Source organism: Streptomyces sp. CNZ287 (assembly GCF_007827615.1).
On sequence record NZ_VISV01000003.1, the window covers coordinates 1 to 57671 of the forward strand.

Here is a 57671-nt window from a genome sequence, read left to right on the forward strand (position 1 = left end):
CGGTCTGCAGGCCCTGGAGAGCTACGCCACCCTCTCCCTCGACGCCACCCTGACCGACGCCGAGGACGGCTACTCGCTCGCCGACACCGTCGCCAGCACCGAACCCGGCTTCGACCGGGCCGTCGACCGCGCAGCCGCACGACCCCACCTGAGCCAGCTGCCGGAACGCGAACGCGAAATCCTCTACCTCCGCTTCTTCCGCGACATGACCCAAAGCAGCATCGCCGAACACCTCGGCATCTCCCAGATGCACGTCTCCCGCCTGATCAGCAACACCTGCGCACACATCCGCGAACGCGTCCAAGCCGACCGGGCCGCAGCAGCGTAGGCCCCCCTCGCCGCGCTGGTACTGACGGTCGTGGAAATGCTGCGCCCGCCGCCGTACCCCGCGGGTGGCCGGGCCTTACGCGGCCCCGGCTCACCGGGACGGTCGCCCGTCCCCGGCGCTTCCGGTCTGCCGGCCCCGGGGCGGTAGCCCGGCCGGGCGGCTTCCCGGGAGCGATGTTGGGTTCGCGCGGATCGGGGAACCCGGCAATGACGACGGCCCCCGCCCGGGGCCCGGCATCGGGAGGTGGAGGCATGGCGCGGCGGCATCGCTTGATCAAGGTGGGGCCTGGACGGGTCTGGGACGTGCTTGGCGACGGCCGGCGGTATGCCGAGTGGGTGGTGGGCACGGCATCGTCCGAGCCCGTACGCGGCCGGTGGCCGGAGGTCGGGGCGGCGATCGGCTACGAGGTGCGCCTCGGCCCGCTGCGGTTCGCCAACGAGACCGTCGTCCGCCGCCGCGTGGAGGGCTCCGTGCTGGAGCTGGAGGCCCACGCCGGCGGGCTGGGCACGGCCCGGATCGCGCTGGAGGTGCACCCATGGGGCGAGAACACGCTGGTGACAGTGGACGAGCACCCGCTGCGCGGCGCGGCCGGTGCGCTGCACAATGCGGGTGCCGAAGCGGTGATCCAGCTACGCCACCGTACGATGCTCGCGCGCCTGGCCCGCCTCTGCGAGGCGGAGGCCGAGCCTCGCACCCCGGCCAAGTCGGCCTCCGGTCCCGCGCGGTCGGGCGGTGGGACGCAGACCCGTGTCTGACGCGGTGGTGGTCGGAGCCGGCCCGAACGGGCTGGTGGCCGCCAATGTGCTGGCGGACGCCGGCTGGAGCGTGACGGTGCTGGAGGAGCAGCCCGTGCCCGGCGGGGCGGTACGTCACGACCGGGGCGTGCACCCGGACTACGTCAGCGATGTCTTCAGCTCCTTCTACCCGCTCGCCGCCGCGTCCCCGGTGCTGCGCAGGCTCCGGCTGGAGGAGTACGGCCTGCGCTGGAGCCACGCACCCGCCGTGGTGGCCCACCCCCTCACCGACGGCCGGTGCGCCGTGCTCGACCGGAGGGCCGAGGTCACCGCCGACTCGCTCGAAGCGTTCGGTCCGGGCGATGGCGCAGCGTGGCGTCGCCTCTACGCTCTGTGGGAGGACGTCCGGGCGGACGTCCTGGACGCGCTGTTCACCCCCTTCCCTCCCGTCCGGCCCGCAGTGCGGCTCGGCCGCCGGCTCGGCGTGGCAGGCGGGCTGCGCCTGGCGCGCTCGCTGACGCTCCCCGTGCGGCGGCTCGGCGAGGAGGAGTTCGCCGGCGAGGGCGGGCGGATCCTGCTGGCGGGCAACGCGCTGCACGCCGATCTGCCGCCCGAGGCGGCGGGCAGTGGCGGGTTCGGCTGGCTGATGACGATGCTCGGGCAGTCGTACGGCTTCCCCGTCCCGGTCGGCGGCTCCGGCGAACTCGCCCGCGCGCTGGTCGCGCGGCTTGAGGCGCGCGGCGGCACGGTGCTGTGCGGCCGGCGCGTGACGGAGGTCGTCGTCCGCGGCGGGCGGGCGGTCGGGGTGCGTACCGTCGACGGCGAATCCGTGGCGGCTTCCGGCGCCGTACTCGCCGACGTGTCGGTGCCCGTGCTGTACGGCGAGTTGGTCGCCGCAGAGCACGTGCCCCGGCAGGTTCTGGCGGACGTACGCCGATTCCAGTGGGACTTCGGCACGTTCAAGGTGGACTGGACGCTCGACGAGCCGGCGCCCTGGCAGTGTGCCGGAGCGGCGGGCGCGGGCACCGTCCACCTGGCCGACGGCATGGACGAACTGACCCGGTTCGCCGCCCAGCTCGCCATGGACCAGGTTCCCGACCGGCCCTTCCTGCTCTTCGGCCAGATGACGACCGCGGATGCCACCCGCTCCCCCATCGGCACCGAGTCCGCCTGGGCGTACACCCATCTGCCGCAACGCATCCGGTCCGACGCGGGCGAGGAGGGCATCCGCGGCACGTGGAGCCGGCACGAACAGGAGGTCATGGCCGACCGGGTCGAGCAGCAGGTCGAGCGCTTCGCGCCGGGCTTCCGTTCCCTCGTGTGCGCCCGGCGCGTCCTGGCGCCGCCGACCCTTCAGTCGCTCGACCGCAACCTGCACGGCGGTGCGGTCAACGGCGGCACCGCCGCCATGCACCAGCAGCTCTTCTTCAGGCCCGGCCCGGGCACAGGCCGCCCCGAGACCGCGGTGCCCGGGCTGTTCCTCGCCTCCGCCGGCGCCCACCCCGGCGGCGGCGTCCACGGCGCCCCTGGCGCCAACGCCGCGCGTGCCGCGCTGCGGTGCCGGACGCCGGCCGCGCTGACGGCAGTGCAGCGCTGCCTCGCGGGCCGCGACGGTACGAGGGGCAAGAGGCGGGGCGGGCGGCGGGCACCGTAGCGATGAGGAGGTACCGATGAGGCCGACCGCCGCAGGCAGGCCGCGCGGGCGGAGTCCGCTGGCGGGCCGTACCGCCGTGATCACCGGGGCGGCCCGGGGCGTGGGCGCGGCCCTGGCCAGGGAACTGGCCGGCCGCGGCGCGCGCATCGCCCTGCTGGGCCACGAGGGCACGGCCCTGGACGCCGTGGCGAGCACCCTGCCGACGCCGTCGCTCACCCTCGACGTGGACGTCACAGACGCGGACGCGCTACGGGACGCGGCACGGGCGGTACGGGACCGGCTGGGTAGGCCGTCGGTCGTCGTCGCCAACGCAGGCATCGCGCAGGCCGGTCCGTTCGAGACGGCGGACCTCCGGTCGTGGCGCCGGGTGATCGACGTGAACCTCACCGGCAGCGCGTACACGGCGGCCGCGTTCCAGCCCGATCTGCTGCTCACCCGCGGTTACTACCTCCAGATCGCGTCCACCGCCGCACTCACGGGCATGCCCCTGATGAGCGCCTACTCTGCCGCCAAGGCGGGAGTCGAGACGTTCGCGCACGCACTGCGCGCCGAGACGGCACACCGCGGGATGGCGGTGGGTATCGCCTATCTCCACTGGATCGGCACCGACATGATCGACGAACCTGACCAGGTCCCCGCCCTGCGCGAAGTGCGCACACTCCTCCCGCCCGGCGCCCGCCACGTCTCCTCTGCCCATCCCGCCGCGGCCCGTCTCGCGCAGGCCGTCGAGGACCGCAGTACAGCCCTCTACGTCCCCTCCTGGACGCGTGTCGTCCAGATCGGGCGGATCGCCTGGCCGGGCATGGTCGCGCTCCGGGCACGGCTCCGTTTCAGCGGCCCGGGAGACCGGCCGATCGAGCAGACGGGCCCGCTGGGTCCCGGCGGCGCCGCCGACCTGGCCGCCGGCCGGTGACCGGCACCGCTCCCGTGCGTGCCAGGACGATGAATCCGCACCTCAGACCTCGCCTCCGACGCCGACTTGCGGGCGCCCGGGTTGCTGCGGGGTGCCGTGGCGCGGGGGGTGGATCGGTGGGGCCACCGAGGCGCCGCCGAGACCGCCGGAGGAGGGCCTTGACCCGGCCTCGACCTGACGCAGCCGGGCGACCGCCCCTGAGCGCAGCGCGGTGGCGGAGCGCGTATGCCCGGCGCACCCGGCGCCCGGGTAAAGAAGCGACGCAATGGCCGCGCCTGCGGCCATGAACGCACCGGGCCGGGGAAGGGGAGCACTATGCAACCTCCCCGCTCCCCCCGTGGGCGCCCCGCCGGGCCGCCCACCCACCGCCTCGCCGTGGAAATGGAGAACGCCGTCGATGACGACGAGATCTCTTCTGAGCTGCTTGTCCACGCAGCTCGCCGGCTGATCGACCTGAGCGAGGAGAACGCGCAGCTCAAAGAGGCCATCGAGAACCGGCCCGTGATCGACCAGGCACGCGGCATGCTGATCGCCGTGCTCGGGGCGCACGAAGACGAAGCCTGGCACGTACTGCTGGAGACCTCCCAGCACGCCAACGTCCCGCTACGGCACGTGGCAGAAGCCCTCATCGCCTCCGCAGCCGGTCAGCCGATCCCCGAGGACATCAGGATTCCCCTGCGCAACACCATGAACAAAGTCCGTCGGCACGGGCAAGCCGGCACCACAGACGAACGCGGCAGGTGAGCCGTCCGCCCACCACGGGGGCGGGTCCCGGAGGTCGACATCGAAGCATCGGTTGCCCGCGGTCCGAGCGGCGTCGCCCCTGCGGCCGAGGGCGCCGGACGTCAAGGATGCGGGAGCCGGAGGAGGTTGAGGCGGTACTCCTCCACTTGGGTCAGGTGGTGCTCGGCAAGCGTCGCGAGCATCTCCCGGTACGCCGCGGGTAGCGCCTGGTGCATGTGCTGCGGCAGGCTGGTGAGCGTATGCGAGGCGAGTAGCCGCGCGCCGGGGCACCAGTCGGCCACCTCCGCCGGGTCCGCGCAGGCCCACCGCATCCGGGCCCCGACCTTGCTCAGTGCGTCGTGCGATTCCTGCGCCCCGACGATCCCCGGGCCGGCGGTGTCCAGTGCCAGCAGGGAACCGGGGAAGCGCGCGGCGATCAGGTCCACCACGCCGTGCGCCTCCGTTTCCGTGAGGAACGGCAGCACCGCCTCCGCGGCGAGGAAGTACGGGCCCTCGCCGCCGAGCACGACCGCCTCGTCCGCCCACGAGGCGCCGGTCACCGAGGCCGCCGCCGCTCTGCGGCGGCCGGTGTCGGCGAAGAGCTTCCGGCGCAGGGCGATCACGTCGGGCAGGTCGAACTCCAGCCAGCGCGCGGTGCCGTTGTCGACGCGCTCGAAGCGCGTGTTGAGGCCGGCGCCGATCTCGACCACCGTGCCGTCCGGGTGGGCGGTGAGGAAGTCCCGTACCCACGCGTCGAACAGCGCGGTGCGCAGCACCGTGCCGGCCAGGCTGGGCAGGCCGTCGAAGCGGGCGAAGTCGTAGTCGAGCGAGGCGACGATCTCCTCGGCCCGCGGGTCCCGCAGGGCGGGTTCGGCCTTGCGGCTTTCCACGGCGCGTCCGTACAGCGGGATCAGCAGCGTCTCCTGGACCGTGCCCAGGTCTGCCTCGTATCGGGTCATGATGTCTCCTGCCTGCGTGTAGGCGGCCTTACGGATCGCGGTCATCGAAGTGGCGGAGGCCGCGGCCAGAGGCGCGTACCAGGTGCCGCGGTCGCGATGTGCGGCGCCGTGCGTCCGGCTCAGCTCTCCGACTCGCGCAGGTAACGTGCGAACTTCTCCAGCCCGTCGATGTTGCGTGGGCCACTGATGCCTTCGTTGTAGTCGAGGACGAAGAAGTTGCCCTTCCGGACGGCGGGCAGATGCCTGGTGTGAGGGAAGCAGACCAGTGCGCAGGCGGCGAGCACCGGCCGGAGGCCGAAGGCGTCGATCGCCGGCGCGATGAGCGCCAGACCGGCGGGGGCCAGCCCGTAGGAGACGAGGAAGTCCAGCGAGGAGACGCGGGCCAGCCTCTCCGGGGCGACCTCGCGCTGGATGGCCGTGAGCCAGGGGACGTTGAACAGCTCGATACCCAGCCCGGCGACAAGGCAGGCGGCGGGCCCTCCGGCCCCAGTGCCTCGACCCGGCACCAGCGCGGCGACCAGCCAGAGCAGCCCGATGCCCAGCAGCAGGCCGCGGATGTGCAGGGCCGGGGCCAGCAGCGCGGCCGGCCCCGGGCCGACCAGCGTGGTGACGCGGACCGCCAGCGTCATCGCCGCGTTGGCCTGCTGCCTGCGGCCCTCCTCGACGACCTCTGCCGTCAGCGCTTGGAACACCGGCCGACAAGCACCCTGCCCGGCGCCCGCCACCGCGGCCGCCACGGCCGTCAGCGCCACCGACCGGCCCAGCCCCGCGGCGAGCAGCGGCGCAGAACCGGCGGCGGCCAGCCCGGACCACAGCACCACACCGCGGCGCGGGTGCCGGTCGGCGAGCACCCCGCCGACCGGCACCCGCCGCGAGGAAGCCCACCGTACGAGCCGCAAGCGGCAGCCCCAGCTCCGCGGCCGTCAACTCCCGCTCCAGCACCGCCAGACCGAGCACGAACGGCAGCGCCCAGGTCGCCAGCCCGGACGCCGTGGCGCCGCACCACAACCGCAGGAACGCCGCGTCGGACAAGGCAAGCGGCCTGTTTCCCCCGCGCACGCCTGTCCGGCACAGCCAACGGCCAGTGACGGAGCGCACCTCAGCGGCCTACCGTGTCGGCCTCGGCGCCGTCTCCGGTGCCGATCAAGGCGAGATGACCGCCCTCGTCGAGGGGAGTCGGCGTGCGGATGGTGTGGCGCAGTACGCCGGCGGGGGCGTCGACGATGTGGATCTCGCCGTGCCCGCCGCGGGTGACGGCGACGAGGTCGCCGCCGGGCGAGGCGGCGACGGCGGGGAGCCGGCAGCCCGGCCGCCGAACTGCCGCCCGTGAAGCCCGTCGCCCAGGCGGACCGGGTCACGGACGTACGCGGCGTGGAGGTGGCGCCCGAGCGGGTCCCGAAGCGGATCGTGTGCCTGGTCGCGCTCTGCGACGACATGCTGACCGAGTTGGGCATGGTGCCCGCGGCGACCAACTCGGAGATCCTGGCCCACCCGGATTTCCTCGGCGGGGAGAAGGCGGCCAAAGTCCCGGTGATACCCGGGGGCTTCATCGCCCCCGAGGTCGAGGCGATCCTGTCGCACGAACCCGATCTGGTGATCGGGCTGGAGGACACCCACGGCAAACTCGCCCCCGCGCTGAAGGGGGCGACGACGTTCTGGCCGGTGCAGCCGCAGGACTGGCAGGACAGCGTGTCCTACCTGCGGGACCTCGCGGCGCTCACCGGCCGCGGCGAGCGGGCCGTGGCGGCGGAGAAGCGCTTCCGGGGCAAGCTGGAGCGCGCGCAGGAGAGCCGGAGCGAGAAGACCGCGCTGGTCATCTTCGGCAGTGACGCGAACTTCGGCGTGGCGGCGCCCGGTCGCGACATCGCCGCGGGACTCTTCCCGCAGATAACCCCTGGCGGGACCGGGGCGTGGAGGGCACGTACAGCCTGGAGGAGATCCTCGCCAGGGAGGTGGACGTGCTCTTCGTCGAGACCATCGCCTTCGGCGACGCGGAGGTGAAGCTCTCCGAGAAGATGGCCGAGAACCCGCTGTGGGCGCAGATCCCGGCCGTGCGCGACAACAAGGTGATCGAGGTCGACCCGGAGGTGTGGGCGAAGGGCCGCGCACCCGGTCCCTCGGCATCGTGCTGGACGAGGCCACGGCCGCCCTGCGATGAGTCCGGCCGTACGGGGGCCGCGCGGCCTGGTGTCCGCCGCCGTAGTCCTGCTGGCCCTCGCCGCGCTGTGCGCGCTGAGCCTGGGCACACCGACCGTACCGCTGGTGCGGCTGCCGGGCGCCCAGCTCGGCGAGGGAGCCCGCGGGGGTGAGGCCGGTTTCGAGGCGCTCGTCGTTCGGCAGATCCGGGTGCCGCGCCTGTTGCTGGCGCTGACCGCCGGAGCCTGTCTGGGCGCGGCGGGTCTGGTCCTGCAGGAGGCACTGCGCAACCCGCTTGCCGTGCCGGAGATGCTGGGGGTCTCCTCCGGGGCCGCCATCGGCATCGCCGCGCCACTCGTCCTGGCCCTGTCCCTGCCGGGCTGGCTGCACCCGATGCTGGCCGTTTCCGGCGCGGCCGCCGGCGGGGTCCTGACGCTGATCGCCGCCGGATTCGGCCGCAGCCCCGCCGCGGTGCTGCTCACCGGCGCCGCCGTCAACGCCGCGCTGCAGGGCGGGCTGCTGGTGCTGATGGTCATGGCCGACCAGCTCGACCTCCAGCTCATCTACCGCTACCTGCTGGGCAGTTTCTCCGGCCTGACGTGGCAGTCGTGGACGGGGGTGTGGCCCTGGCCGGCGGCGTCGGTGCCGCTGCTGGTGCTGTGCGCTCCGGTGCTCGCGGTGCTGCGGCTGGGCGACGAGGACGCCGTCGCTCTCGGCGTACGGGTGCGGCGGGCCCGGATGGCCGCGCTGGCCGTGGCCGTGCTGCTGATCGCCCCGGTGGTCGCGGTGTGCGGTCCGGTGGCGTGGGTGGGCTTCCTCGCTCCGCACCTGGCGCGGCGGCTGCGGCCGCGGGCGGGCGTCGTGCGCGTGCTGCCGTGGACCGTGGTCTGGGGCGCCGTGATCACCGTATGGGCCGACCAGGCCGCGCGGTTGGCCCTGATGCCGGTCGAGACTCCCGTCGGAGCGTGGACCGCGCTGATCGGCGTACCGGCCGGCGTCGCGCTGCTGCGGACCGGGCGCCGCGGTGACCGGCGGGACGGGCCGCGGCGGTTGCGGTACGGCTCGGAGGGAGCGGGTCGCGGGCCGGCCGCTTCCGAAGCCTCCCCGGCGTCCGGTACGGACGCGGCGGCGACCGGCGCCGCGGGCGCGCGCACGCGGGCGCCCGTACGGTCCCTGCCCGCAGGCCGCGGCACCGCCGCTGACGCGGGCGATCGTGGCCCGGCCGACGGGGGTGTGCGATGAAGGCCCGTACGCCGCACGGTCCCCGGCTGGTCCTGGGCGGCCTCACGGCCGCCGTCCTGGTCGCCGCCGTGACCGGCCTCCTCGCCGGGGGCGCCGTCGCGCCGGGCGAGGTGTGGCCCGCGCTCACCGGCGGCGACCTCGACCCGACGACGCGGCACGTCGTGTGGCGACTGCGGGTGCCGCGCGTCCTGGTCGCCCTGGTCGCGGGCGCCTGCCTGGGACTCGCGGGGCTGGTGCTCCAGGCCGCGCTGCGCAACCCGCTGGCCGGCCCCGAGGTCACCGGCGTCACCCCGGGCGCCGTGCTCGGCGCCGTCGCGGCGTCCGGGGCGGGTCTTGCCGGGTGGGACTCGCCCACCGCCGTCGTGGTCGCGGCCGTCGCCGGCGGCTGCGCCGGGGCGGGTCTGCTGTGGCTGCTGGCCGGCCGGGAACGTGCCGACCCGGCGGCCGTGGCGGTGCACGGTGTACTGGTCTCCGCGGTGCTGGGCGGGGTGACCGCGATGGTGCTGCTCGTCGCGCCGGGTGAACTGGGCAGCGTCGTGCAGTGGCTGGTCGGCACCACGGAGGCGCGTACGTGGGAGCACTGGGCGCTGCTGTGGCCGTGGGCGCTCGCGTGGGGCGCGGCTGCCTGGCTGACGGCGGGGCCGCTGATGCTGCTGCGCTCCTGGCGGCGGCGCTCGCCGACATCGCCCGCCGCAGGGACGACCGGCTGCCGGCCCTGCTCGGCGCGGTCGTCGCCGTCGTCGCGCTGCGCGCGCTGCTGACCTGGCGGCAGCGGATCGCCGCGGCGGACGCCGGGGCCCGGATCCGGCTGCGGCTCCGCGACGAGCTGGTCGCGCAACTCGGGCGGCTCGGCCCCGCCCACCGGTCCGCCGCACGGGCCGGGGCGCTGCGCGCCACCGTGGTGGACGGCGTCGAGGGCGTCAATGCGTACCTCTCCCGCTACCTGCCCCAGCTCGCCGTCGTCGGCCTGGCCACCCCCGCGCTGCTGGTCTGGGTGGCCGTCCTGAACCCCGCCGCGGCAGCCGTACTCACCGCCGCCGTCGCACTGGCCCTGCTCGCCCCGCGGCTGTGGGACCGTGCGCTGGCGGGCCGCGGCAAGGAGCACTGGGACACCTACGAGCACCTGGCCGCGGACTACCTCGAGGCGCTGCAGCACATGCCGGCGCTGCGCGCCGCGGGGGCGGTGGGCCGCAAGCGCGCCGCGCTGGAGGAACGGTCCGGGCAGGTGCACCGGCCCACGGTCGCCAAGCTCCGCGTCTCCCTGGTGGACACCGCGCTCACCGACCTGGCCATCCAGGCGGGCACGCTCGCCGCCGTCCTGCTGGCCTGCGCCTCGGCCGCCACCGGTGCCGCCGCCGGGGGTGAGACGTACCTGCTGCTGATGCTCGCCTCCGAGTGCTTCCGGCCGCTGCGCGACCTGTCGCGCGAGTGGCACGCCGGCTACCTCGGCGTCTCCGCCGCCGACGGCATCGCCGCCCTGCGCACCGCCCGGCCCGCCATACCCGACAACGGGACACTGCACCCGGCCTGGACCACGGCACCTGCCCTGGCCTTCGCCGACGTGACGTTCACCTACCCCGGCGCCGCCCGGCCTGCCGTGGACGGCGTCACCTTCACGTGCGAGGCCGGGCGCACCACCGCCTTGGTCGGCCCATCGGGGGCGGGCAAGACCACCCTGCTCGCGCTGCTGCAACGGCAGCACGACCCCGACGCCGGCGCCGTGCTGCTGGACGGCACGGACATACGCGACCTGGCACTGGACGCGCTGCGCCGCGGTATCGCCGTCGTCTCGCAGGACACGTACCTCTTCCACGCCTCCGTCGCGGACAACCTGCGCCTGGCCCGTCCCGGCGCGAGCGCCGACGAACTGGCCGCCGCGTGCCGCGACGCGGGCGTCCACGACGAGATCGCGACGCTGCCCGGGGGATACGCCACCGTCCTGGGCGAGCGCGGCACGACGCTCTCCGGCGGCCAGCGCCAGCGGCTCGCCCTGGCCCGTGCGCTGCTCGCGGACGCACCCGTGCTGATCCTGGACGAGGCCACCAGCGCCGTCGACGAGGCCCGCGAGAGCCTCATCACCGAGGCCCTGCGGCACACGACGCACGGCCGCACCTGCCTGATCGTCGCCCACCGGCTCGCCGCGGTACGGCACGCCGACCGCGTCATCGTGCTCGACCACGGCCGTCTGGACGCGGTCGGCGACCACCGCGGCCTGGCCGGGGCCGGAGGCACGTACGCCGAGCTTGTCGCCGCCGACCTGCGGTCCTGACCGGGACGGGAGAAAGCAACCATGGCACCCCAGCCGGCGACGAACACCCAGTCGACGCACACCGCACCTCCGCACAGCCGCCCGCCAGCGCCCCCGCGGCGGGCGCTGCGCCGCCTGCTGCCCGCCCTGCGCCCGCACCGGGCCATGGCGGCGCGTACCACCGCCGCCTGCCTGGCCGACCAGACCTGCCTCGTCGTGCTCGTCACCTGGCTCGCGTACGCCACCGGGCGCGCCGTCATCGACGGCACCGGCCCGGACGGCGCCACCATCGGCGCCCTCACCGGGCTCGTGCTGCTGCGCGCGTTCGCCACCTGGCGGCAGATGGACCTCTCCCACGACCTCGCCTACCGCGTCCTGGCCCGGCTACGTGTCCGTGTCTACGACGGACTGGCCCGCAGCGCCCCCGCCCGGATCGCGGGGCGCCGCAGCGGGGACCTGGCCGCCACCGCCATGAACGACATCGAGGCCCTGGAGTTCTTCTACGCCCACACCATCGCGCAACTCCTCGCCTCCGCCGTGGTCTTCGCCGCGGGGGCGGCCGTACTCGGCCTCCTCGACCCCTGGCTGCTGATCGCCGCACTCGCCGCCGCGGCGGCGCTCCTGGCGCACTCGCTCCTCGGAGCATCGGGCCGCACGGCGCGCGGGGAGGTCACCAGGGCCGCGACCGCGCGGCTCTCCGCCGACACCGTGGACACCGTCGACGGTCTGCGCGAACTCCTCGCCCACGGCGCCCTGGACCGGCGGCGCGCACAGCTCACCGCGAGCGGGCGCCGGCTCACCGACGCCCAGCGCGCCGAGGCCGGGCACGAGGGCGCCTTCGCCGCCGTCCAGGACATGCTGGTCGTCCTCGCCCTCGTCGGCGTCCTCGCAGCCGGAGCCGCCACCACCGGCGACGGCCCGCTGCACGGCGCGTGGGCACCCGCCGCCCTGGCCCTCGCCCTGTCCGTGCTCTCCCCCGTGGCCGCCGCTGCCGACGCCCTGCGTCAGGCCGGCACCCTGCGCGCCGCGGCAGCCCGCGTCCACGCCGCCACCACCGCCCCCGCGGGCGCCCCACCGCCGACGCACCCCCGGCCGCTGCCGCCCGGCCCGCTCGGCGTGCGACTGCGGAACGTCCACGTCGACTACGGCGCCGGGCCCGTCCTGCGCGGCGTGGACCTGACCGTGCCGGCCGGCTGCACGCTCGCCCTGGTCGGCGCCTCCGGCGCGGGCAAGACCAGCACGGCCCACCTGCTGGCCCGCTTCTGGGATCCCCGCTCGGGCACCGTCGAACTCCTCCCCGCCGACGGCGGCGACCCCGTCGACGTACGCCACCTACCGGACCGGCACCTGCGCGGCGCCGTCGCCCTCGTCGGCCAGGACACCGCGCTCTTCCACGGCACACTGCGCGACAACCTCCACCTCGCCGCACCCGCCGCCGACGAGATCCGGCTCGAACGAGTCCTGCGCCAAAGCGGCGTCGACCGCATCGCCGCCACCCTGCCCGACGGACTCGACAGCATCGTCGGCGAACGCGGCGCCACCCTCTCCGGCGGCGAACGCGCCCGCGTCGCGCTCGCCCGCGCCCTGCTGGCCGACCCCAGGATCCTCGTCCTCGACGAGGCCACCGCGCATGTCGACACCGCGGGCGACGCCGAACTCGCCACCGCGCTGGCCGCCGCGTCCACGAACCGCACCACCCTCGTCATCGCACACCGCCCCGCCACCATCCGCCGGGCCGACCGCATCGCCGTCCTGGAGAACGGCCGCGTGGCCGAAGAGGGCACCTGGCATGAACTGACCCAGCGGGAAGGGGCACTCACCCGGATCCTCGGAGCCCCAGCCGCACCGGACGGCGACACCGCATGACTTGAGCATCACGGTCCACGGGCATGTCGATCCCCACCTGGCCGGGCTCGAGGAGCTGAGGATCCTGCTGGGCATCCCGTCCGACCGCGAGATCGCCCGCATCCGCCGCCAGCGCACCGACCGCGTACGGCTGCGGGACGTCCCACTCGACTGCGGCGCCGAGCCCATCCTGCGCGGCGCGCCCGTAGCACGCTCGCCCTGCTCGGCGCCTCCGGCGCCGGCAAGGCCGGCGCGCTGCCCCACCTGCTCGCCCGCTTCCGGGACCGCACTCCTACACCGTCGAACTCCTGCCCGTCGACGGCGGCGACCCCATCGCCGTACGCCCCCGCACGACCGAAGTCCCCCTACACCCCCGCCACCCGGCGAAAGTCCAGGTCAGACAGCGAGATCCTGCTGGAGTACTAGCTCACCGTCCGTCGGAACCACATAGCCAGGCCCTCCACCACCAGCACGGTCGCGAACACGAGCAGCATCACCGTGGTCACGACCCCGAACTCCAGCACCCTGGAGGCGTTCAGAAGCTGGAAGCCGATGCCTCCTGCCCCCACGATGCCCAGCAGTGTTGCGGCACGGATGTTGACGTCCAACTGGTAGAGAACGTGCCCGACCAAGGCCGGTGCGGCCTGCGGCAGCGTGGCCGACACGAACACCTGCCACCGGCCCGCCCCGGTAGCCCGCAGCGCTTGCTCCACTCCGCCGTCGACCTCCTCCAGCGAGTCGGCCACCAGCTTGCCCAGCAACCCGATCGCGCCGACACCCAGCGCGAGCGAGCCGGCGACCGCACCCAGTCCGGTGATCACGACGAACACAATGGCGAGCACCAGCTCCGGAATGCCGCGAATAAGAACGATCAATGTCCTGAACGCCCCGGTCACGAACGGTGAAGGGGACACGTTCCTCGCGGCCAGGGCTCCGACCGGCAGAGCGAGCACCGTCCCGATCAACGTCGCAGCGAGAGCGATCTTCACCGTGACCCAGAGGTCGGCCAGCAGCGTAGGGAGGATGCTGCCCGTTTCGGGAGGCCAGAACAGGCCCAGCGCGTGCGGCAGGTTTCCCAGTCCGGTGAAGAACTGTCCCGGCCCCAGACCGGCCGCGACCACACAACCCGTGACCGCGGCGAAAGACACCGCCGCGTACACCGTGCGACGTACTCGCCGCCCGTCCCAGGGCATGCCGACCCGCATCAGGGTCCGTTGTTGTGCCGGCCGCGACTGGCCGTCACCGACGGGCGGCGGCTTCCGCACCCCGGGCACGGCAGACGAGGAAGTGTGGGACCGGCCGGCCGGCCGCCGCGACCGCCGCTCCTGACGGGGCAGCAGCCCCCGGCGCAGGGCTCCGGAGAGCAACTCCGCAAGAATGCACAGAACGAGCACCACCAAGGCCAGAGCCATGGCACGCGGGTAGTCCAGCTCGCGCAGCGACGAGGCGATGGCAAAGCCCAGACCATCGACCCCCACAAAACCAAGAACGACCGAAATCCGCAGATTGATGTCGAAACGGTGCAGCGCGTTGGCCGTGAACGACGGCAGTACCTGGGGCAGCACGCCGGTCGCCAACTGCTGAAGACGGCTGGCCCCGGCAGCCCGCACCGCGGTGCGAGGCCCTTCGTCGATCTGCTCGATGGCATCCGCGTACATCTTGCCGACCATGCCCACCGAATGAAGACCCATGGCGAGCACGCCCGCCATCGCACCCAGGCCGAACACCCTGAAGAAGACGATGGCCAGCACCACATCCGGCACCGCACGCGCCAACACGATCAGCCCACGGGCCCCCAGGCGGCCGGCCCGGGTCGGAGTAGTGTTGGCCGCGGCCAGCACCGCAACCGGAACGCTGATGACCACCGACAGCAGCGTCGCGCAGACCACAATCGCCAGAGTCTGGCGGGCAAGCCGAAAGAGCTCCTCCCAGGGGGGGAAGTCCAGCGGCAGCGCACGGCCAAGGAAGTCGACGGCATTTCCGGCACTGTCCACCAGCGTCGCCACGTTGATCTTCAGATCGACGAACGCCCACAACGACAGAACACACAAGGCCAGCATGGTGAACGCCGCCGCCGTGCCCAGTAGCGTCGGCCGCGCCGCGACCCGCGCCGTGTCCTCCCGCACCGGCGGGGGCCGGGGAGGGTCGGGAAGCGTCACCTGGCTCATCCGGTAGCCGCCAGCACCGCCGCGGGATCCGCCCCCACCCCGGCGTACACCGCCATCACCTGATCACGCTTCAAGCCCTTGACCGGCGTGTCCAGGACCATCCTGCCCGCACGTAACCCCACCACCCGGTCGCCCCAGGACAACGCCAGGTCCACCTGATGCAGACTGCACACCACGGTCAGCTCCCGCTCCTGGCTGATGTCCCGGATCAGTTGCATGATCTGTGACGAGGACTCCGGGTCCAGGGAAGCAACCGGCTCATCGGCCAGAAGGATCTCCGGGCGCTGCATCAGCGCCCTTGCCACCGCGACCCGCTGCTGCTGGCCGCCGGAGAGGGTGTCGGCGCGCTGCAGTGCCTGGGCACTCAGGCCGACCCTTTCCAGGTGTTCCAGCGCCTCGAAGCGAACCCTTTTCGGGAACGTGGGCAGGCCGAGCCGAGGCCCTCGCAGCGTGCCGAGTGCACCGGTGCACACGTTCTCCAGAACAGTCAGACTGCGTACCAGGTGAAACTGCTGGAAGATGAATCCGACCCTTCGCCGAAGGTGCCGGAGCTCCTTGTTGCGTGCGCGGCCGACATCGGTGCCCAGAACGTTCACGGTGCCGCTCGTCGCCTGATGGAGTCCGTCGATGTGCCGCAGCAGGGTCGACTTCCCGGACCCGGACAGCCCCAGCAGGACGACGACTTCTCCGGCCTCGATACGCAGCGACAGGCCGTCCAGGGCCAGGGTGTCCGCACCGAAACGCTTGCTCACCTCACGGAACTGTATGAGCCCGCCCGGCTGGAGTGCCGTCGTCAACTCTGGCACTGCTCGTCCTTGGTGGTGGCGCACACCTTGCGGACGCCGTCATACATGGCGTCGCTCACCTTCGTGAAGCCCCAGTTCCCCTGGTCACCGACCGAGCAGACCGTCGTGCAGAAGCCATTGTCCTTGAGATAGTCGGCGTTGGCCTTGGTCTGCAAAGCGGTGACGATCTTGTTCTTCAGTCCGGAATCCAGCTCATCGCTGACCGCGGCCGGCGAGCCCGGCACGATCTCGGACTTCCAAATGGTCTCCACCGCACCCGGCTTGATCTGCTTCTTGTCGATGAGCTGGTGTTCCACCATCACGTCATAGGCGAAGCCCAGATCACACTGACCGCTGACCACCGACAGAACGGACGCGTCATGGCCACCGGCCATGACCGGCTTGATGTCCTTCTCGGGATCCACCCCGGCCTCGATGAACCCCGCGGACGGATACAGGTACCCCGAGGTCGAGTTCGGCTCGACGAAGCAGACCTTCTTGTCCTTGGCGTCTGCCAGGCTCTTGATGTCGGAGCCCGTCTTCACGAAGCCGTAGGAGCGATACCCGGGCTTCGCGCCCTTCTCCGTGACCAGCGCGGCGGCGGGCTCGATCTTCACCCCGGAGTTGAGAGCCAACACGTAGGTGAAAGGCCCGTAGACAGCGATGTCGATCTTCCCGGTCCGCTGGCCCTCGATGATGGCCGCGTAGTCGGTCGCCTTCTGGAAGGTGATCTTCTTGCCTGTCTCCTTCTCCAGCATCGCGATCACACCGGCGAAGCTCTGCTCCAGTGTGGTGGAGTCCTCGGTCGGGATGGTGGCGAAGACGAGACTGTCAGGGTTACGAGCGCCCCCCTCAGCCTTACCGCCCTTGTCGGCGGCGCTCGATCCGCAAGCGGTCAGCACGAGTGCTGAAAGAACCGTTGCGGCGCTCAGAATCTGCCGGGTGCGAGTAGACATAGGTGGAGATCTCCTCTGCCCCGGCGGCCGGTGCGCGTGGCACACCAGCCGCCGGTTACGTGGTGAGTCGGGGATGAGCGGAAGGAAGACGAAGAGGATCTGGCGTCGTTGCCGGCCTCCGGAATTACGGGAGGCCGGACGCCGCCTGCACGGCCCGTGCGAACCGGTCGCGCATGTTCTCCGGCGAGTGCGTGGCAGTCGCCCGCGGCGGCATCGGCCCCGTGCGGGCACGGGTCGGGACCAGGATCAGGTGCGGGCCCGGGCTGTGGAGGGCACGAGTGACCTGCTCGCGAACCTGCTCAAGGCTTCGACACCGTTCCGCCGTTGCATAACCCGCGGCCCGCGCCACCTCCTCGATGGACGTACCAGCGGACGTGGTGGATTGCCCGCCGGTCGACTCGTGGATGCCGTTGTCCAGCACGACGTGCACCAGATTGCCGGGTGCCTGGTCGCCGATCGCCGAGAGCGCACCCAGATGCATCAGCGCGGCGCCGTCGCCGTCGAGGACGAAGACCGGGGTCCGCGGTTGCGCCAGGGCAACCCCCAGGGCTATGGACGAGGCGTGTCCCATGGAGCCCTGCATGTAGAAATTGCGCGGCCTGTCATCGAGACCGAACAGCTCACGCCCGGTGAAACCAGTGGTGGCGATCACCGGCGCCTCGCCGGCCAGCTCGCTGACCAGGCTCACCACCTCACCGCTGTGCTGCCTGGCCTCGGCCGCGCTGTCCTCGCCCGGAGGGCACTTGCCCACAGCACCCTTCTCCACGAGAACAAAGGGTGCCTGCCCTTTGGACACTGCGGCCTCGGCCTCATCCAGGATGCCGCTGAACTCCTCGTGCGACACATCCGCCCGCAGGATCCAGCGCGGCAGGCCGAGCATCTCCAGGAAGGGCTGGGTGATCCCGCCCATCACTTCGTGCTGGGGTTCGTCCTGGGCGGGGTCCGGCCACCCGCGAAGGCTCACGAACGTCAGCACCGGTATGCGGTAAGTCATCACCAGTGATGTCAGGGGGTTGACCAGATTGCCCAGCCCGGAGTTCTGCAGCATCACGTAGCAGCGCTCACCCGCCAGCGCCGCTCCGACCGCAACAGCCACGGCGTTGCCCTCGTTCGCGGCCGGGGTGTAGCGCCCAGGAGTGCGGCTGAGATGGGCGATGGGCCCTCCGAAGAAGGAACAGGGGACACCGCTGGCCCTGGCGAAGCCGCGCTGTTCCAGTTCACCGCAGAAGATGTCCGCCTCGATCACCGCCCGCCTCCTTCGGCGAAGCCGGCCGTCTGGCCGGTGGAGGATGTCCGTGTGGCGGAAGTGACCGCGCCCGGCCCGGACGCCCAGTCAGGGCGTGTGTCGACGGCCACGACCGCACAGGAGATGGATGTGCCGCCTCCGTGGGCGACAATCAGCACATGGTCGCCGGGGCCCACCTCGCCGGTCGCCACGAGATGCTCCAGACCGATGATCTGGTCGTTCACCGTGAGGTGGCCGAACTGGCGGCCGTACTCGAGCAGACCCTTGTCAGAACTGACTCCCATCGGGTCCAGGATGACCTTCAGGTAGCTCTCCAGGCCGGTGAAGACATGCGCCACACGCGTGACCTGCTCCGGGGTGATTCCGGCCTCGGCCATCGACCGCAGGGCCAGTTCGGCCCGCAACTCGCCCTGTCGGCTGACGACTTCGGCGACAGTGTTTCCCAGATCGTCTCCGAACGAACTCAGCCGCTCGCGGAAGTCGACCCGTTCCCCTCCGGCGCTCTCGGGGGAGTAGATCGGTTCGTTGCCGCGGTAGAGCTGTTCCAGCTCCGGTGTGGATCCGGAATTGATGGACAACAAGCGTGCGAAGCCGCCCTGTTTGGACAGCACCACCGCCGAGCCGCCGTCCCCGATCACGCCGTTCTGAAGCCCGAACGCCCACCGGTTGAAGTCCGGCCTGCCCGAGTTGTCGGCCCCGGTCAGAAGAGCCCCCGAGCCTTCCGGCTGCGCCATCAGGTACGAGGCGGCCATTTCCATTCCGCCGATCAACCCACTGCACGCCTGCCAGATAAGGAAGGAAGGAACGTCACGCTGTGTGACGTGGTGCAGAACGTACTGATGAGGAGACCAGCCCAGCGGGCCCTGCGGCCAGCTGTGCGCATGGATGTGAAGACGGAGGCCCGCTCCGTCCTGCCCGGCCCGCTCCATGGCCTCACGGGCGGCGTGGACCGCCATGTCCGGGGCGGAGATGTCACCCGCTACAGCCGCGCCGGTCCAGCCGAACCACTCGTAGTCCTCCTCCGAGTAGAGGCCCTGTTCGACGGCCTTCTCCGCACTCATGATCTCCGGGAGGTACGTTCCCAGGCCGGCGATGTGGATACCCGGTGTTTTCACAGCTCAGCACCTTCTGTGTCCGCGTCACGAGTGTTGCTGCCGATGTGGTCGATGATCTTGTTGAGGGTGCCGCCCTTGAGGAGGAGGGTGACGGGGATGTCGGTCTGGTGGTTCCGTTCGATGCGTGCGCGGAGTTCGACTGCCATGAGGGAGTCGAGGCCCATGCGCTTGAGGGGGGTGGTGGGTTTGACGCGGCTGGTCGGCAGTTTCAGAACGCTCGCGACGGTGGCCGTCAGCTCCTCCAGCAGAGGGTCCTCGTCCGTTCCGGTCGGCGGGGCGGGTTCGGCCTTGACGGCGGCGGTGACGGGAGCCTTCGGCGTCGGCTCGACGGCCCTGGGCTTCACGGGCGCGGGTGCGGCGCTGACCGGTTCTGTCGGTGTCGGAACACGTGCCTGATCTGTGGCCGGTATGGGGGGTGTGTTGCTGCCGATGTGGTCGATGATCTTGTTGAGGGTGCCGCCCTTGAGGAGGAGGGTGACGGGGATGTCGGTCTGGTGGTTCCGTTCGATGCGTGCGCGGAGTTCGACTGCCATGAGGGAGTCGAGGCCCATGCGCTTGAGGGGGGTGGTGGGTTTGACGCGGCTGGTCGGCAGTTTCAGAACGCTCGCGACGGTGGCCGTCAGCTCCTCCAGCAGAGCACCGTCATGCACAGCGGCACCGGCAGCCGGCGCCACAGGCGATGCCGGAGTCACGACCGGCGAACTACGCGCTGCTTTCCTCACCGGCGCGGCAGGCTCCCGCACGGCAGGCTGCACCACAGCGGACGCCGCGGGGCCGGGCGTCACCAGTTGCTGCTCAGCGACCGGCGCCTTCCCCGACAAGGAGCCCGCTTCGCCCTGCGCCAGCCCCCGGAACTGCGGAGTCGACGCCAGAGCGGGGTATGCCTGCGCCCATACGGGCCAGTCCACCCGGAGCACGGCTGCCTGGTCACACTGATGCTGCAGAAGATGCTCCAGGACGGCCAACCCCTGCGAGGGGGTGAAGTGCTGCATGCCCTGCGGAACAACGTCCCGTTCATCCTCCTGGGCCTTGCGCGCCATCATGCCCACGCCGCCCCAGAACCCCCAGTTGACGACGGACGCCGCCTGGCCACGCTGCAACCGGTAGTGCGCCAGAGCGTCCAGGAACGCGTTCCCCGCCGCATAGGCGCCGAGCAGAGGTGAGCCGAGCAGAGCCGACCCGGACGAGAAGAGGACGAAGAAGTCCAGCCGCTGGTCCCGGGTCAATCGGTGAAGAGCCCATGCGCCTGACACCTTCGAGTGCAACGCGGCGCTGATCTGCGGCGACTCGAGATCCCGCACCAGCGTGTAGTCGATCGTTCCGGCGACGTGCAGCACCCCACGCAGCCGCGGCAGACCAGCCGCCTCACGCTCCGCGAGCACCATCCGCATGGAGTCGAAATCCGCCGCGTCCACAGCGGCGTACTCCACCTCGATACCGCGCCCGGCCAGCGACCGAAGGAGCGACACCTGCCCATAATTTGGGTCGGTGGGCACTACGCTCCCCCATTCCTCACACGGCGGCAGAGCGGTGCGCCCCGTCAGGAGCAGGTGTCGGGCTCCTCGGTCCGCCAGCCAGGAAGCGACACGGCCTCCGATGCCTCCGACCCCACCGGTGACGAGATAGGTCGCATGGGCAAAAACGGAGAAGTCGGCCTTTTCCACGTCGCTCTCCTGGGCGGTGTGCTGAGAGAGCGCAACGACGACCGGACCCGTTTCCCCCTGCGCGGCCTGGGCTTCCTTCCGGGACAGTTCCGTGAAGCCGGCCGTTCGCAGGACCCCCCGCTCCGCGAGCCCACAGACCTGCCTCAGCGCCGTGCCCAGTTCCTGCGGAGCGCGGGAGAACAGCTCTGCGAGCTCGACAGTGTGGAAGGCGCGGTTGTGGGAGAAGTCCTCGGCAGAGAGATGCCCGGGCGAGGAGCCGAACGTGGCACTGCAATCCACGTAGCGTCCGCCCGGACTCAACTGCCGGGCGGTTGACGCGTTCTTCCGACCTGAACCCGAGGTCACCAGCACATCCAGATCCCGGGCCTCGCTGGAGACCACGGTGGCCCCCAAGGCTGTGGCGACCTTCGCGGCGGCCTCGGCCAGCTCGCCCGTGGTGTCGTCGACGGCAACCCGCTCCGCAGTGGCCACACGTGCCACATCGTGCAGAGCGCGGTATGCGGTGACGAAGCTGCGCGGCAGCGTGGCTGCCTGGGCCGCCGTCAGGGCGGCAGGCTTCGACACCACGACGGAGGCCGGGACGGTCACCGTACCGGCGAGCGGCCCCTGCACCAGAGCGAGAACGGTGTCGCCGGTAACAACTCCGTCAGTGCCGTCCCCGACTGCTGCGACGACGCCTGCGCACCCCCACATGAACGCGGGATCGGTCAAACGGTTGCCGTCTCTGGCGCCGATGCCGCCGTGGCTGACCTCGATCACGACATGACCCGCCGGAGCCCCGGCAGCTTCTGCAGCGCCGACTTCCTTGCGGACCAGGCGGGCGGCCAGCCGCCGGCCGTCACGCAAGCCGACCTGGGATTCGCCGTCCGCATGCAGCAGGTGCGTGAGAAGAGCGTCGACGCTGGAAGGGGCGTCGTCGAGATCGACCAGGCTCGTCTGCCAGTCCGGATGCTCGATGGCCAGCGTGCGGCCCAGCCCCCATATCGGGGCCTGGAACGGAGACTTGACCTGGTCCTGGCGCTGTACGAGCTGCGCCGAGCGCGTCACCAGCCACAACCGTGGTGGCCGGTCATGGTGCGCCTCTGCCAGTGCCTGGGAGAGGTGCACTGCGCTACGGCAGGTCAGGTCTTCGGCCCGTCGGATCTCCGCATCGTTCGCATCGCCCGAGACGGTGGCGTCCAGGCTCCACATATGGACGATGCCGCGGATCGTGGAGTCCTGGCTTGTTTCCATGAGGATCTTGGCGAGGTCATCACGTGAAGCCGGGTCCACTCGATGCCGGTCCGCACCGGTCGTCGCGTACCCGCGGGCGGCGGTGACGACGACGACCCGCTGGCCCCTTCTCTGCAGCCCCTTGACGACATTGCGCCCGATGTGGCCGGAGTCCGTCAGCACCACCCACGTTCCGTCCTGCTGAACAGCAGGTGTCGTCAGGGGCGCTGCCGGCGTCCACTGCAGCTCGTACAGCCAGTCGCCGGGTCCGTCCTCCTCGTCAGCGTCCGGTGCGGATGCCAGCGGAGCTGGAGCGTGCCCCCGGAGGTACTGCAGGCGCAGGCCGGTCATATCGGCCACCAGGGCTCCGGTTTCGTCGAGGATGCGGACGTCGCCCGTGAACGAGTCTTCGCGTGCCTCCGGTTTCAGAACGCAGTGACTCCACAGCCGGGTGCCCGGCCGCCGGAAGATCCGGACCTGGTCGATCCCTCCCAGGACGAACGCGTGGTCCTGGCCCTCTTCGATGTCCGGCCGTGCGGCGACGAGGGAGTGCGCCGCTGCGTCCAGAACGGCCGGGTGGAAACGGTGAGCGTCCCAGTCGGCCAGCACGGACGATGGGGCGGCCAGACGTGCCAGGGCCTCGCCCTCGGCCATCCAGACGTCCTCCACGGCCTGGAACGCACCGTTCCACTGATTGCCGCGCGCCGCGTGCCAGGGGTAGAACACGGTCTTGTCCTGGTGCCGGCCTGCGCGGGACCTGATGTCGGCGACAGCCTCGGCGGTGCCGGCGGGTGCCGCACACGGACTCACCGTAGCCTCGGCGTGCAGGACCCACGGGGACGCCGACGATGCCTGGCTGTGGACCTGCAGGGAGTACTCGGGAGCAGAACCGGTCAGGGTCAGGGTGACGCGGACCTCGGCGGCGCCCTCGTCCAGGAACAGTGCTTCGCGGTAGCGGATGTCGCGGACGGAGACCGGTGCGTCCCCGTGGATCTCTGCCGCGGCCGCCGCGGCGAGCTCGATGTACGCGGTGCCCGGGAAGATGACGGAGCCTTGCACCTGGTGGTCATGGAGGTAGGCGTTGCGTGCCCGGTCGACGGGTCCCTGCCATGTGCGTGTCCCCGAAGGAGCGGGGACGGCTGCGCCCAGGAGCGGGTGGGTGTGGACGACGCCCGGGGGGAGATCTGTTTCCTCAAGACGTTCCGCGGGTGCGCCGCCGGAGGACGTCGGCCCCTCAGTCTCCTCGATCCAGTGCTGGACACGCTGCCACGGGTAGCGGGGCAGTGGGACGAAGCGGCCGCCGCCGGTGACTTTCTCCCAGTCGAAGGCGACGTTCGCGGTGTGCAGCTTGGCCACCGAGGTGAGGAGTGATTCCCGCTCGTCGTCGTCCCGACGCAGGGAGCCGACGGCCGTGCTGGGCTGCCCGTGAGCCTCAGCTGTGGCAGCGATCGCGGAGGCCAGGACCGGGTGGGGGCTGATCTCCACGAAGACGGTGTTTCCCGTGTCCAGTTGAGTACGTACGGCGTCGACGAAGTTGACGGGTTCGCGAATGTTGCGCGCCCAGTACTCGGCGTCCATCCGGGAGCCGTCGATCGTTTCGCCGAGGAGGGTGGAGTGCACGGGGATGGTGCCCGCCTGAGGGCTCAACTGCTTCAGCTCGGACAGCAGGTCTGCGCGGATGGCGTCCATCTGCGGCCCGTGGGAGGCATAGTCAACGTTGATCCAGCGGTTGAACACGTCCTGCTCGTCGAGCTTGGCCAGGATCTCTTCCAGCGCCTGGCGGTCCCCGGACAGCAGCGTGGAAGTAGGACTGTTGGCAGCCGCGATCGCCACCGAGTTCTCGTAGCCGGCGATGGCTTCGCTCGCCTGCTGTGCGGACTGCTCCACCCAGGCCATCGTGCCGTGACCGCTCAGGCGCCGGGCCATCCGGCTGCGCCGGCAGATCACCGCGCCGGCGTCCGCCAGCGACAGCGCACCACTGATGTAGGCGGCGGCTGCCTCGCCCATGGAGTGCCCGATCACGACGTCGGGCTCCACTCCCCAGGAACGCCACAGCTCGGCCAGAGCGATCTCCATGGCCCACAAGGTGGGCTGAATGACGTCCACACGGGCGAAGCGCTCGGTGTCGTCGCTGTTCAGCAACTCGATGACCGACCAGCCGTTCTCGTGGCTGATCACACCGTCGCAGGCCGTCATGGCCTGCTCGAACACCGGCTCCGTGGCCAGGAGTTGGCGTCCCATTCCGATCCACTGTGATCCCTGACCGGGGAAGACGAACACGACGCGGGGGCGTTCCTCCTCCACGTAGAGAGCCGAAGCCGAACCGTGCGCTTCACCGTCTTCGGCGAACTCCCGCAAAATGGCCGCAGCTTCGCCGCGAGAGGCCACGACCATGGCCAGCCGGCAGTCGAAGTGGCTGCGCCGTTGCAAGGCGCTGTAGGTGAGGTCCTGCAGGGACGGCGCGGACGGACCCTCGTCGTCCAGAACGTCGGCCCAGGCGCCGGCCAGCTCCATCAGCGCTTCAGGTCCGACAGCCGACAGCGCGAGCAGATGCGCACCGGGCTCCCCGGCGCTGCCGCTCTTCTGCGCGGGACGGGGTTCCGGCGCCGACAGCACCACGTGGGCGTTGGCTCCGGTGAGACCGAAACTGCTGACTCCAGCCAGGTGAGGCCGGCCGCGGTCGGGCAGGGGCGTGTACGTGCTCGGCAGCCGCACCGGGAGGGTGTCCCAGGGGATGGCCGGGTTGGGCGTGTTCTGGTGAAGGTTCGCGGGCACCGCGCCGTGCTCGAGACTGAGCACGGTCTTGATGAGGCCGGCCATACCGGCTGCGGCCTCCGCATGGCCGATGTTCGTCTTGGAGGAGCCCACCAGGCACGGCTGGTCGACCGGACGGCCCGGTCCCAGGACCTGCCCGAAGACTTCCAGTTCCACCATGTCGCCGACGCTGGTGCCGGTGCCGTGCGCCTCGAGGTAGTCGATCTCGGCCGGGCTGATGCCCGCCTGCTCATAGGCACGCAGCAGGACGTCCCGCTGCCCTTCGACTCCCGGTGTGACCAGGTAGCCGCTGCTCTGCCCGTCATTGCCGATCGCGCTGCCCAGGATGACCGCCCTTACCCGGTCCCCGTCGGCCCGGGCCTGGGAGAGCGACTTGAGAATGACGACGCCCACCCCGTCACTGCGTACAAAGCCGTCGGCCGATGCGTCACCGAACTTGCAGCGCCCGTCGCTCGCCAGCATCCGTGCACCGGAGTAGACAGTGCCTTCCTCCGGCAGGAGCACCACGTTGGCTGCGCCGGCCACCGCCATCGTGGTCTCGCCTGACCGGATCGACTGGGCGGCCATGTGCACGGCCGTCAGTGAGGACGAACAGGCGGTGTCCAGGGTGACGCTCGGGCCACGGAAGTCGAAGGAGTAGGCGACGCGGCCCGAGGTCATGGCGCGGGCGGCAGACCCGATCAGTCCGTAGAACTCGAGGTCCTGGGGGTTCCGGTACTGCATGTGCCAGTAGTCGCCGCCGAGCTGGCCCATGTAGACACCGGTGTTCGATCCTCCGATACGGCCCAGGTCCTGCCCGGCATCCTCAAGGGCGTCGTAGGTGGTCTCCAGCAGCAGACGCTGCTGGGGATCCATGCGGGACGCTTCCCGGGGCGAAATCCCGAAGAACTCTCCGTCGAACTCCTGGATCCGTTCCAGGAAGCCGCCCCACTTGCTGGAAGTCCGGCCCGGCGAACTCGGGGACGGTTCGAAGATGGCCTCGACGTCGTAGCGGTCACGCGGTATCTCGCTGATCGCGTCGGTACCGGCGCGCAGTTGATCCCAGAATGTGTCGATGTCCGGCGATCCGGGGAAGCGTCCGGCCATGCCGATGATCGCGATCGGCTCGGCCTGCTCGCGGCGCTTCCCGTCCGTGCCACCCTCAGCGGCGCGATCTGAGTTGGTCTGCATGGTCAGTCCTTGTGTTCAGCTCGGTTGCCGGCTCCACTCAGCAGTGAGGGGGCCGACATGACGGAAGGGGCCGGAACGCCGAGAAGGTCCAGAACTGTCGGCGCAACGGCAGGCAGCGTGAGGGACTGCGGAGACAGATCGGCGGCCAGACGCCGGCCATCGGGGGTGGCAAGAACGAACGGCACCGGGTTGTGGGTATGACCGCCGTACGGACGCACCGTGCCGTCGGCGCCGGTCTGGATCATCTGCTCCGCGTTGCCGTGGTCCCCGACCAGAACGACCCACCGCCCGTGCCCGGCTGCCGCCTGACAGATCCGGCCGACCGCCTCATCAGTCACCTCGGCGGCCCGGACAGTGGCCTCGTAGTCGCCGGTGTGCCCGACGACGTCGATGTTCGCCAGGTTGGCGATGACCAGCGGGATGTCCGGACTGGCGGATGCCTCGATGACCTGGCCGGTGACCTCGCGCAGATTCATCTGCGGATGCTCCACGTAGTGCGGACCGAACGCACTGGGCACCTTCTGGTGCCGCTCGCAGGGGCGTTCCGCCGTCGAACGCCCGTTGATGAAGAACGTGACGTGCTCGAACTTCTCGTGCTCCGCGATCCGCACCGAACGCACACCGAGCTCATCAAGGACATCGGCCAGCCCGCCGGAGGCGTCAGCACGCTCAACGAGCGTTTCCAACGGCGTGTCCGTGTCGTACCGGGCGAGGCTGAGCAGACGCACCTGCGTGCGCCCGCTGGACTCCAGACGTGCGTACAGCAGGTCGACCAGCGGCGTGGTGCGGTCGCTGCGGAAGTTCGCGAACAGCACGGCGTCGCCGTCCACGATGCCCGGATAGGCGGGGCCACCGTTCAGCACCGTGGAAGCCGTCCAACCGTCGCCTTCGCTTCCCACGGCAGCGGCCTCGTCCGGTGCGGTGCGCTCGCCGACGGCGTCGGCGATCAGACCGGCGGCGCGCTCGGTGAGATCGCGGCGGCCGCTCTTGTCCATGGCGTAGTTACGGCCGATCACCGTGGCAATCGTTCCGGTTCCGGCCGCATCGGCCATCTTCCGAAGACGCCGCAGGTAGTCGACCGCTGTTCCGTCGGCGACATCCCGTCCGTCGGTGATCGCATGCAGCCACACCCGGCTCAGCCCCGCGTCGGCCGCTGCGCCCAGCAGCTCACCGATGTGGGACAGGTCGGAGTGAATCCGCCCGTCCGAACAGAGGCCGACCACGTGCAGCGCCCGGCCGGATCCGGCGAGGCGGCCACACGTTGCCGACAGGACCGCGTGCTGACGCAGGGCGCCGGATTCCGCCTGCCGGTGTACGAGGAGGCTGTCGTACTCCAGTGGCCTGCCGGCTCCCATGACGAGGTGGCCGATCTCGGAGTTGCCGACGACACCCTCGGGCAGGCCGACGGCGATGCCGGAAGCCTGAAGGAGCACGCTGGAGCAGCGGGCCCGCAGTGCGTCGAGATGAGGGGTGGAAGCTGCGGCGACGGCGTTCCCCGGACCGGGCGCTGCCTCGCCCCAGCCGTCGAGGATGAGGAGGATGCCGGGTGTGAGGGTCACGAGGCATCCTGGTCGAGCCCGGCAAGCCGGTCCCAGAAGGTGGGGAACGACTTGGTGACGCAACCCGGGTCACGGATGATCACGCCGGGAGTGCGCAGCCCGCAGATCGCGAAGGCCATCGCGATGCGGTGGTCGTCGTAGGTGTCGATCACCGCCCCGTGCGGCCGGCCGCCTTCGACGGTCATGGTGTCCTTGGTGGTGCGGACCGTGACGCCCATCTTGGTCAGTTCGGTTGCGACGGCATCGATGCGGTCGCATTCCTTGAACCGCAGGTTGCCGATGCCGGTGATGTGCGTCGTGCCCTGGGCGTAGGCGGCCACGATGGCGAGGGTCGGCACCACGTCGGGCATGTTGACCATGTCGATCTCGATGCCGGTGAGGTTGTCCGACCCCTCGAAGGTGATGCTGTCGCCGGTGACATCTGCTTTGCAGCCCATGCTCACCAGTGCCCGGACCAGGTCGACGTCGCCCTGGACGGAGTCGCCGCTGATACCGGGAATGGTGACGCGCCCGTCGAGGATGGCCGCGGCTGCCAGGAAGTACGACATGCCGGAGGCGTCCGGCTCGACGGTGACATCACCACCGGTGTACCGCTGGCCGGCGCGGACGGTGAACGAGCGGTAGCCCTGCCGCTCGACCTGAACGCCGCGGGCCGCCATCGCGGCGACCGTCATATCCACGTACGGCTTCGACAGCAGCTCACTGATAAGGCTGACCTCCACGTCCTCACGGGCGTACGGGGCGCTGATCAGCAGACTGCTCGTGAACTGACTGCTGACGGTGCCGTGCATGTACGCGGGGCCGCCTACCAGGGAAGGACCTTCTACGGAGATCGGCGGACAGCCGTTGCCCCGCAGGTCGAGCGCCGGGACGCCGAGCGGGTCGAGCGCGTCCAGGAGGTGCCCCATCGGACGCTCCTGCATCCGTTCCGAGCCGGTCAGAACGGTGGTGCCGTGGGCGAGTCCCGCCATCGTGATCAGCAGGCGTATCGGGGTACCGGCGTTGCCCATGTTGATCTCGTCCGCCGGTGCGGTCATCTGTTTGCCGTTGGGCGTGACGGTGACGGTGTTCGTGGCCTCGTCGATGCCGACGGTGACGTGACCGAAGGCGCGCAGAGCATCGGCGAGCAGCAGGGTGTCCTGCGACAGCAGTGCGTTGTGCAGCGTGGTCGGCTCGCTGCTGAGCCCCGCCATCGCCAGATGCCGATTTGTGTAGCTCTTGGACCCCAGCACGGGAACCGTGGCATCCACGCTCTTGACCGGGGTCACTTCGTACTCGGCGAGGTCGAGGATCGGATTCTTCGGCAGACCGGTCATGATGTGTTCTCTCCTCCGTCTGAAATGACCCGGGATACAGGGGAGTCGGGTACTACACGTCGGCGCGGTGCACCTTGTGCTGAGCGGCTTGAGCCCGTGGCCGGACCACAAGGAAGTCCACGTTCACGTGAGCGGGTCGCGTCACTGCCCATGCGATGACATCGGCGATGTCGTCGGCGACCAGAGGCTGGTCGACCCCGGCGTACACGGCGGCCGATCTGGCGTGGTCGCCGCGATAGCGGTTGAGGCTGAACTCCTCGGTCTGGACCATCCCCGGCGCGACTTCGACGACCCGTACAGGGCGGCCGCACAGTTCCATGCGCAGAGTTCCGGCCAGCGCGTGCTGGCCGTGCTTGGCCGCGCTGTAACCGCCGCCCCCCTCGTAGACGGTGAACGCGGCGGTCGACGACAGCACGACGACCGTTCCGTTGCCGCTGCTCACCAGGAGCGGGAGCAGGGCTTGTGTCACGTGCAGGGAGCCGAGGACATTCGTCTCGTACATCACCCGCCAGTCCGCCGGGTCCGCCCCCTCCACCTCTTCGGTGCCGATGGCACCGCCGGCGTTGTTGACGAGAACGTCACAGCGCTCGAGCTTCAGCCCGAAGGCTGTGACCGCAGCCACGTCCGTGACGTCGAGGACCTGGACAACGGCCTGGCTGCCGCGTGCCTCGACCTTCTTGGCAACCGCCTCAAGGCGCTCTTGGCGCCGTCCGACCAGCACCACGCTGTAGCCCTCGTCCGCCAGGCGAACCGCGGTGGCCGCCCCTATTCCGCTTCCGGCGCCCGTGACGACGGCGACCAACGTGCCAGCGGAGGCGGAGGTCACGACGCCCCGGCCGCAGTCGGCTCGGTGAACGAGTCGGGAACGGGGGCGCTGCCGGCCGGGAACGCCCCCAGCCAGACCACGCTTCCGGGCGCCAGTGTGCAGGTGAGCCGAGCGCCGTCGGCCTCCCTGCTCTCCATCCTGCCGCTCAGGAAGACGACGGGCGTGCCCCATTCCTTTGCCTGCGGAAGCAACTCCGCGGGGGAGAACGCACGGGGCTCCGGCGAGATGTTCTGCACGCTCACGATCCGAACATCGCCCGCGGCACTGGATCGCGTGACCGCCCGCAGGCCGGCACCGGCCTCGACCTGCTTGAACTGCGAGTCGGCGGTGAACGCGTCCTGTGTGTGCGGATCGTTGCGAACGCTGTTGAGAACCTGCTCGTACTCGGCGATGTCGACGTCGGGCGCCCCGGCCACGGGGGCGGTGAAGTCAGGCACGGGGACGCCGGCCTTTTCGTATACAGCGGTCACGAATCCCGCCACGACCGGGTGCACCGCGCCCGGGGCGCTGGAGAGTTCCGGCTGGAAGAGACAGGCGACGTAGAACGGGTGCCCGGTGATTTCCAGGGCACGCGGGGCATCGCGGTCGTCCCAGCCGCTGAACCGGACATCACCCTGAGTGGCGGCGTCCAGGAACTCTTTCACCATGCCGTAGTCGCACTGCAGGATCTCCTGGATCTCGGTGCGCCCCCCGTACATGGCCGACAGCCGTGATCCTTCGCGAAGGAACAACGGGACCCAGTTGTTGTTGTCGGCGGTGCAGGTCGGCGGCAGGATCAGCTTCTCGATCGGCGCGATGTCGTCGCCGAGCTCGGCGGTCTCCGGCAGGTGCAGTACGTTCTGCGCGTACTCCAGCACGGCGCTGTAGAAGCCGCCGCAGGTGCCCAGCAGCGGTAGCCCCGCTTCACGAGCGTGACGCAGAGCGCGGTGGACGCCCTGCTGTGCGTGGTAGGGCGCGCCGGGAACGACCCAGATGCCGTCGTAGACCGAGAAGTCGGTGGAGTCGTCGATGTGCCTGGTCGGTATCCACTGGGTGTCGATTCCCAGAGCGGGAAGCAGCGGTTCGATCCGGGGGTGGGCCGGCTCCTGGTGGTTGTACTGGTCTCCGACTAAGGCCAGCAGCGGCCTGCGCGCAGCGGACACGGGTTCTCCCTCTTGTGGGCGTGACGGCATCACGCTGCGCGGCGGAACGCAGCGTCGGTTTCAGGACATATGGTTACGGCCGGTCGGGGACGCGACGCGGCACCAGAACTCGCCCTGGCAGCAACACGGCTCGCAGAGCGGTGAAGAGCGGCGCACACGGCAGCAGGGGACCGGCGGACCGCAGTACGGCGAACACGATATCGATGAACGCCGAAGCAGTGGCCGACACTAGGAGCGCTCCGACGGGTATGTCAACCACTCGCCCCTGCACCGCAGATGGAGATGCGGGCGCTCCCGCAAGTGCCCGGCGCGAGCGGGCGGCCGAATTGCATGTCATCCGGGGGTGGAAGCGAAATGAGGGGTTGCGTCTCTGCTTCGATACATGTCAAGTTAGAAGCATGTCGATGTTGGACCGGTCGGAAGTTGATCACAACAGGACAGTTCCGGAAGGTGAGATAGCGGCTCACGGCCTGGCGGCAGATGCTTCCGGGCGCCGACCACTGACGGGGGAGAGATCATGGGTACGCACACACCTGGCCAAGTCCTCGATGAGGCTTCGCCGATGACTCTTGCGCTGTGGGCCAGGCTTTCCTGCTGACCCTTCGCCGTGTTCGGTCCGGCGCCGGGTCAGCAGGGGCGCGACGTCAGACCTTGGTCACACGGCACGCAAAGCACTTGTAAGCCTGTTGGCCCGAGATGTTGTCGTAGAAGCGGTCGTCCAGCAGAACGTTGGCGGGCTCGTAACGGGAGGCACCAAAGACATCGCCGACGGATTGCGCCGGGCCGAACGTGTTGGGAACGAACACGGTGTCCTGGCGGATCCCTTCCCACACCAGAGCATGTCCTGTCACCGAGCCCCGTGGGCTCTCGACCTTCACCTCGTCCCCGTCGGCTATGCCGTTCAGCCTTGCTGTGCGGGGGTGGATCTGAACGAACCGGACGCCGTTGAGCTGCTTGCCGGTACGCGTCCAGTGCGTGACCTCGGCGAAATGCACGACGCTGGGCCGTCCTGTCATCCCCATCAGCGGGAAGTCGCGGTGAACCGCATCGCTGCCCTGTACGCCCAGGACCACCGGGTGGGTCACGGCACGCGGAGTCAGGGGGTTGGGCACGAAGCCCTCCTCGAAACGCACCGTGGGATGCGCCCCGGTGACCTCCGGGTGGGTGTAGAAGACCGGAAGTGCGCTGTGGCCCGAAGCCTTCAGGCCGGACTCCAGTTCAGGCGTGGTGATCTCCACCTTGCCGCTCGGCGTCAGGAACCGCTTGCCCCGGTGCGCGGGGGACAAAGAGGCCGCTGCCTCGTACCAGCTGGGGTGGTCGGCGAAGAGCGTGCTCACTCCAGGGTGCCGGTCGGTGGGGCAGGGCCAGCGCAGTGGTTCGGAGCGCTTCCTCAGACGGGCGCGGCTCATCCCGCCCATGCCGGGGGTGTGCTCGACGAAGTCGGCCCACAGGTTCGCATAGCTGTCCCATCGTGCGGGGAAGGCCTTCGTCCACTGACCGGCCGGCCCGCGTGTGTCCAGCCGTGCCATGGTCCGTCCGAGCTGGACCCAGACCTCCCAGTCGGGCTTGGACTCACCGACCCGCGGCACCGCCTGGTCCTGCCACCGGATGGCGCGGTCATCGCGGCGCATGTAGACGCCGTCCATCTCCAGACCGCTGCACACGGGCAGAATGATGTCGGCGTAGTAGGCCGGCTCCTCCATGAACAGCCCGGTGTAGACGTAGAATTCGAGCTGCTCGAACGCCTCGCGGACCTTGGTGGTGTTCGCCGAGGAGACCAGCGGATTGCCCTGGGTGATCACCGCCTTGAGACGGTAAGGCTCCCCGGTGAGAATCGACTCGGCGAAGTAGTCCGGCCCCACGGGCAACGCCTCCCGCACCTTGGGCAACGCCCCATCGAGGGCGGGCAGCTCCAGCGCGCCGGGCCAGGTGTTGTGCATGAAGTTGCAGCCACCCCCCGGGACGCCGATGTTGCCGGTGACGGCGGCCAGGAACGCCAGAGTGCGGTAGGTGTCGAACGCGCCGAGCTGGTGGGAGATTCCCGCGTTGCAGAAAATCGCGGCCGGACGAGCGCTCGCGTACTCCTCCGCCATCTCGGTGATCGTGGTCTCTGGTACCCCGGTCACCTCAGCGGCCCACGCGGGCGTGTAGCCGCGCTGCGCGAGGTGACGCTCGAGTTCGGTGAACCCCGTCACCCAGCGCTTCACGAACTGGCGGTCGTACAGGCCGTTACGGATGATGTGATCCAGCATGGCCAACACCAGCGCGTAGTCGGTGTGCGGCTTGGGGGAAACCCACCGGTCGGCCTCCGTGCCTGTCGGGGTGAGGCGGGGGTCCACGACAGTGAGGGTCGCCCCGGTCTCCTCCCGCCGGCGCAGCAGGTACTCGAAGGTGACCGGATGCGTTTCGGCCTGGTTCGTGCCGAGGAACAGCAGATGCCGGGCGGCGCCGAGGTCCTGCTTGCCGGTTGCGGCGTCCACCCCGTAGCCGTTGGTGAAGTTCCCCATGCCGAAGGTCGCGGCCAGGGCGTTGCCGCCGGCGTCGTTGCAGACGGGGCCGACGTCGATGTTGTTGGGACTTCCGAGCAGGGCGAAGAGACGAGCGATCACGGCGGTAGTGCCCTGGGGCATCCTGCCCGTGGCCCGGTTGGCGATGGTGTGGGCCTGCCCGGTATCGCGCAAGTGCAGGAGGCGGCGGGCAATCGTCTCCAGCGCCTCGGTCCAGCTGATCTCCTCGAACCGGGACTCGCGCGATCCCTTCGGACCCGACACGCGGCGCAGAGGAGAGGTCAGACGAGCCTCGTTGTAGACCAGTTCGGGCATCATCTCGGCTTTGACGCAGATGCTGCCGTCCTGGACCGCATCCTGCTCCTCGCCGCGGATGCCGATGACGCGGTCCGCCTTCAGATCCACGTGCAGCCGGCAGTTCGCGTTGCAGAACTGGCAGGCGGTGGCCACCGTCCGGTCAGGAGTAAGTGCGGCCGAGCCGTCGGTGAAGTCGATGCTGCGCATCGTGGGTCGGCCGGTGCCCGGTACGCGCGTAGTGCCGCGCGCTGCCGTGTTCGCCTGCGCCTGGGCTGCGGCCTGCTGGGCCGGTACGGCTCCTGCGGTGCCCAGAGCGGCGGTGCCGATGACGATACTGCGGCGCGATATGCGTGTGCGGTGCTCCATCAGTGGGTCGTTCCTTTCGGCGCCTGTGGGACGACGTGGCAGAGCCCGGTGCGGGCGCGTCATCGCGCCCGCACCGGATCCGGACTACTTGGCGGGAGTGTCCGCCTCGGGTGCGAGTGCGGACTCGGAAGCGGCACTCGGCTGCGGCGTGCGCCGCTTGATCAGAACGAGGACGACACCTGCCAGCGCGACGGCAGTGGCGAAGACGAGCCCGGGACGGAACTCGTCGAGGACCTCCTGTGCCGAAGGCTGTGCGCCGTCGGCGCCGTCCATGGCGATGATGGCGGTGGTGACCGCCAGGACGACGGCTGCACCGATCTGCCCGCTCGCCTGCAGCATGCCTGCTGCCAGACCTTGCTCGCCGGGCTCGACACCGGTCACCGCCTGCACGTTGGCGCAGGGGAAGACGAACGCGAATCCGATACCCACCAGAACGACGGTGGGCAGGATCAGGGACACGTACGCCGGGTCGGTGGTCAGCCGCAGAAGCAGAATGAACCCGATCGCCTCGGCGGACAGGCCGAACACGATGAGCTTGGCTGTCCCGAAACGGGGGATGAGCCGGCCGGCCGCGGGAGCGCCGAAGGCGACGATGAGACCGATGGGCAGGAGCGCCAGCGCCAGCTCGAGCGGGCTCCACCCCAGCGTCCCCTGGAGGTAGAGCGTCATGAGGAACTGGAAGCTGAAGTAGGAACCGAGCAGGGCGATGAACGAGAAGTTCGCCCTCATGAGCGCACCTCGGCGGAACACCCGCAGAGGCACCAGCGGACTGTCCACCTTGCGTTCCACGGCGACGAATGCCGCGAGGAGAACCACCACACCGACGAAGGACAGCAAGGTCCGCGAAGCTCCCCAGCCCACCTCTGGCGCGTTGACCACGGTATACACCAGCAGCAGCAGGCCCGCAGTCATAGTGAGAGCACCGAGGAAGTCGTAGCGGCCGCGAGCGTTGGGCCGGTCGCGGGGAATCAGGAAGATGCCGACGACGAGTGCGCCGAACGCGATGGGGACGGAGAACAGGAACGTCCAGCGCCAGCTCAGTCCGGTCATCAGACCGCCGATGACCAGGCCGGAGGAGAACCCGGAAGCGCCGAACGCGGTGTAGATGGCGATGGCCTTGTTGCGCTGCCTCCCCTCGGGAAAGGTCGTCGTGATGATCGACAGCCCGGTGGGGACGGTGAACGCGGCGGCGACGCCCTTGACGAACCGGGTGGCGATGATGAGAAGCCCGTCGTCGACCAGCCCGCCGATCAGCGAGGCGATGGCGAACACTGCCAGCGCGACAAGGAAGACCTTTCGGCGCCCCACCAGGTCGGCGGTGCGGCCGCCCAGCAACAGCAGGGCGCCGTAGCCCAGCAGGTAGCCGTTGACGATCCACTGCAGTTGGGCGGTGTCCAGGCCGAGGTCGGCACCGATCTCGGGCAGGGCCACACCGACGAGCGTGACGTCCAGACCGTCCAGGAGGAGCGCCAGACACAGGACGGCCAGGAGTGCCCGTTGCTTGGCGGACCAGCGCACTTGAGGTTCGGAAGCGGCAGAAGTCATGGCAGGAATCGCAGCTCTCTGTGGAATGAGAAGGGGTCAGTGGGAGGCGGTGTCCGGTGCTGCGCAGCACGAGGGCGTCGGCGCGGCCGCGGAGGTCGGTTCGCCGGAATAGCCGTGCAGGGAACCGCTGGCGAAACCCTGCGGGGCGGCCGGAGCGCTGCAGCAGTCCGCATCCGAGTTGTCCGGGAGGTCGGTCGAGCACACGCCGGTTTCCGGCAGGTCCAGTTCGACGGCGTCGGCCGCCGCGCGGTCGCCTGCCAGTGCCGCGGCGATCGAGCGCACCTGCTCGTACCCCGTCGCCAGAAGGAAGGTGGGGGCGCGCCCGTAGCTCTTGACGCCGGCGATGTAGAAACCGGGCTCCGGGTGGGCCAGCTCGCGCTCGCCGTGGGGCGGGACGGTTCCGCAGCTGTGGTTGTTGGGGTCGATCAGCGGACCCAGGGCGGAGGGCGCCTCCACCGCGGTGTCCAGGCTCAGTCGTACCTCGCGCAGCATGTCCAGATCGGGCCGGAAGCCGGTGGCGGCGACCACGGTGTCCGCCTCCACCGAGCGAGGGCCATCGGCGGTCACCGCGTGTACGGTCACCGCCCCGCCCCCTCCGCAGCAGCCGTCGCCGGTCTCGAACCCGGTGATCGAGAACTGCGGCACCAGGGTGATCACACCGAAGTCGACGAGGCTCTTCAGCCGGCTGCCGAGAGCTCCGCGTGCGGGCAGTCCGTCAGCGTCGCCCCCGCCGTACAGCCGGTCGGCACGGGCGCTGCGGATGGCCCACGTGATCGAGGTTCCCGGCTCGCTCACGGCCAGCTCCGCAAGAGCCAGCAGGGTATTGGCCGCAGAGTGGCCCATCCCGACGACCAGAGCGCGCTTGCCTGCGAAACGGGCGCGCTCCTTGCCCAGCACGTCGGGCAGCGGCCCGCTGAGGAAGGATGCTGCCGCGCTTTCCCCGGCGGCGGGCAGACCTGCCGCGCCCATGGGGTTGCGCTGCCCCCAGACACCGGAGGCATCGATGACCGCGTCCGCCCTGATGTCGCTGACGGCGCCGGACGTATCGGTGGTGCGCACCAGGAATGGGCGGTCCTCGCGGCCGGCGCTGCGGACCTTGTCCAGTCCGTCCCGCGTCACCCCGACCACCTTCCGGCCGGTGTGGATGCGCCCACTGAGCGCCGCGGTGGACGCCAGGGGCAGCAGATAGGACTCGATGAGCTCGCCCCCGCTGGGCAGTGCCTCGGGATCGGGCGCCTGCCAGCCCGTCTGCTCCAGCAGACGACGGGCCGCGGAGTCCACGTTGTAGCGCCAGGGCGAGAACAGCCGGATGTGGCTCCAGTCGGCGACTGCGCTGGCCACGTGCTCACCGGCTTCGAGCACGACCGGCTCCAGGCCGCGTTCCACGAGGTGGGCGGCTGCGGCCAGACCCACGGGTCCGGCTCCGATCACGACAACGGTCCTGCCCGGGCCGTTTGCGCTCTCCGGCATGGATTTCTTCCTTCAGTGGGGACCTGGAGGCAGCGAGAAGCGCAACCCCCCAACGAACAAGCTTTACGATTAATACCAGCATGCTTTGGTGATAGCAATGAGATGTGGTTCAATGGCGTCATGGGACGTGAACTGGACATCGAGCTGTGGGACGTGTCGACGCTGCCCACGGCTTCGGAGCGCGCCCGGCGTCTGGCCCCGCTCCTCAAGGCACTGGCAGACGAGAACCGGCTGACTCTCATGCTTCTGCTGGCCGAACGAGCACGGTCGGTGCGCGAGCTCACAGATGCCAGCGGCATGTCGCAGACCCTCGTCAGCCATCACCTGACCCCGCTGCGCGAGCAGGGCCTGGTGCTTGCGACACCCAAGGGGCGCAGCAACATCTACTCGCTCTGCTGCGACGCCCTCGTCCAGCCCGTCCAGCTCCTGGCCACGCTCGCCTCGCTCAGCCCACAGAGCACCGAATGCTCCAGCACCGCCCCCGGCAACGAGAACTGTTCCCAGCCGGAGTCCGCTCGCTAGTACCCGACCATGTGACGCCGTGTCCCTGACGGGCCCGGCGAGGGGAGAAGTTTGCCCGATGGCTGCCATGACCCATCAGGTGCAGCAGCGCGTCCAGGAGTCCCTCGACCGCCTGGTCGCGCAAGGACGAGAGACCGGCCTCCAGGCCGCCGCCTACTTCCAGGGCGAACTGGTGGCCGATGCCGCAGCGGGCACCGCGGACCCGGCCGCCGACAGGCCCCTGACCCCGGCCACCCTCATCCACAGCTTCTCCACGGCCAAAGGCGTCACCGCGACCCTGGCCCACGCCGTTGCCGCGCGCCACGGACTCGACTACGACACCCCTGTGGCCGAGTACTGGCCGGACTTCGCAGCACACGGCAAAGAACGCATCACTCTCCGGCACGTCCTGACCCACACCGCGGGGGTACCGCACCTGCCGGCCGACACCGTCCCCGCCCACATGACCGACTGGGACGCGATGTGTGCACGCATCGCCGGCCTGACCCCTTTGTGGGAGCCCGGAACGGCGATGGGGTACCACGGCTGGACCTTCGGCTGGATCCTGGGCGAGGTCGTCCGCCGGGTCACCGGGCTTCCGCTCTCCGCAGCCCTGCGCAGCTACGTCTCCGGCCCTCTCGGCGTCGAGGACTCGCTCTTCTTCGGCCTGCCCGGCAGTGAACACCACCGTACGGCCACCCTCGTGGACGGCGGCTGGGATGCCGCGATCGCCTCGCTGCCCGACTCCGCGGCCATCTTCACCGCATCCCCGCGGCCCGTCGCCGCAGGCACCGAACTCGGCAACCAGAAGAACTACCTCAGCGCCCACATCCCCTCGGCCGGCACCATGACCGCGGCCGCCGTCGCCCGCATGTACGCAGCTCTTCTCACCGATACCGATGGCATACACCTCCTGCCCGCCAGCACCGCCGAAGAGGCCGCCCGGCCGGCCGTCTCCGCCGAGGACCGCATGCTCGGCCACCCGAGCCCCAAAACGCTCGGCTACTTCCACGGCATTACCTGGGCCGGCGGCTCACCCCAGTCCTTCGGCACCACCGGCAGCGGCGGCAGCGCCGCCTTCGCCGACCCCACGCACGGCATCGCCTTCGCCCTGACCAAGAACCGCCTCACAGCGGACTCCCACGCCGCCCATACCGTCGCCGCAGAGCTCTACTCGGCCCTCGGCCGTACCGCCTGACCTCCACCCGCCCGCGGGCGCCGCCCCCACACCGGGTGACGAGCGCCGATTCGTCATACCCAGCCAAGGAGCCACGACCATGACGTCCTCCGCCAACTCGCAGGCCGACACCGCGAGCCCGGCCTGCTGCGGTGCCCCCGCAGCCGCACCGGCCCCGCAGAACACAGCAGCCCAGCAGCAGCCCCGAGAGGTACTCATCATCACCGACAGCTGCTGCAACCCCGCCGCGGCACCCGCCGAAGAGCGTGCGGTCAAGACCGTCACCGAGGCGATCACCGCCACCGGATCGCCCGCCCGCGCACGACTCGTCTCAGCCACCGAAGCACTCGCGGGTGCACTGAGCCCCGAAATCCTCGCCGAGATCCAGAGCCAGCTGGTACGCGGCACGGCCCGGCCTCCCATGGTCATGATCGCCGGTCAGATCGTCGCCAGCGGGAACTTCACCCAACAGGAAGTCGAGGCCGCCCTCGCCGGAACCAGCGCGTGAGTACCGCACCGCACGTGCGGCCCGACATCGCACTCGTCGGCGTACGCGGCACCACCGAACCGCAGACCGGCAGCAACCTCCTGCGCCCGCTCGGTGCTCGCATCATCGAACAGAGCCCGCACCGCCACACCACCTACACCGAACTCGAATACCCCGCCACCTTCGACTTCGCCGCCAGCGTCGGCCAAGGAGTGAGGGCCCTGGCCGACCTCCTCAACCAGAGCACAGCCGCCGCACCCCACCGCCTGCACGTCCTCATGGGCTACTCCCAGGGCGCCTGGGTCATCGGCGAGACGCTCCTGCCCCCCTCACAGCGCACCGCAGGCCAGGATGCCGCCGAGCTCTCACCCCGGGCGGCAGCCCGAATCAGCGCGGTCCTCCTCTACGGAGACCCCCGTTTCACCGACGGGGAGCCCTTCAACAGGGGCACCTTCGAACCCGGTCGCCAAAGCGGCAACCCCCGCCCACCAGGCCAGCTGAAGAACTGGCAGGACCGGCTCCAGAACTACTGCGCCCAAGGCGACCTCGCCTGCCAGGGCAGCGGCGGCACCTACCTCGCCCACCTGGCCTACCTCACCAACGACATGCCCGCACAGGGCGCCGCGTTCGCTCTCGAAAGACTCGCCGCCGATCTGACACAGGGAGAACCCCGTTGAGCTGGAACTTCATGGAACCCGCCAGCCGCAAGAACCTCGACCGGATATGGCGGCGCGAAGCCGACACCATGCTGGCCCTGGCAGCCGACCCCGCCCACTGGGAATCTCCCACCGCCGCCGGGCACTGGCAGGTCCGGGACGTCATAGCCCACATGGCCGACACCACCGCGGTCTACCTCAACTCCTTCGCCGCCGCCCGCGGCAAGGCAGACCCTGTCGGCCCTCTCAACGTCCGTGACATGGCACGCATCATGGACGAGGACGCCCTCGCCCTGCGCAACGTCGCCCAGGACGAGCTTCTGGCCCGACTGCGGGGCCTCCTCGACGAAATCCTCAAGGTGACCGGTGAGCTGTCCGACAGCGAGTGGACCGAACTCCTCGTACCGCACAAGTACATGGGCCCCGTTCCTGCCTGTTTCCTGCCCATCTGTCAGGTCCTCGACTACATCGTCCACACCTGGGACATCCGTGAAGGACTCGACGACTGTCACGTGCTGAACGCCGATGCCGCCGACATCCTCGTTCCCGTCTGCTTCCTGATGTGGCAGAACACCAGCGACACCGCCGGCACCGAACCCTTCAGCATCGGCATCCGCGTCACCACGGGCCCTCATGCCGGAACCACACGCGCCGATATCACCGGCGACGGAATCGCCTTCACCCCCGGACCCGTCGACGACCAGCACACCGTCCTGGAATTTGACCCCGCCAGTCTCGTCCTGGCCGCCTTCGGCCGGGCCAACACCGGAACCTGCCGGGGAGACCAGCGGCTCGCCGGACGCTTCCTCAACCTCTTCTACCGCATCTGAACCGGAACCGGGCCCGACATGACCACGACGAGCGATATCCTGGAGCGCGCACGCGCCTTCGCCCACCACGAACTGGTCGGCCAGGAGAAGTACCTCGACTCCTTCGACACCGCACCGCTGCCCCTCTACAAGACCTTCCACGAACAAGACCTCTCCAACTGGTGGATAGCCCCCCAGCACGGCGGCCGCGGACTCACCCTCGAAGACAGCGTCGACATCGTCTCCGAACTCGCCTACGGCGACGCCGGAGCCGCCTTCACGCTCTTCATCTCCATCCTCGGCACCACCATGGTCCAGCTCTACGGCAGCGAGGAACTCCAGGCCCGTTACCTTGGCGCCATGGCCCGCACCGGCGGCTTCTGCGCCACCCTCGGCAGCGAAGAAGCCGCAGGCAGCGAACTCGCCAGGATCACCACCACCATCGCCCGGGACGGCGTCGACCTCGCCATCAACGGCACCAAGTACTTCTCCACCAACACGGGATTCGCCGACTTCCTCATCGTCGTCGGCCGCTCGGCCGACGACCCCAGCGACTTCATCGCCGCCCTCGTCCCGGCGGGCACACCCGGAGTCCACATCACCAAACGCTGGGAAATGATCGGCCTACGGTCATCCGGCACCTACGAGGTCAGCCTCATCGACTGCCGGGTCCCCGCAGCCAACGTCCTCCGGGGTCCGGGCCTGCGCCTGCTGGAAGTGGGACTCAACGCCAGCCGGATCCTCATCGCCACCACAGCCCTCGGCGTCGCACGCCGCATCCGCGACATCAGCATGGACTACGCCGAGGACAAAACCCTCCAGGACGGCTACCTGATCGACCACCCCGTCTTCATGAACCGGCTGGGAAAGATGGAAACCCAGATCGACGTCATGAAGAACCAGTGCCGAGCCGCCGCCCGGGAATTCGACACCCTCATGGCGCGACCGGACGCAGCCGACGCACTCGTCCAGCGCGGCACCCTGCGCTCGGCCCTCGCGGCGAAAATGTACTGCGGTCAGGCCGGATGGGAGATCGCCAGCGCCGGATCCGAGATGTTCGGTGGCCTCGGATTCACCACCGACCACATCATCGGCAAACTCCTGCGGGACATCCGCTATGTGTCGATCGTCGAAGGCGGAGACCCTGTTCTGCAGGAACTCATGTTCAACCGCTACGTCCTGCCCGAACCCAAACGCGGCTGACCTCCAACGCCACGCACGGACCCCTCGTGGCGGCGGCGCGCCCACCGCCGTCGCCACCCCGTCCGGGCGCCCGCCCTGCGCCGTTCCCACCCGCGTGGCGAGGGCAGCACCCGGTGGTCCCGCCTGAGGCTTCCGTGACCGAAACTCACTGGTTGTTGCTACACGTTGGCCAATGTAAATATAGATCTATGTCGAACCTGAAGATTCTGGACGTGGCACCCCTGCCACAAGGAACTGACATCTGCATCCCCAACCCTGCCCCAGAAGCTCTGGGGCAGCAGAAGGCGGAGCAGATAGCCGCCATGTTCAAGGCCCTGGGGGACCCCGTTCGGCTGAGGATCTTTTCCAACATCGCCTCGCACAGCGCCGGAGAGGTATGTGTCTGCGATATCGCTGACGTCGGGGTCTCTCAGCCGACCGTGAGTCATCACCTCAAGAAGCTCCGCCAGGCGGGCCTGCTCGCTTCGGAGCGTCGTGGAACGTGGGTGTACTACAAGGTCGTCCCCAGTGCGCTGGCCCCCCTCGCGGAGATCCTGTCCCTCACGAACCAGCAGAGCGTCCCTCGGCCGGCCTGCTGCCAGTAGGCGGGAGCGCAGCGCTTCGGCCGGCCTCGTTGTGGACCGGCGGACCCGGCACCCCGGCCGGGACAGCGACGCGTCGGAGCGCCCGTGCGATGAGTGGTTCGCAGGCTGCGGATCTCCACGCGACCACGTCTCACCCCCTCTCCGCCTCAGTCGGCGGAACATCGGCTGCACCCTGAGGAGTCCGGCGCCGCGCGCCTCGCGTACGGGCGGCACGACGAAGTCCAGGCCGCGGCCACGCAGGTGGTGCCGGGCGGCGAGTCCGGCCTCGCCGCCGCCGGTGACGGCCACGTCGACGCGTCTGGTCACCACGGCGCAGCCCCTTTCCTCGCACGGCTGCCCCGCCGTGTAACCGCGGAGCAGCCGGACCACGCCGTACGACCGGCTACTTGACCTGCGCCGCGGTGAACTTCTCGCGCCAGGCGAGCGAGACGTACACCAGCGCCACCAGCACCGGAACCTCGATCAGCGGACCCACGACACCCGACAGCGCCTGGCCGGAGGTGACGCCGAAGGTGGCGATGGCGACCGCGATGGCGAGCTCGAAGTTGTTGCCGGCGGCCGTGAAGGCGAGCGTCGCGGTGCGGTCGTAGTTCAGGCCGATCGCCTTGCCGAGGAGGAACGTGCCGAACCACATCACCGCGAAGTAGACGAGCAGCGGAAGCGCGATGCGGACGACGTCCAGCGGCTGCGAGGTGATGGTCTTGCCCTGGAGGGCGAAGAGAACGACGATCGTGAAGAGCAGGCCGTAGAGGGCCCAGGGACCGATCTTCGGCAGGAACGTCGCCTCGTAGGACTCGCGGCCCAGTTTCTTCTCGCCGATGCGGCGGGTCAGGAACCCCGCGACCAGGGGGACCCCGAGGAAGATGACGACGTTCAGCGCGATCTTCCACATGGAGATGTCGAGATGTTCGCCGTCGCCGAGGCCGAGCCATCCGGGCAGCAGGTCGAGGTAGAACCAGCCCAGGACGCCGAAGGCGATGACCTGGAAGACGGAGTTGAGCGCCACGAGGACGGCAGCGGCTTCGCGGTCGCCGCAGGCGAGGTCGTTCCAGATGATGACCATGGCGATGCAGCGGGCCAGGCCGACGATGATCAGACCGGTCCGGTACTCCGGCAGGTCCGGCAGGAAGATCCAGGCCAGCGCGAACATGAGCGCCGGGCCGAGGACCCAGTTGACGACCAGCGAGGAGGCCATCAGCTTGCGGTCGCCGGTGACGGCGTCGAGCGTGTCGTAGCGGACCTTGGCCAGCACGGGGTACATCATGATCAGCAGGCCCACGGCGATCGGCAGCGAGATGCCGCCGATCTCGACCCGGGCGAGCGCGTCGTTCAGGCCGGGAATCAGCCTGCCGAGCCCGAGGCCGAGTCCCATGGCGATCAGGATCCAGACGGCGAGGAAGCGGTCGAGGGTCGAAAGCTTCGCGACGACCGAGGGGGGCTCCGTCGTCGCGGGCGCCTGGGTGGGGCTCACGGACAGGCCCTCTTCTTCTCGCCGGCGGTACGGGCGGATTCGGCCAGGTCGGCGAAGTGGCCGGCAAGCCGGGCGATGACGTCCGGGCGGAGCTTGTAGTAGGTGAAGCGGCCGCAGGGCTCGGTCTCCACGACGCCGGCCTCGCGCAGCACTCTCAGGTGGTTGGAAAGATTGGTCTGACGGGCACCGGTTTCCTCGACGAGGTGGGTGGTGCAGAGGGTCTCGCGGGCGAGCAGGGTCACGATCTGCAGGCGCCGGGGGTCGGCCAGCACCCGGATCAGATCAGTGTCGACTGACGTCATCATGCGCTGATACTCTCACATCAGTGGTGACTGACACCATCGGGTGCTGATTTCCTTCGTGCCTGATTTCGGTCGTGAGACAAGAGAGACTGCCGTGTCCGAGAAGCCCTCCGTCCTGTTCGTCTGCGTCCACAACGCCGGCCGCTCCCAGATGGCCGCCGCATGGCTGTCGCACCTGGCCGGGGACCGCGTCGAGGTCCGCTCCGCGGGTTCCGCCCCTGCCGACCAGGTCAACCCCGCCGCCGTCGAGGCCATGCGCGAGGTTGGCCTCGACATCACCGCCGAAGCCCCCAAGATCCTCACGGTCGACGCGGTCAAGGCGTCCGACGTCTGCATCACCATGGGCTGTGGCGACACGTGCCCTGTCTTCCCCGGCAAGCGCTACCTCGACTGGACGCTGGAGGACCCGGCGGGCCAGGATATCGAGGCCGTACGCCCGATCCGTGACGAGATCAGGAAGCTCGTCGAGAACTTGATCGAGGAGATCGCCCCGGCGAACCCGGAGCAGACCGCATGAGCGAGATCCGCGAGGTCGTCATCACCGCTCCGGCCACGCCGGATGCACCGCCGCTCCCTACGCCGCCCGCGCCCAGCTGATCCGAGGGCACCGTCCACCGCGCCAAGGCTGTGATCACCGCGACCGGATCCGGCTACCGCAGGCTCGGCCTGCCGAACGAGGAGGAGCTGTCCGGCCGCGGCGTCCACTGGTGCGCCGTCCGCGACGGGTTCTTCGCCCGCGACCGCGACATCGTGGTGGTCGCGGCGGCGACACCGCCCTGGAAGAGGCAACCTTCCTGCCCCGCTTCACCCGCTCCGTCACCGTCGTCCACCGCAGCAGGGCTCGACGCCGAGCGCTGCCTCGCCGACAAGGCCCGCGCTCTGGTCGTGATCTGAGGTGGTGGGGTGCACCGAGTCGGTCGCAGGCAAGCAGCGGGGTCAGGAGACCGCAGCAGTACGCGACGTCGACTCCGGCTGCTCCAGGCTCACCGTGGTGTCGCACAGCCGCCCCACCTGTGCCGGGTCATGGGAGACGATCAGGACGGTGCGGTGTCCCCGGAGAGCGGCTACGGATTCCTCGACGATGTCGCGGCTCCGTTCGTCCAGCGCGCTGGTGGGTTCGTCCAGAAGGAGCGCTGCGGGTTCCAGCGCCAGCGCCCGGGCGAGGCAGAGCCTCTGCCGCTGCCCTGCGGACAGCGTCTGGGCGGGAGAGTCCAGTCTGTCGCGCACCTCTTTCCACAGTCCCGCCTCACGCAACGCCTGCTCGGCCCTGTCATGCAGTGCTTCCCGTGCCACCCTCATCACGTGGCGGATCCCGAAGACAGCGTTGTCGAGGACGCTGCCTCCGAAGACGACCGGTACCTGAGGGACGAGTACGATCTTGGTCCTCAGGTCGGCATCGCCCCTGCGATGTTCGATCCGACGTCCCAGCACATGCACATCTCCGTCTCGCACCAACCCGTTGGGAAGCAGGTCGACCAATGCGCGCAGCACCGTGGACTTGCCCACGCCCGAAGGGCCGCTCAGGCCGGTGGTCGTCCCGTGCCCGAGCTCGAAGGAAACAGGCCCCACAAGGGTCCTCTCACCAGCGCGCACCCGGAGCCGTTGCGTGACTATCACGTTGTCCATCGCTCTCCTTCGAGGCGGTTGCGCAGTGCGACTGCCACGCTGAGCAGTACTGCGGTGATCAGCACCAGGACCATGGCGCTTCCCCATGCCTGTGCCACCGCCTGTGGGTCTCCGGAGTCCTGGGACAGGGTGAAGATGTGCGTCGGCAGCGCCTGGACCGGGGAATTGACGATGCCGTCCGGGAGGGCGGGAGCACCGAAGAAGACCGTTGCGGTGAACAGCAGGGGGGCGGTCTCCCCTGCCGCTCGGGCCAGTCCCAGCAGCAGGCCGGTGACCGTGGCCGGCCACGCGAAGGGGACCACGACGGAGCGGATGAACTGTGCGCGTGTCAGCCCCAGGGACAAGGCGCTTTCGGTCAGTTCGGGAGACATGCTTCGTACTCGGCTCGCGGTGGTGAGCGCGACAATGGGTACGACGACCGGGACCAGGACGATGGCACCGGCGAGCCACGATCTCCCCCACCCCATGGTGCTGGACAGGATGACGAATCCGGCCAGTCCCAGAAGGATGGTCGGTGCCCCGCCGACGACCACGGTCATCGTCTGGAGCAGGCGCGCGGTGCGTTCCGATGCGTGGACACCCATCAGAATTCCGGCACCGAAGCCCAGGGGCAGTGAGATCAGTCCTGTCGTGGCGATCAGAAGCAGGGTCCCCACGATCTGGTCGCGTACGCCTCCGCCCGCGGCGCCGGTCGCGGAGGTGAACCAGAACGACGGGTTGAAGGCGCTGCTGCCCCGTGTGGCAAGGAGCGCGAGCATGGCCACCAGCACCGCCGTCGGCAGCAACAGTGCTCCCAACCGCAGCGCGGCGATGAGCCGGTCCTGCTGCATGCGCATCCGTGCTGCCGGCCGGTAGGAGACGCGTCGGCTGCTCGCCGTTCGCGATGCGCCACGGGTTCCGAACACGGTCGCGGCGGCCACGAGCGTCAGAAGGATAATGCCCAGTCCGCACAGAGCGGCGAAGTACGGGCCTGAGGTCCCGGCCAGTACCGGTTCAGGACCGGCGAGCTTCGTGGTCAGCGTCTGTCCGGGGTGGACCAACGAGTCGAGGAACTCCCCGAATGTCGTGGGCAGGCGTCCGTCAGCCCTTCCCACGACCAGGAAGACCGCGATGGCCTCACCGAGTGCCCGAGCCAGGCCGAGCAGAACAGCCGCACGCATCGCGGGTTTCGCGAGAGGGAGGACCGCGGACCGGATGACCTCACGCCGGGTGAGCCCCAGAGAGAAGGCCGCCTCGCGGTAGCGGTCCGGGACTGCGGCCAGAGCATCCACGCTCACGGCCACCACGGTTGGTGTGATCATGACTGCGAGCACGATGCCTGCAGCCAGCAGGCTGTCTCCGCCCGGCACGTCTGCCATCTGGGCGATGACGGGCCGGATGATCAAGATGCCGATGAGCCCGTAGACGATCGAGGGGACGGCTGCGAGCAGTTCCACGCACAGGCGCAGCGGGCGCGCGAGACGCGGCGGAAGGTACTCCGACAGGGCTACTGCCGCTGCCCAGCTGACGGGCACGGCGATCGCGAGGGCAATCAGGCAGACGACGACGGATCCGTAGATCATCGCCAGTCCGCCGAAGGTGGAGTAGGTCGGGCTCCACGAGGGATCCGTGAGCAACTCCGGCCAGTCGACGTCGCCGCTGCCGAGACCCGCGCCGAGATACCCCACCAGGACTACAAGGACGGCCGCCACGGACAGCGCGCCCGTGAACACCCAGCCCCAGATCCATCGCGACGGGCGGGGGCGGGGCGCTTCGTCCGGTGGGACCGGCTGACGCACCAGCGTCTTGACGGTCACCCGTTACTTCCCGATTTGCTTGAGCGTCAGGTAGCCGTGCTTGGGCAGCAGCGTCTGCCCCTTGTCCGTCAGGATGTAGTCGATGAACTCCTTCGCCGTTCCCTTCGGCTCACCGTTGGTGATCATGTACAGCGGCCTGGACATCGGATACTTCCCTGACGCGACGTTCTCGGAACTCGGGGCGATTCCGTCCAGGGTCACCGCGGCCAGGTCGTTGTGCCCCTCGATGAAGCCGGTGGAGAGAGGCGCGACGGCTCCGGGGGTGGACTTGAGCTTGTTCCGGGTCTCGAGGTTGCCTCCCACGATGGCGAAGTTGCCGGACTCCGGCGGGGGCGGCGGCTTCCCGTCCCCGTAGATGTACTTGTCCAGCACCTCACGGGTCCCGCGGCCTGGCTCCTTGTCGTAGACGAAGACCCTCAGGTCCGGCCCGCCGACCTCGGACCAGTTCGTGATCTTTCCCTCGAACAGGCCGCGGACCTGGTCCTTGGTCAGGTTCGTCACCCCCGCATCCGCGACCTTCTTGGTAACGATCACACCGACCGCGTCCGAGCCGATCTGAGTCGTGACGAAGTCGGTACCGGCGTGTGCCGAGCGGTCCGCGTCCGACAGGGGCTTCGAACTCAGCGCTATATCTATCTGACCCGCGCCGAGTTGGGCTATGCCGCCGGCGGATCCGCCCTGCGTGGCGACGGTGATGTCGAGCCCTTTGGCCTTCAGAGCCTCGGCCGCGTCAGCGGCGACCGGTGCCACCGTGGTGGATCCGCTGGCCTGCATCGCCCCCGTCCCGCCTGCCTCGTCGGCGCAGGCCGTGACGAGCGACGCGAGCACCAGCGAGGCAGATGCCAGTCGCCCGTAACCGCGCCTCCTGCTGCCCATCACCGTGGACGATTCCGTGTGCCGGGTATGGCCGTTGAATATCAATCGGGGCTTGCGTGACATGCGAGGTCCCCTCGTGACAGCAGCTAATTCGAGAGGAGTCTAATCAGACTCTCGCGCCCCATGGAACCCTTGACCAACTCCCCTTCGTTGTCGTGCTGTTAACAAAAACTTGCTCCTGGGTAGGTCGCGAATTCACTTACTGTGCGATCCAGACCGGCATAAGTCGGGCCAATGAGGACGTCAGGGCGACCGGGTCGTGAGCGTGGTCGCCCGCATGCTGGTCCTGGAGTGACGATCTCTCAGGTGGGACCTGTGGTGTCGCGATCGACGGGACGGCGGATTCGCCGCCGGAACCCTGGTATCGGCGGCCTCCACTCCGGTCGGCGTCTCCGGCGCCTGCTGATCGCGGGCGCCGTGCGTCACCTCCAGGGCTGGGTCTTGCCCCACTGGCCGGCGTCGGCCTTGACGGGCGTACACCTCCCACGGCTCCTTTCCGGGGCCGGGGACCCACACCTTGCCCTGCGGTACGCAGCAGCAGGACAGCGCCGCCGCGGCTACGCGAACCTCGCGCGGGCAGATCGCCGGCACCTCGCCGGCGCGCCTGGACTGAAGCGGCACGATGACGGTCCACGTCGTGCCGACTCGGGTGGGCGCGGTGTGACTCCTCGGGCTCGGGCCGAGGCTCAGGTACCGGCTTCCGCAGTCAGCGCCTGCCCCATCGCGGCCAGCACGCCGGGTTCGACACGGTAGTAGACCCAGGTGCCCCGGCGCTCAGACGCCAGCAGTCCCGCCTCTTTGAGACTCTTCAGGTGGTGGGACACGGTGGGCGGAGAGACGCCGACGTCGGAGATGTCGCATACGCATGCCTCACCACCCTCGTGGGAGGCGACCGCGGAGAACAAGCGGAGACGGACCGGGTTGCCGAGGGCCTTGAACATCCTGGCGGCCACCTCGGCCTCTTCGGCTCGGTACGGACGCTCGGTGAGTGGCGGGCAGCATGGCTCTACGGATGGGTCAAGCATGAGCGACGACCTGAGATTCGACATGTGTCAATGTTGACACACGTCTAATCATGGCCGAGATGCGGGAGGCGACAGAAGCGGGCCATCTCGCGCGGGGCGCGGAAGAGAAGCACCCATACCGGACTATCCACCCTCAGCGGCCGGAACATCGAACCCTCCCTCATGCGTGCGATGGCGATGGATTCGATAGATGCCTATGTTGACGTCCATCGAAACAGATGGCAGGCTGAAGGCGCAAGGTCATTGACGAATGTCGCATCAATAGGGAGTCGCCGTGTCTGCGCCGCTCGCCAACGCGCCCGCCACTCTTCCGACCGTGGTGATCGGAGCCGGCCCCGTCGGTCTGGCCGCCGCCGCCCATCTCACAGAGCGCGGCATCGAACCTCTGGTTTTGGAAGCCGGGCCCGCCGCAGGCAGTGCTGTACGCGAGTGGGGGCACGTGCGGCTGTTCTCCACCTGGTCCGAACTCGTCGACCCGGCCGCCGAAAAGCTCCTGGCCCCGACTGGCTGGACCGCCCCCGATGGCGCCGCCTACCCTTCCGGCGCGGACTGGGCCGAGCGGTACCTCCAGCCCCTCGCCGACGTCCTCGGCGACAAGGTGCGCTATGGCGCGACCGTCACGGGCGTCTCCCGGCTCGGGCGCGACCGTCTCGTCGACGCCGACCGCGGGCAGCAGCCCTTCACCGTCCGCGTCACCCTCGCCGACGGCTCCGAGCAGCGGATCCTCGCCCGCGCCGTGATCGACGCCTCCGGCACCTGGTCCACCCCCGGCCCCATCGGCGCCGACGGACTGCCCGCCCTTGGCGAACACGCCGCCTCCGAGCGGGTCTCCTACCGCATCCCCGACCTCAAGGACCCGGCCGTCCGAGCCCGTTACGCCGGCCGGCGCACCGCCGTGATCGGCTCCGGTGCCTCCGCGTTCACCGCGCTCGCCGCCCTCGCCGACGTCGCCACGGAAGAACCGGGCACGCACGCGGCGTGGATCCTGCGGCGCGGCATCAGCGGCGCGACCTTTGGCGGCGGCACCGCCGACCAGCTGCCCGCCCGTGGCGCGCTCGGCCTCGCCGCGAAGGCCGCCGTCGACCAGGGACACGCCGACGCCGTCACCGGCTTCCGCACCGAGACCATCGAACCCGCCGAGGACGGTCGCCTGGTGCTGACAGGCGAGGACGGACGCCGGCTCGAGCCGGTGGACGAGGTCATCGTCCTGACAGGCATGCGCCCCGACCTCTCCTTCCTCTCCGAGATGCGCCTCCGTCTCGACGAGCGTCTCCAGGCGCCGGTCGAACTGGCGCCGCTGATCGACCCCAACCAGCACTCCTGCGGCACCGTCTACCCGCACGGACACCGCGAGCTGTCCCATCCCGAACCCGGTTTCTATTTGGTCGGCATGAAGTCCTACGGCCGCGCCCCCACCTTCCTCGCCATGACCGGATACGAGCAGGTCCGCTCCGTAGCGGCGGCCATCGCCGGTGACACCCAATCCGCCGACCGCGTCGAGCTGACCCTCCCCGAGACCGGAGTCTGCGGCGGCGCCGGGCTCTTCGACGACCCCGCCGGCACGAAGCAGAGCGACGGCGGGGGCTGTTGCGCACCGGAACCCGCACTCGTGTCGATCGGCGTCACCACTGCGGCCGAAGGTGAGCAGACCTCCGGCGGCTGCTGCTCGTGACCGAACGTCACGTCACGGGCCGTGACCGGAACGAGGTGTCGATCGTTGCTGCGCCGAGTCGGATACCGCCGGCGGTCAGGGCGTCGGCCGGGCAGATTCCCAGCGTGTCCCACCGAACGACCACGCGATCCTCGATCTACTTACTGCCGGCGCGATGAAGCTCCCGTCATCCCGAACGCGAGAAGCGCTCCCGCGTTCCTTCGACGACCGCGAGGTGGCCACCGCCGAGCCGCTGCCGCCGCCGGTGGCGGCGGATCTGCGGCAGATGATGCGGCTGACCGCGGCCGGCACCGCGGGCCGGGGGCTGGACGCCGGAGCGCGCGCAAAGACCGGCTCGGCGGAGGCCGGCGGGCAGGAACAGCCGGACAGCTGGTTCACCGCGTACCGCGGCGACGTGGCCGCGGCGGCGGTGGTGCCGGAGAGCAGCCACGGCAGCGAGGCGGCGGGCCCGGTGGTGAGCGCGGTGCTGGCCGCGGGGTGAGCACGGGGGCGCGGCCCGTACGGCATCGGCGGCGGGACGAGCGCGGGGCCGGCTCGTACGGCGCGGGCTCCGGTGCTACGCGCCCGGCCCCCAGGCCGTCCCGCGCAGTGCGAGGGGCTCGGGGGCGTGCCACGGAGGCGTGCACTCGACCGCGGGGAACCGGCGCAGGTGCGCTCCGACTCGGCTCGGAAGATGTGGTGGAACAGGTACATCACGGGTCTTGTCCCCCTCCGCGAGCCGAGGAGATGGACGACCGCGCTCGTCCCAGCGCACTCGGCGTCGTACGTGAACAAGGCCGAGCTTGTCGTCGAAGTCGTCTTCGCTCAGATGAAGGGCCATCCGGTAGCGTTCCTGGAGACCTTCGCGTACGGCGTCGACACTCGATCGGACCGAGGCTTTGGCCTTGCGTTTCGTGTGTTCGGGTTGCTTGACGGTCCGACGTCCCCCGCCCGGGTACTTGAGCAGCCGCCCCTCGTCCGCCGCAGCGGCGAAGATGAGGCTGAGGGGGCCTCAGGTGACTCCCGCGGTGGAACTGTCCACTCGCGCGAGAAGTGCGGCCTTGCAGGTGCGTAGGGCGGCAGCGTCGATGTCGCGGGGTAGGTACTCGCCGAGCAGCGGGATGGTGTGTCGTCAGATTCGGCTCCGCATGGCCCGACACCGCAGCAAACCGGAACGCACACCCATCTGTGCAATTGAATTCGATACATGTCAACATAGGTTCATAGATGTTGAATCCTGGAGAAGATGTCATGTCGCACGCCGCTCCGCCCCTTTCTGTACTCTCCCCTTGCTGCCCGCCCCTGAACGAACGCCCCCTGACGGCGGGCGAGGCCGAGAGAACCGCTGCCATGTTCAAGGCCCTGGGAGACCCGGTCCGGCTACGGTTGTTCTCGGCTGTCGCCTCCCACGAGAACGGTGAGGCGTGTGTCTGCGACATCTCCGATGTAGGGGTCTCCCAGCCAACGGTCTCCCACCACCTCAAGAAGCTCCGCGACGCCGGGCTGCTCACCTCGCAGCGCCGAGGGACATGGGTGTTCTACCGGGTCGAGCCCTCCGTGCTCGCCGCCATGCGGCAGATGCTGGGACGCTACTGAGAAGCCCTCGTTCTCACGGTAGCCATCCATGCTGCCCGGCGCGCACTCCTGCCTCGCACCGGCTGCGGGCGTCGAGCCGTGCCAGTTGGCCCGACACCATGCGCCGTAGCCTGCGCAGGCTCACGTCCAGGCGACGGGCGGCCACCTCGTGGCGCCCTGCAGGACGACGTACGCGCGCACACCGGACTTCTCACGACGCAGAGCCCCGATGCCCGCACTCGACCTGCAGCGCCCGGGCCAATGTCTCCGTCGCTTCCGTAGTGACCCGGTAGTACACCTGGGTCCCGCGACGCTCAGAGGACAGGAGGCCCGCCTCGCGGAGCTTCTTGAGGTGATGGCTCACCGTCGTCCGCGCGACCCCGACGTTGGACACCTCGCACACGCAGGCTTCCGCACCCGGTCGCGCCGCGATCTTCCACAGCAGTTGTAAACGCACCGGGTCACCCAGCGCTTTGAACATGCGGGAGACTTGCTCGGCTTCCTCCTCGGTCAGCGCTCGCTCGTCCAAGGGCGGGCAGCACGGTATCCCGGTGCCCGTGGCGGGCGCGTCGAGTGCGCTTGTGTTCAGCATGCGTCTACATTGACAGTCATCGAATCAACTGGCAAGGTCATGTTGCCGACATGCTCGGCCGACTGGGCTGCCCGCTGCCCCGAAGGAGAGCTGTGCGAGCCAAGGACGCGGTGCCCCATGCCGGACCCGGCAAAGTCCAGGCCCCGCTCCGCCGCGCCTGCGGCGCGAGCGGGCCGCTCCGGCAGAGTGTCCTTCCCGCGCTGTGTGTCACAGAGATCGTCAGCTGGGGTGTCCTGTACTACGCCTTTCCGGTACTCGCTCCGCAGATCAGCCAGAACACCGGCTGGTCGAGCCCTTCAGTGGCCGCGGCCTTCTCCGGGGCACTGATCGTCTCGGCGCTCGCCGGGATCCCTCTCGGTAGAGTCCTGGACCGGCGTGGCCCCCGGAAGATCATGACTGGCGGCTCCCTGCTCGCTGTCCCCGCCGTCGTCGCGGTAGCTCTCGCCCCGAGCCTTCCGCTGTTCACCATCGCCTGGCTGGTCTGCGGCCTGGCCATGTCCGCCACCCTGTACCCGCCCGCTTTCGCCGCAGTGACCGGATGGTTCGACGGAACGCAGCGTACGCGTGCCCTGACGACCGTGACGCTCGTAGCGGGACTGGCGAGCACGGTCTTCGCCCCTCTGACGGCAACGCTGGCAGACCACATGAGCTGGAGGACCACCTACCTGGTCCTCGCCGCCGTCCTCGCAGTGGTAACCGTGCCGCTGCACGCACTGTGCCTTCGAGCCCCGTGGCCGGCACCCTCCGGCCACGCCGCAGCCGGTCTCACCGCGGCGGCCGGTAGACGGCCGGAGTCGGCTGTGCCGCGAACCCGGCCGTTCCTCCTCCTCGGGCTCTCCATGGCTCTGGCTTCGTTCGCGTTCGCCGCAGCCGTCGTCGCCACCGTGCCGCTGCTGACGAACCGCGCTCTTTCGTCGGAGGCCGCGGCCTGGGCGCTGGGCCTTGGCGGCGTGGGGCAGGTGCTGGGGCGCCTGGGGTACGCAGCCCTCGTCCGCCGCGTCGGTGTGCGCGCCCGCACGGTGCTCGCGTACAGCCTGGGCGGGGTCACCACCCTGGCCCTGGGGATCGCGCCGGGACCGATGCCTTTGCTGATCGCTGCGAGCATGGCGGCCGGCGCCGTACGAGGCGTGGCGACCCTTCTGCAGGCAACAGCGATCACCGACCGGTGGGGGGCGCAGTCCTACGGCACCCTGAGCGGCCTGCTGTCTGCGCCTGCCGTCGCCGCCACCGCACTGGCCCCGTGGGCCGGTGCGGGCCTGGCCGTTCTCCTGGGCGGCTACCCCGCATTGTTCGCGCTCCTGGCGGCCCTCCTGGGTGCCGCTGCTGTGCTGGCCGCGGGTTCGGTACCGCGCAAGGCAACCGGCGCTTCAACCGGATGAGCGTTCTCAGGGGTGCCCTGGAAGATCAGGCGAACATGTGGCTCATGGCGACCATGACGTCAGGAGTCAAAAGATGCGCCCGAGCCGTTCCCCCGTGAATGGAGTGGGTTCTCTGGCACTGCGAAACGAGTTTGTCGACCGCTCATCCCCCGAGTGGGCGACCGTCGGTACTCAGCCGCGGTTCGGTGCGCGATATTCGTCGTTGCAGCCCTGCAGTCTCCAGCCCGGCCGGTTCGGGTGGCGTCACGCCATGGTATCGACGGACACGTTGCCGCTTTTCGACGCACCAGCCGAGGCCGACGCGTTGGGCAGGTGGGCGGACGGGCTGGCGGTCGAACCTGGAGTGCCGGACGGGTTGCGGTTTGCGTTCTACGGGCGGGGGTCCCGGTCCGGATCGGCCAGGGCGTCGATCAGCCGGGCGGCTTCCGGGCGGCGGGGCCAGGGCAGCACCCGGCTGTGCCCGATATCGAAGTTGTGGCTACCGGAGCTCGGCGGCGCCGGCGACCCCAGCCTGGCCGGGCAACGAGCGGCCTCTGCGGGCGGCGGATGGAGTCATGCTGGACCAACGGCCGCCCGGCCCACCGCTGCCGCCACGGCCACCCCAGCGCCACCGGCCGCTTCTGATACCCGCGCTCCGGCGCCGTCGAACTCTGCCCGCCGACAGCGGCGACCCCCGCAACGTACGCCACCAGTCGGCCAGCAGCCGCGCGGCACCGCCCCCTCGCAGGCCAGGACGCGGCACTCTGCCACCGCACGCTGCGTGGCAGCCTCCTCCTCGCCGCACCCGGCGCCGGCGAAGGCCAACGGGAGCAAGTCCCGCGCCGAAGCTGCGTCGACCATATCGCCGCAACCCTGCGAACGCGACGCCACGCTCTGCCACGGCCAACGCGGCCGCGTCGCACTCGCCCGCGCTCTGCGCAGCGGTCTGCTGTCGGACTTTCTCGTGCGGGGTTCGCCCTGTGTGCCAGACGCCACGAACGTGTTCGTGCGCCGCGGCCCGAGGTGCGGTCGGTGCCCCCTTCAGCACGCAGGCGGGGTGCGGGGCACGGACCGGTTGAGGGTGTGGGATGCGATGCGGTGGAAGCCTCGGATGTGCCGGTCGACTTCGTCGGCGGCCCGGTCGGCGTCACCTTGCGCGACGGCCTCGAAAAGCGAGCGGTGCTGGCGGCGCAGCGCGTTCAGCACGGCGTCCGCATCGGCCAACTGCTCGAAAGCGTGGAGGAGAGTGTGCCGGATCGCCCCGCGGATCGCGGTGGTGAGGGCGGTCACGAGCCGGTTGTCCGCCGCCTCGGCCAGCGCCATGTGAAAGTCGGTATCCAGGTCGTTGAACCGGTCCCGCGGCAGGGTCTCGTCGTCCATGCGGTCGAGGAGTTCGCGCATGCGGGCGAGATCGCTCTCCGTTGCCTGCGAGGCGGCCAGGGAGGCGCTCGCCCGCTCCAGCGCGACGCGGGCCTCCGTGATCTCGTCCAGGTCGAAGTTCGACAGCGCGACATGGACGCGAAGCAGCCTGGAGAGGCCGGTCGTCGGAGTGCCGGCGATGACGCTGCCGGAGTCGCGACCGGTGCCGACCCGGGGCCGGTGCAGGACACCGTGTGCCTCCAGCACGCGGAGCGCCTCGCGCACGGCCGCCCTGCTCACCCCGAGCATCGAGGCGAGGTCCCGCTCGGGCGGGAGGCGGTCGCCGATGCGCAGATCGCCGGAGAGGATCTTCTCCTCCACGCGGTCGACGACCTGCTCCCACGCGCGTGAACGGATCAGTGGCTGCCAGCCGGTGGCCTCGGGCACTGCCTCCCCCTCCTTCGGAAGGGACCAAAGGCGGCCGTCACCCGCCCTATTGACACCTGATGAGGGCAATCCTACGGTCCCACCGATGCTTGGTCTGACCAAGGTCACCCACGAGCCGCGCGACCGATCCGGGACGTGAGCCGGGAACCGGTCGAACGGCTGTCGCCCCCGCAAGGGAGGTAGTCATGGAGAACAGTCCCCCGCCCCACAGTTCTGCCCGGTGGATGACCGGCACCTGGATCGCCACCGGCGGCGCCGGAAGGCGCACCCCGTGCTGACCGGCAACCTCGCCGTTCTGAGCCTCCTTGCCCTGGCCCCGATCCTGCTCGTGGGGGTACTGCTCGTCGGGCTGCGCTGGCCCGCCACCTACGCCATGCCCGCCGGCTACGCCCTCGTCGTCGTGATCGCCATGGTGGCCTGGGAGGTCGGGGCCACCGAGGTGGTCGCCTCCTCGGTCCAGGGGCTGATCATCGCCCTCACCCTGCTCTACATCGTCTTCGGTGCCCTGTTGCTCCTGGCGACGCTCGACGCCAGCGGGGCCCTGCGGACGATCCGTTCGGCGTTCACCCAAATCAGCCCCGACCGCCGGGTGCAGGCGATCATCGTGGGCTGGCTGTTCGGCAGTTTCATCGAGGGCGCTTCCGGGTTCGGCACCCCCGCGGCGGTGGTCGCCCCGTTGCTGCTTGCCCTGGGTTTCCCTGCGATGGCCGCCGTGATGGTGGGGCTGATCATCCAGAGCACGCCGGTGAGCTTCGGGGCCGTGGGCACGCCGATGCTCGTCGGTGTCAACGACGGGCTGAGCGGTTCCCCGGCCGTTGAGGCCCACCTGGAGCGTGAGGGTACCGTCCTGGCCGATTACGTGCCGGAGGTCGCCGTCCAGGTCGCGCTACTGCACGCGATCATCGGTACTCTCGTGCCGCTGTTCGTCGTCTGCCTGCTGACCCGCTACTTCGGCACCCGCCGCAGCTTCGGGGAGGGCCTGGCGATCGCGCCTTTCGCGCTGTTCGCCGCGCTCGCCATGACCGTTCCCTATGTGGCGGTCGCGGTGCTGTTCGGTCCGGAGTTTCCCTCGCTCCTCGGCGGGCTCGTCGGCCTGTTCATCGTCATGATCGCGACCCGGCGCGGCTTCCTGCAACCCGCACGGCCCTGGGACTTCCCTCCGCGGGAGCGCTGGCTGCCCGAGTGGACGGGCACCGTGCAGCCCGACATGCGCGAGGCCACCGCAACGGACATGCCCGTGGCCAAGGCATGGCTGCCCTACCTGGTGGTGGCCTC

General features: G+C 70.0%; 44 protein-coding genes and 4 pseudogenes (1 of these 48 running past the window's edge). 24 read left to right on the forward strand and 24 right to left on the reverse strand.

All coding sequences use genetic code 11. From position 1 onward, the window contains the following. From FB457_RS07635 to FB457_RS07660, 5 genes are all read left to right on the forward strand, one after another. Nucleotides 1-328: sigma-70 family RNA polymerase sigma factor (locus tag FB457_RS07635; RefSeq protein ID WP_145781323.1), on the forward strand; the 328-nt coding region annotated here is incomplete at its 5' end. 251 nt (nt 329-579) lie between these two features. Then, the gene (locus FB457_RS07640) at nt 580-1083 is read left to right on the forward strand and encodes an SRPBCC family protein (protein ID WP_047018924.1); all 504 of its coding nucleotides are present in this window, start codon (nt 580-582) and stop codon (nt 1081-1083) included. After that, complete coding sequence (locus FB457_RS07645) at nt 1076-2716, forward strand: phytoene desaturase family protein (protein WP_047018923.1); 1641 nt, start codon at nt 1076-1078, stop codon at nt 2714-2716. The genes FB457_RS07640 and FB457_RS07645 overlap by 8 nt, the downstream gene beginning before the upstream one ends. Nucleotides 2717-2792: 76 nt before the next feature. Further along, nucleotides 2793-3629 (forward strand): short-chain dehydrogenase/reductase, encoded by an 837-nt coding sequence (locus FB457_RS07650; protein WP_347613037.1) that lies wholly within the window; start codon nt 2793-2795, stop codon nt 3627-3629. Between the two features lie 381 nt (nt 3630-4010). Beyond that, nucleotides 4011-4373: an ANTAR domain-containing protein gene (locus FB457_RS07660; RefSeq protein ID WP_047018921.1), complete on the forward strand. Its 363-nt coding sequence runs from the start codon at nt 4011-4013 to the stop codon at nt 4371-4373. 101 nt (nt 4374-4474) lie between these two features. On the opposite strand, the gene FB457_RS07665 is transcribed toward FB457_RS07660, so the two are convergent. The 3 genes and pseudogenes from FB457_RS07665 to FB457_RS35955 all read right to left on the reverse strand — a co-directional run. Next, on the reverse strand, nt 4475-5311 hold the full coding sequence (locus tag FB457_RS07665) for a class I SAM-dependent methyltransferase (RefSeq protein WP_145781328.1): 837 nt from the start codon (nt 5309-5311) through the stop codon (nt 4475-4477). A 119-nt stretch (nt 5312-5430) separates the two neighbouring features. Continuing rightward, the gene (locus tag FB457_RS07675; protein WP_253911492.1) at nt 5431-6210 is read right to left on the reverse strand and encodes an MFS transporter; all 780 of its coding nucleotides are present in this window, start codon (nt 6208-6210) and stop codon (nt 5431-5433) included. 200 nt (nt 6211-6410) lie between these two features. Then, nucleotides 6411-6617, reverse strand: a pseudogene (locus FB457_RS35955) (hypothetical protein); the annotation flags it as partial. 35 nt (nt 6618-6652) lie between these two features. Between FB457_RS35955 and FB457_RS07680 the strand changes: the two are divergent. The 5 genes and pseudogenes from FB457_RS07680 to FB457_RS07700 all read left to right on the forward strand — a co-directional run. Continuing rightward, nucleotides 6653-7469: pseudogene (locus FB457_RS07680) on the forward strand (ABC transporter substrate-binding protein); the annotation flags it as partial. Further along, nucleotides 7466-8689: an iron ABC transporter permease gene (locus tag FB457_RS07685; RefSeq protein WP_145781330.1), complete on the forward strand. Its 1224-nt coding sequence runs from the start codon at nt 7466-7468 to the stop codon at nt 8687-8689. The pseudogene FB457_RS07680 and the gene FB457_RS07685, both read left to right, overlap by 4 nt. Continuing rightward, nucleotides 8686-9285, forward strand: a pseudogene (locus FB457_RS07690) (iron chelate uptake ABC transporter family permease subunit); the annotation flags it as partial. The gene FB457_RS07685 and the pseudogene FB457_RS07690, both read left to right, overlap by 4 nt. Nucleotides 9286-9287: 2 nt before the next feature. Further along, a complete protein-coding gene (locus FB457_RS07695; protein ID WP_347612949.1) occupies nt 9288-10958 on the forward strand; it encodes an ABC transporter ATP-binding protein/permease in 1671 nt (556 codons plus the stop codon). Between the two features lie 21 nt (nt 10959-10979). Then, the gene (locus FB457_RS07700) at nt 10980-12803 is read left to right on the forward strand and encodes an ABC transporter ATP-binding protein (protein WP_145781331.1); all 1824 of its coding nucleotides are present in this window, start codon (nt 10980-10982) and stop codon (nt 12801-12803) included. A 401-nt stretch (nt 12804-13204) separates the two neighbouring features. Here the strand turns inward: FB457_RS07700 and phnE are convergent, their stop codons facing one another. From phnE to FB457_RS07765, 13 genes are all read right to left on the reverse strand, one after another. Then, nucleotides 13205-14950 carry a phosphonate ABC transporter, permease protein PhnE gene (gene phnE, locus FB457_RS07705; RefSeq protein WP_145781332.1) on the reverse strand — a complete coding sequence of 582 codons (1746 nt, stop codon included), beginning with the start codon at nt 14948-14950 and terminating at the stop codon, nt 13205-13207. Then, the gene (gene phnC, locus FB457_RS07710; RefSeq protein ID WP_486588956.1) at nt 14947-15702 is read right to left on the reverse strand and encodes a phosphonate ABC transporter ATP-binding protein; all 756 of its coding nucleotides are present in this window, start codon (nt 15700-15702) and stop codon (nt 14947-14949) included. Before phnC ends, phnE begins: the two co-directional genes overlap by 4 nt. Before the next feature lie 41 nt (nt 15703-15743). Further along, the gene (locus tag FB457_RS07715; RefSeq protein ID WP_047018917.1) at nt 15744-16691 is read right to left on the reverse strand and encodes a phosphate/phosphite/phosphonate ABC transporter substrate-binding protein; all 948 of its coding nucleotides are present in this window, start codon (nt 16689-16691) and stop codon (nt 15744-15746) included. A 124-nt stretch (nt 16692-16815) separates the two neighbouring features. Then, nucleotides 16816-17937: a phosphonopyruvate decarboxylase gene (aepY, locus tag FB457_RS07720; RefSeq protein WP_047018916.1), complete on the reverse strand. Its 1122-nt coding sequence runs from the start codon at nt 17935-17937 to the stop codon at nt 16816-16818. Then, nucleotides 17934-19052, reverse strand: coding sequence for a ketoacyl-ACP synthase III family protein (locus tag FB457_RS07725; RefSeq protein ID WP_078898514.1), 1119 nt, complete (start codon nt 19050-19052; stop codon nt 17934-17936). Before FB457_RS07725 ends, aepY begins: the two co-directional genes overlap by 4 nt. Beyond that, on the reverse strand, nt 19049-25873 hold the full coding sequence (locus FB457_RS07730) for a type I polyketide synthase (RefSeq protein WP_145781334.1): 6825 nt from the start codon (nt 25871-25873) through the stop codon (nt 19049-19051). The genes FB457_RS07725 and FB457_RS07730 overlap by 4 nt, the downstream gene beginning before the upstream one ends. Nucleotides 25874-25875: 2 nt before the next feature. Next, nucleotides 25876-27432, reverse strand: a complete 1557-nt coding sequence (gene gpmI / locus FB457_RS07735; RefSeq protein ID WP_047018915.1) for a 2,3-bisphosphoglycerate-independent phosphoglycerate mutase — start codon at nt 27430-27432, stop codon at nt 25876-25878. Next, nucleotides 27429-28748, reverse strand: a complete 1320-nt coding sequence (gene aroA, locus FB457_RS07740; RefSeq protein WP_047018914.1) for a 3-phosphoshikimate 1-carboxyvinyltransferase — start codon at nt 28746-28748, stop codon at nt 27429-27431. Before aroA ends, gpmI begins: the two co-directional genes overlap by 4 nt. Nucleotides 28749-28800: 52 nt before the next feature. Next, nucleotides 28801-29550, reverse strand: a complete 750-nt coding sequence (locus FB457_RS07745; protein WP_047020514.1) for an SDR family oxidoreductase — start codon at nt 29548-29550, stop codon at nt 28801-28803. A 20-nt stretch (nt 29551-29570) separates the two neighbouring features. Further along, nucleotides 29571-30716 (reverse strand): CTP synthase, encoded by a 1146-nt coding sequence (locus tag FB457_RS07750; protein WP_253911489.1) that lies wholly within the window; start codon nt 30714-30716, stop codon nt 29571-29573. Between the two features lie 644 nt (nt 30717-31360). Next, nucleotides 31361-33727: a molybdopterin-containing oxidoreductase family protein gene (locus FB457_RS07755; protein ID WP_486588974.1), complete on the reverse strand. Its 2367-nt coding sequence runs from the start codon at nt 33725-33727 to the stop codon at nt 31361-31363. Between the two features lie 243 nt (nt 33728-33970). Next, nucleotides 33971-35431, reverse strand: coding sequence for an MFS transporter (locus FB457_RS07760; RefSeq protein ID WP_047018912.1), 1461 nt, complete (start codon nt 35429-35431; stop codon nt 33971-33973). Nucleotides 35432-35467: 36 nt separating this feature from the next. Further along, nucleotides 35468-36901: an FAD-dependent oxidoreductase gene (locus FB457_RS07765; RefSeq protein ID WP_145781336.1), complete on the reverse strand. Its 1434-nt coding sequence runs from the start codon at nt 36899-36901 to the stop codon at nt 35468-35470. Nucleotides 36902-37021: 120 nt separating this feature from the next. On the opposite strand from FB457_RS07765, the gene FB457_RS07770 reads away from it, so the two are divergent. From FB457_RS07770 to FB457_RS07795, 7 genes are all read left to right on the forward strand, one after another. After that, nucleotides 37022-37423: an ArsR/SmtB family transcription factor gene (locus FB457_RS07770; RefSeq protein WP_047020512.1), complete on the forward strand. Its 402-nt coding sequence runs from the start codon at nt 37022-37024 to the stop codon at nt 37421-37423. A gap of 58 nt (nt 37424-37481) precedes the next feature. After that, nucleotides 37482-38600: a serine hydrolase domain-containing protein gene (locus FB457_RS07775; RefSeq protein ID WP_047018910.1), complete on the forward strand. Its 1119-nt coding sequence runs from the start codon at nt 37482-37484 to the stop codon at nt 38598-38600. A 79-nt stretch (nt 38601-38679) separates the two neighbouring features. Next, a complete protein-coding gene (locus tag FB457_RS35145; RefSeq protein ID WP_047018909.1) occupies nt 38680-39087 on the forward strand; it encodes a hypothetical protein in 408 nt (135 codons plus the stop codon). Beyond that, nucleotides 39084-39743 (forward strand): cutinase family protein, encoded by a 660-nt coding sequence (locus FB457_RS35150; RefSeq protein WP_186461945.1) that lies wholly within the window; start codon nt 39084-39086, stop codon nt 39741-39743. Before FB457_RS35145 ends, FB457_RS35150 begins: the two co-directional genes overlap by 4 nt. Next, the gene (locus FB457_RS07785) at nt 39740-40552 is read left to right on the forward strand and encodes a maleylpyruvate isomerase family mycothiol-dependent enzyme (protein WP_052770521.1); all 813 of its coding nucleotides are present in this window, start codon (nt 39740-39742) and stop codon (nt 40550-40552) included. The genes FB457_RS35150 and FB457_RS07785 overlap by 4 nt, the downstream gene beginning before the upstream one ends. Before the next feature lie 18 nt (nt 40553-40570). Then, nucleotides 40571-41734, forward strand: coding sequence for an acyl-CoA dehydrogenase family protein (locus tag FB457_RS07790; protein WP_047018908.1), 1164 nt, complete (start codon nt 40571-40573; stop codon nt 41732-41734). Between the two features lie 188 nt (nt 41735-41922). After that, on the forward strand, nt 41923-42318 hold the full coding sequence (locus tag FB457_RS07795) for a metalloregulator ArsR/SmtB family transcription factor (protein ID WP_145781340.1): 396 nt from the start codon (nt 41923-41925) through the stop codon (nt 42316-42318). 382 nt (nt 42319-42700) lie between these two features. Here the strand turns inward: FB457_RS07795 and arsB are convergent, their stop codons facing one another. Both arsB and FB457_RS07805 read right to left on the reverse strand, forming a co-directional pair. Then, the gene (gene arsB / locus FB457_RS07800) at nt 42701-43789 is read right to left on the reverse strand and encodes an ACR3 family arsenite efflux transporter (protein ID WP_047018906.1); all 1089 of its coding nucleotides are present in this window, start codon (nt 43787-43789) and stop codon (nt 42701-42703) included. Next, complete coding sequence (locus FB457_RS07805; RefSeq protein WP_047018905.1) at nt 43786-44094, reverse strand: ArsR/SmtB family transcription factor; 309 nt, start codon at nt 44092-44094, stop codon at nt 43786-43788. The genes arsB and FB457_RS07805 overlap by 4 nt, the downstream gene beginning before the upstream one ends. Nucleotides 44095-44185: 91 nt before the next feature. On the opposite strand from FB457_RS07805, the gene FB457_RS07810 reads away from it, so the two are divergent. Continuing rightward, nucleotides 44186-44608, forward strand: a complete 423-nt coding sequence (locus FB457_RS07810) for an arsenate reductase ArsC (RefSeq protein WP_047018904.1) — start codon at nt 44186-44188, stop codon at nt 44606-44608. A gap of 80 nt (nt 44609-44688) precedes the next feature. Beyond that, a pseudogene (locus FB457_RS07815) lies at nt 44689-44939 on the forward strand (NAD(P)/FAD-dependent oxidoreductase); the annotation flags it as partial. 88 nt (nt 44940-45027) lie between these two features. Here FB457_RS07815 and FB457_RS07820 read toward each other — a convergent pair. The 4 genes from FB457_RS07820 to FB457_RS07835 all read right to left on the reverse strand — a co-directional run bounded on the left by FB457_RS07820 (nt 45028) and on the right by FB457_RS07835 (nt 49438). Beyond that, the gene (locus FB457_RS07820) at nt 45028-45717 is read right to left on the reverse strand and encodes an ATP-binding cassette domain-containing protein (protein ID WP_047018902.1); all 690 of its coding nucleotides are present in this window, start codon (nt 45715-45717) and stop codon (nt 45028-45030) included. Next, on the reverse strand, nt 45705-47513 hold the full coding sequence (pstC, locus tag FB457_RS07825) for a phosphate ABC transporter permease subunit PstC (protein ID WP_047018901.1): 1809 nt from the start codon (nt 47511-47513) through the stop codon (nt 45705-45707). The genes FB457_RS07820 and pstC overlap by 13 nt, the downstream gene beginning before the upstream one ends. A gap of 3 nt (nt 47514-47516) precedes the next feature. Further along, nucleotides 47517-48452 (reverse strand): phosphate ABC transporter substrate-binding protein, encoded by a 936-nt coding sequence (locus FB457_RS07830; protein ID WP_347612925.1) that lies wholly within the window; start codon nt 48450-48452, stop codon nt 47517-47519. A gap of 623 nt (nt 48453-49075) precedes the next feature. Continuing rightward, entirely contained in the window at nt 49076-49438 is a 363-nt protein-coding gene (locus tag FB457_RS07835) for an ArsR/SmtB family transcription factor (protein WP_047018899.1), read from the reverse strand. A gap of 250 nt (nt 49439-49688) precedes the next feature. Between FB457_RS07835 and FB457_RS07840 the strand changes: the two genes are divergently transcribed. From FB457_RS07840 to FB457_RS07855, 3 genes are all read left to right on the forward strand, one after another. After that, entirely contained in the window at nt 49689-51086 is a 1398-nt protein-coding gene (locus tag FB457_RS07840; RefSeq protein ID WP_145781342.1) for an FAD-dependent oxidoreductase, read from the forward strand. Between the two features lie 154 nt (nt 51087-51240). Beyond that, nucleotides 51241-51567: a penicillin-binding transpeptidase domain-containing protein gene (locus FB457_RS07845; RefSeq protein WP_253911487.1), complete on the forward strand. Its 327-nt coding sequence runs from the start codon at nt 51241-51243 to the stop codon at nt 51565-51567. A gap of 749 nt (nt 51568-52316) precedes the next feature. Next, nucleotides 52317-52661, forward strand: a complete 345-nt coding sequence (locus tag FB457_RS07855; protein ID WP_186461946.1) for a metalloregulator ArsR/SmtB family transcription factor — start codon at nt 52317-52319, stop codon at nt 52659-52661. Nucleotides 52662-52851: 190 nt separating this feature from the next. Here the strand turns inward: FB457_RS07855 and FB457_RS07860 are convergent, their stop codons facing one another. Next, a complete protein-coding gene (locus FB457_RS07860; protein ID WP_078898508.1) occupies nt 52852-53232 on the reverse strand; it encodes an ArsR/SmtB family transcription factor in 381 nt (126 codons plus the stop codon). A 92-nt stretch (nt 53233-53324) separates the two neighbouring features. Here FB457_RS07860 and FB457_RS07865 point away from each other — a divergent pair, with 92 nt between their 5' ends. After that, complete coding sequence (locus tag FB457_RS07865; RefSeq protein ID WP_347612918.1) at nt 53325-54611, forward strand: MFS transporter; 1287 nt, start codon at nt 53325-53327, stop codon at nt 54609-54611. A 1020-nt stretch (nt 54612-55631) separates the two neighbouring features. Here FB457_RS07865 and FB457_RS07875 read toward each other — a convergent pair. After that, nucleotides 55632-56396, reverse strand: a complete 765-nt coding sequence (locus FB457_RS07875) for an FCD domain-containing protein (protein WP_145781348.1) — start codon at nt 56394-56396, stop codon at nt 55632-55634. Between the two features lie 271 nt (nt 56397-56667). Between FB457_RS07875 and FB457_RS07880 the strand changes: the two genes are divergently transcribed. Further along, nucleotides 56668-57671 carry the 5' portion of an L-lactate permease gene (locus tag FB457_RS07880; protein ID WP_145781349.1) on the forward strand. Its footprint extends 787 nt past the window's final position, so 1004 of the gene's 1791 nt are visible here — the first part of the coding sequence; it begins with the start codon at nt 56668-56670; its stop codon lies beyond the right edge, outside the window.

Excerpts from the sequence above, each read along its gene's own strand:
- FB457_RS07640 (WP_047018924.1), top strand. The coding sequence starts at position 580 with ATGGCGCGGCGGCATCGCTTGATCAAGGTGGGGCCTGGACGGGTCTGG.
- FB457_RS07660 (WP_047018921.1), top strand. The coding sequence starts at position 4,011 with ATGGAGAACGCCGTCGATGACGACGAGATCTCTTCTGAGCTGCTTGTC.
- FB457_RS07665 (WP_145781328.1), bottom strand. The coding sequence starts at position 5,311 with ATGACCCGATACGAGGCAGACCTGGGCACGGTCCAGGAGACGCTGCTG.
- FB457_RS07685 (WP_145781330.1), top strand. The coding sequence starts at position 7,466 with ATGAGTCCGGCCGTACGGGGGCCGCGCGGCCTGGTGTCCGCCGCCGTA.
- FB457_RS07700 (WP_145781331.1), top strand. The coding sequence starts at position 10,980 with ATGGCACCCCAGCCGGCGACGAACACCCAGTCGACGCACACCGCACCT.
- phnE (WP_145781332.1), bottom strand. The coding sequence starts at position 14,950 with ATGAGCCAGGTGACGCTTCCCGACCCTCCCCGGCCCCCGCCGGTGCGG.
- FB457_RS07715 (WP_047018917.1), bottom strand. The coding sequence starts at position 16,691 with ATGTCTACTCGCACCCGGCAGATTCTGAGCGCCGCAACGGTTCTTTCA.
- FB457_RS07730 (WP_145781334.1), bottom strand. The coding sequence starts at position 25,873 with ATGCAGACCAACTCAGATCGCGCCGCTGAGGGTGGCACGGACGGGAAG.
- aroA (WP_047018914.1), bottom strand. The coding sequence starts at position 28,748 with ATGACCGGTCTGCCGAAGAATCCGATCCTCGACCTCGCCGAGTACGAA.
- FB457_RS07755 (WP_486588974.1), bottom strand. The coding sequence starts at position 33,727 with ATGCGCAGCATCGACTTCACCGACGGCTCGGCCGCACTTACTCCTGAC.
- FB457_RS07760 (WP_047018912.1), bottom strand. The coding sequence starts at position 35,431 with ATGACTTCTGCCGCTTCCGAACCTCAAGTGCGCTGGTCCGCCAAGCAA.
- FB457_RS07765 (WP_145781336.1), bottom strand. The coding sequence starts at position 36,901 with ATGCCGGAGAGCGCAAACGGCCCGGGCAGGACCGTTGTCGTGATCGGA.
- FB457_RS07770 (WP_047020512.1), top strand. The coding sequence starts at position 37,022 with ATGGGACGTGAACTGGACATCGAGCTGTGGGACGTGTCGACGCTGCCC.
- FB457_RS07775 (WP_047018910.1), top strand. The coding sequence starts at position 37,482 with ATGGCTGCCATGACCCATCAGGTGCAGCAGCGCGTCCAGGAGTCCCTC.
- FB457_RS35145 (WP_047018909.1), top strand. The coding sequence starts at position 38,680 with ATGACGTCCTCCGCCAACTCGCAGGCCGACACCGCGAGCCCGGCCTGC.
- FB457_RS07790 (WP_047018908.1), top strand. The coding sequence starts at position 40,571 with ATGACCACGACGAGCGATATCCTGGAGCGCGCACGCGCCTTCGCCCAC.
- FB457_RS07795 (WP_145781340.1), top strand. The coding sequence starts at position 41,923 with ATGTCGAACCTGAAGATTCTGGACGTGGCACCCCTGCCACAAGGAACT.
- FB457_RS07805 (WP_047018905.1), bottom strand. The coding sequence starts at position 44,094 with ATGATGACGTCAGTCGACACTGATCTGATCCGGGTGCTGGCCGACCCC.
- FB457_RS07820 (WP_047018902.1), bottom strand. The coding sequence starts at position 45,717 with ATGGACAACGTGATAGTCACGCAACGGCTCCGGGTGCGCGCTGGTGAG.
- FB457_RS07830 (WP_347612925.1), bottom strand. The coding sequence starts at position 48,452 with ATGTCACGCAAGCCCCGATTGATATTCAACGGCCATACCCGGCACACG.
- FB457_RS07835 (WP_047018899.1), bottom strand. The coding sequence starts at position 49,438 with ATGTCGAATCTCAGGTCGTCGCTCATGCTTGACCCATCCGTAGAGCCA.
- FB457_RS07845 (WP_253911487.1), top strand. The coding sequence starts at position 51,241 with ATGAAGCTCCCGTCATCCCGAACGCGAGAAGCGCTCCCGCGTTCCTTC.
- FB457_RS07855 (WP_186461946.1), top strand. The coding sequence starts at position 52,317 with ATGTCGCACGCCGCTCCGCCCCTTTCTGTACTCTCCCCTTGCTGCCCG.
- FB457_RS07860 (WP_078898508.1), bottom strand. The coding sequence starts at position 53,232 with ATGCTGAACACAAGCGCACTCGACGCGCCCGCCACGGGCACCGGGATA.